A 45,144-nucleotide genomic window follows, 5' to 3' on the forward strand; every position below is an offset into this window, starting at 1 on the left:
CCTCTCCGGTCGTTCTCGCCGCCCACCCCCGCCTCGGGGGACCCATGGGGTTTTGGGCAGTGCTGGAGGCACCGATGGTTTTTACCTTCCAACCGCCACTTTTAGCTGGACTGTCAGGATATGTCGCCGAACTTTCGAGCGCCATGCTTGGCGCTGAACTCGGTCTGCCAGTCACTCACCTCGATAGCCATGCGAGCTATATCGAGCATTGGCTCAAGCTCCTGAAGCAGGATGACCGTGCCATTCTCACCGCTGCTGCAAAGGCTGAGGAAGCATCAAGGCTTCTGCTCAAACTCGCAGGACGGATCTCTGCCGATGATACCGACGAAGCGTCTGCCGACGCTGCGTTGGCCGCCTGAAGGAGGGTGTCATGGGCCGATCGGTCAGTTACCCCAGCGGGGCCGTTGTGGCCTTCACCGTACTCGAAATCGAAAACGACGACGATTGGGACTTCGAATATGAGTGGCTCCGCGAGGAACTGCGCGAGCGCGCAGGGCAGGCATTCCCTTCCCTGATCGCGCACGACGGTTGGCGAGGCCGCGAAGACCGCATCCTCATGCGCAATGCCTATGCGGATTTCGGCGTGTCGGTTTACGCCGGCCTGGTTGCGGTGTGGATCGTCGAGCGTGACGATGGCGCCTATTGGGATGCCGATTGGCGCACGGCCAGATCGCCCAGAGCGCAGCGCTGGCTGTCCCAAATCGCCTCACGCTTCGAGGCCTTATTCGGCGACTACGTCTGCCTCGGTCACATGTCGAACGGTGAGGGCGTCTACGCAAAACGGGTAGCCTGATGCGCCAGTCACTTTGATCGTGACGAGGTGCCTGTCCTCCCTGACGAAGCCTGCAGGTGCACTCATGGTCTGAAGCCATGCGAGAGAGGCCCTGGGCCAGCCGCCAGTCTTCCGCAACCCGGCTTGCGCAGGCCCGAGTTGGCCCGGCCCTGTGGGCCGTTGGCCTGCCCGCGCCAGCCTGCCCAAGCGGGTTTCCCCTGTCGGGTGCGGAGACGGCCTCAAGCTGGCCCTGACGGGCTCTCGCTGGCGCAGCCATGAGCGGGTGCGTCAGCCTCACGCCAGTCAGGAGGACAATACCCATGCACTCATCATTTTCTGACCAACTTGCCGGCCTCGATCTTTCCGGTTTTTCGATTGGTCCTGCCCCAGTTTCCACCAATGATTTTCCGGTCCACGATGCGGTCGTCCAGACTCTTGAAGCGGTCTGGTCCGATCTATTTGCGATGGTCTCTGGGACTGCGCTGGAGGCCGATGCCGAGGACCTCGGCTGGGCGTTCGTCAACATCTTCCACCGTTCCGCGACCCGCAAATCGACCGCAGTTGACCGCGCAACCGACGAAGTCCGAGCGCTCCTGGCCACTGCCGATGGATCCGAAATACACACCCATGAACTCGAGACCCAGGTTGAGCGTGCGCAGTGTGCCGAAGGGGCCATGATCGCTCTCGAAGAGATGCGCGAAGTGGCCGCTGCCCTCTATCTCAACGAATTCGGCTCCTCGTGGAAGCCCGTGTCGAGTTCGCGCTTCAATCACAGCGCCATGCTGACTTCCGCGCTTGTGGAGGGCCGCGAGTTCGTCCGAGCCCGGTCCGAAGCCAAGCGCCGCGCCGCCATGCCAGAAGGTACGCCGGTGATCTTTGCCGGTGGCCGCACACGCCATCCAAACGAGCAGGACGCTCTCACTTTCGCCAACAACGTCTGGGCTACTCTGGACAAGGTTCACGACCGGGTTCCTGACATGGTTCTTGTCCACGGCGGTGATACCAAGGGCGTTGACCGTCTGGCATCTTCTTGGGCGGAACGACGCAACATCCCGCAAATCAGCTTCTCCCTCGACATGCGCCTGGGGGCACGCGCAGGCTTCAAGCGCAATGAGCGTATGCTCTCGCTTGACCCCCGTTATGTCGTCGCCTTTCCCGGAAACGGGGTCCTGGAGCGCCTCGTCATCGAAGCGAAATCTCGTCGGATTACCGTCGTAGATCGCCGCGGTCCGCTTGGAACTTCTCCCAAGCGCGCGGCTCTGGATACCGACTGATGCGTCCGGCATCGCGCCAGCGCCATCGGCGCTGGCGCAGGCCGTCAGAGGAAAGAGATCGCCTGTTATCGTGGGCAAGACGATCGGTCCTTCCCCCCACATTGCAGGAGAAATCTGATGACTGATTTTCAGGCGATCATGGCGGATTTTGCTGTCCGCCAGGCCGAGCGCGCGGCGCAGGCACAAAGTGAAATCCAACGGCTCAAGGCAGCTATCATTGCCCCGCTGCGCAATGCCGAAATTGCCCGCGTAGAAATCCGTTTCGATGGGTGCGGCGACAGCGGTGCGGTCGAAGAATGCGTATTCTCTGACGCCGTCGGGGCGAGTGTTCCGTGTCCCGAAGTGACGATCGACTGTGCTGGAGAAGGCGACGACAAGAGCCTCAATTCCGCCCTCGAGCAACTGACTTACCTTGCTCTCGAACGCCATCATCCCGGATGGGAAATCAATGATGGTGCCTGCGGCGAACTGGTCGTCGACGTGGCTACGCCGAGTTTCGTTCTGGACTGCCAGCTGCGTTACACGGCGACCGACGACCATTCGACTGATCTCTAGGAGAAGTGCGATGGCTCATTGCTATTATCACGCCCTATCGTCGGTTCGGAAATGGGGAGGGGGGGTGGACGATTACCTCCCGCTCCACCAATGGTTTGACCAGTCAAAGGCGATCTTTGCTGATCCGCGGCACCGGGCCCTTCGGCACCATGCCGAAGGCATCTTCATGCTCGAAACGCTGTTCGGGCCTACTATCGTCAACGCCGATAGCCGTGTTGTGCCCGTTCGCCTTGTAGGCGAACAGCACGTCCGCGAGGACTTGGGTACGATTCCTTCCTTTGCGGATTGGGGGCGCCTAATCACGCCCCAAGACTGGATGTTGCGGGGTCATCGTCTGGAAGAGCCTATGCCGCTTGGCACTGTGGAGACTGCTGCTGGCGGTGCGTTTTCAGGGGGTCTTTCGTCCGCTTCGGGAGGAGCGTCCGTAGTCGAGATATGATGTCGCCTTCGAGGCAGGCGAGGTCAGGGGTACGTGGCATCCCGATAATACGAAAAGTCATGGCTTGGCCTGTGCAAGGCACTCGGGACCAACCCGGCCTGTAAGCAAACCTTTCCTGAAGCATCCCCGTCGAGACGCGCAACCCCGATCAGGTCCGGCCGAGTTGCCGGGCTGCGCCCGGCTGCCCGCACCACCCGAACCAGATCGGGGTTTCCCTTCGGTGCGCTTCGCCGTGGCCGCTTCCTAGTCGGGTTTGCAGCCGGGATGGACCCGGAATGCTCGATCAGGAGAAAGACCATGACCAATCTCGTAATCCTCGTTGGCCGCATCGCCCGCGACCCCGAAACCCGCACGACCCAGGGCGGCACCAACATCACCTCGATCTCGGTCGTCACCGACCGTCCCGCCCGCAAGGACGGCAAGACCTACAAGGACGAAAACGGCTACACCGCCAAGGACAGCGAATTCCACCGCGTGACCTGCTTCAACGGTCTCGGCCAGAACGTCGCCAAGTACTGCACCAAGGGCCAGCTCGTGACGGTTGAGGGGCGCATCCACTATACGCAGTGGGAAGACCAGGACGGCACCAAGCGCTACGGCTGCGAGATCATCGCCGACAAGGTGGACTTCCTCACCAAGGGCCGAGCGTCGAACAATGAAGGTGCGCCCGACATCGATGAGGACTGAGCGCCTCCCGCAAACGACTAGGCTCCGATGGTTCGCGCCATCGGGGCCTTTTTTGTGCTCGCAGGCGTGAACGGCGGGGCGGGGCATCGAGCCCACACCCCGCCGCGGTTGAAGTGTCAGGCGGGGGAAAGCCTTTTGAGAGCATCCTCGATCCCGATGGTGAGCGATGCGCGGATGAGCTGCTTCAGTTGCGCAGGGTCGATAGTCTCGGCTCCGCATTCGAGAAGAACCTTGCCCAGTTCGCCGGCTGCTTCATCACGGAGCCTGGCCTCCCGTGCATCGAGTTCTTCGCGCTGCTCGCGCAGCTTCTTGAGCGCGTTCCGCGCGCTCGGTTTGGACCTGGCCATGAGTTTGTCCTTTCGCTGGCCGTTGGTCCCCTCCACGCGCGACAGTGCCAGCATGGGGCGATGTAGGAAAACGGTTTTTGCCGCGATGCCAGTGCTTTTCACGCTGACGTTGGAGAGGTCTCTCTCGCAGAAAGGCCAAGTGTGATGCGGGCTTTGGGGCCGCGTCAAGGACGACGGGGCCCCACCATTTTTACCGGGCAAGCCCGGCAAAAATCGTTTCCCCCATCGCCGCTTCGCGGCCGCGCTATGCGCGGTCCCTGACCCGGCCCGTCACCCACATCTTCGCAGCTCCTGATGCGACGCATCGAACATCAGGAGGAAAGATCATGTACGCTTCACTGAATATCGCGCAGGGTTCATTCCAGGCAGATCAGGCAGCTTTGGTTGCCGCACTCGACAAGGCTCATGCCCGGTCCCTTCACAGCTACTTCACCCAATACGTCCTGACCGATGGTGAGGCAGGTTACATCGCGGTCGATGAGGGCGATTACGGCGCACTGCCCAAGGCCATGCTGGACCGGGTCATCGACACAGTGCCCGGAAAGCTGAGCGATGAATTCTGATGCCACACACAAGGAGGAAGTCCGTCAGGGCTTCCTCCTTTCTTTTTGCTCGGGTCCCGTATTGTCGCTCCCGGAGGCATCGCGCGAGCATTCCCTGCAGCATCAGCCCTCGGCGTCCGACGCATCGAATATCTCGAGCCGATCGGGCATGTCGAGTACCTTCATTGCCGCTGCTGAAATGGCTTCTGCCTTCGTCGGAAAGGCTTCTGCCGAACTGATCGACACGCCGCTCGAATAGGTCACGGTTGCCTGGAAACCATTGCCTTTGGGTGTCGCGCTCAGTGTTACGTCCGCCATAGCCATGCTCCCTGTGGGATGTCCGCGACACCATTCTTCCTGCCGGCGGACTCGATCAATCTTTAACACAATCGGCAATCGCGCGGCATGGTATTCATCCCTTGGTCTTGGGATTTTAAAACCGCCGATCCCGTGCTGGTCATGACACTGGAACCTGCCCTCTAAGCTGGGGACGGAAGAGCACACCGTACGCGACAAATCGCAAGCGGGAGGCGGTAAAAAAGACTGTAAAGACAGCGTGTTGATGGATTTTTGCAAAAATGGCAGCTTCTCAATCAGAAATGATTGGTCGCCAATTCGCCAATCGGATTCGATTGAATGCAGTGAGAAATGGCGCATTCCTGCGCATCTCGCATGTTCTTGACATGTTCTCGTTTCTGATTTAGACAATAACCGCCTTTCGCAGTGCGTTCCGGGCTCCTGACCACAAGGAGTCCGTGCATGACACGGCCAAAATCTCTCCAGGTACATGTCACCGTCGAGCTCGCTGAGCGGGTTCGTGCTGCAGCAAAGCGGCGCGATATCAGCGTCAGCGAATGGATCCGGTCGCTGCTTTCGCAGGCATGCGAAAATGATGATCTTGCATCCAAGCTCGAAACATCGGTGGACCGCGTCAGCCGTCAATCAGTGTTCACAATGGTCGGCGTCGATGCCCTTCTCGCAGGGCATGCCGATCACGGTCTGCGTGAGCGAGCCCATCAGGCCTACGCGCGCAAATGCAAGGAACTGGGGCTCTCCGTAAACGCCGGCGAGGGAGGTTCCGATGAAGCGTAACCTCGTCAACTTCACGCGCGGAAGCCAGCTGCTCGGGCACTTCAGCTTCATGTTTGCAGCAGGTCTCAAGGGGCCGCTGATCATCGCCGCCATCGGCATTTCCTGGACTAGCTGGTGGACCATTTCGGCAGGGCTGAGCGATCACGAAACCTACCTCGTATGGATGCGAATTTATGCAGCCATCTACGGCTTCATGGAGTTCGATCCGGCCAAACAGGTTGCACTCGAAACAGGGTTTGGAGGAACCGTCCAGCTCCCCATCATCATGCTCGATGCCTATCCGCCGGTGATCCGTGCGTGGGATCATCTGCTGGACTTGCTGGGCGATGCACTGGTGCGTTCGGCCTTGCTTCTCGTGCCGGCCTTCGTGCTGTTCTACTGGTTCGCAGCGCGCTTCGGCAGCCGTTCGAAAGAGCGCAAGCATGAGCGCGGTGCCATGCTCGTGACATTACCGGAACTGGTCGACGAGCTGCGCGGGCACAACCAGCGCGAGCGCGCCCGAGAGCTTTCGAGCGCCATGGGTTGGAAGTGGCATCTGTGTTCGCCCAAGGAATTGTCGGCGGCATTTCCATACCGGCCCTCGCATCTTGCGACGGTTGTCTATCCCTGGCGGCTCGAACAAAGCCACGCCATGCTCATCGGAACTACCGGCATGGGCAAGACTGTCGCCATGTCGGACATGATTGCCGAAGCCCGCGCCAAGGGACAGCGCTGCGTCGTCTTCGACCTCACCGGCGCTTTTATCGAACACTTCTACCAGGCCGACCGGGACATCATTCTGAACCCGCTCGACGCGCGCTGTCCGCAATGGAGTCTCTTTGACGAATGCCGCACCGAAGGTGAGTTCTGGGCGGCAGCGGAAGCCCTCGTGCCCCATGATGGGGGCGGGGAGGCGCAGTTCTGGGTTATCGCAGCGCGTGCGCTGTTCGTCGAATTCTGCCTCAAACTGGTGGCCGAAGGGCGGGGCACCAATGCTGCGCTTGCCCGCGAGCTGATGACCGCTGATCTCTCGCGGGTCCACGCCATGATGCGAGGCACGATCGCCGATCCCCTGACTGCTCCTGAAGCCGCGCGTATGGCGGAATCGATCCGGGCAGTGTTCAACGTGAACGCCAAGGCGCTGAAGCTCCTGCCCACTTCCGGGCACCGCTTTTCGGTCCGCGACTGGATCGAGGAGGGCGCCCATGACGACGAAGGCACTAACGCCAAAAGAAGTGGCTCGATGGTCTTCATCTCCGCGCGCTACGTCGACATGAGCGTATGCGCGCAGCTGCTCACGCTGTGGCTCGATACGGCAATGAATACGCTGATGACGATGCCGCGCACCAAGGACCTCAAATGCTGGTTCTTCATCGACGAGCTGGGCGCGCTTCACCGGCTCCCCGCTCTCGAAAAAGGCCTGCAGACAGCGCGCAATTTCGGCGGCGCGATCGTCACCGGCATCCATGCCTATGCCAAGCTCAAGGAGGTCTACGGTGAGAACATGGCGATGACGCTTGCATCGCTTGCCCGGACCAAATTGATCCTCGGTACGGCAGACCGCGAGACCGCCACCTGGTGTTCCGACTTCATCGGGCATCGCCAGGTTCGCGACATGGAAGAAGGCTACACCTATGGCTACAACAATGCCCGCGACGCTGTCAGCCTGACGCCGCGCAAGCATATCGAGCCCTTACTGCTGCCCGACCAGTTGATGAACCTGCCGCGCCTGTCAGGCTTCATCAAATTCCCCGACGGCTTTCCAGCAGCGCCGGTCCGTCTGAAGCCGATAGACCGGGAAAGAATCGCGCATGTCTTCGTCGGTCGGGCCAAGGATCGAGAGCCAATCCGGCAGGTCGAGGGCAAGAGTGAAGGCGACGAGACGGCTGCCAATCCGCCCGCAAGTCAGAGCGAACATCCCTCGTCGAACGATGACGGGGCGGGCAAGCCTGTCGTCCCGAAGCAAGGTACCCTTCCCCTTGAGCCGGCTGTCGAGGTCGATGCCAAGCAATCACGCCAGCAGGCCGCGAAACGGGTGGAGAAGGACATTCCCGACGACACCAGGAAGGTGTCAGGTAAGTCCGGTCATCCGCGAAAATCGTCGCCCGAAGAGCGCAAGGCAATGCCGCGTAACTCCCGTCCGCTGCTGCCGAAGAATGCGGCGCTCCGCAAAGGCGATCATCCCGATGAGAAGGATCCATCGAATAGTGTGAAGGAGGGACACCGAAGCGACTTGCCGCGGGCCAATCCGCCCTCGGATAAGTCGCAAGCCGTCGATCGGATAGCCCAGCGCCAGCGAGAGGCAGAAGCCCGAAAGCTCATGCTCGAAGACGGCGTTCCCGAGCAGGATCAGCCTTCGCACGAGGGTCCCGATCTCGGCGATTTCGAACTGTGACGCACGAGGCAGACGCCGCCGGGCGGAGTGACGCCTGATGCTCTCTGTAGCCAACGTCCGCACGGCTGGCGGCGCTGCTAACTACTTTGCCGCTGACAATTACTATACCCGCGCCGATGCCGAGAGATCTGGTCAATGGCTTGGTAGAGGCGCGGAGACGCTTGGCCTGCGAGGCGTTATCGAAGCCTCGCAGTTCGAGGCCGTACTCAAGGGCATGCTGCCCGATGGCAGCCGTGTCGGGAGCGATAACAGGGCCCATCGCGCCGGCACCGATCTTACATTTTCGATGCCCAAGAGCTGGTCCATCCTTGCCCTCGTCGGCGGCGACAGGCGTATCCTCGATGCCTACGGCGCGGCCGTCCGCGAGACGCTGGCCTGGGCCGAGAAGAATCTCGCCGAAACCCGCATGGAGGTCCGAGGCAAGGAACGGGTGGTCGCGACGCGCAATCTCGTGATCGGGCTTTTCCAGCACGATACGAACCGCAATCAGGAGCCCAACGCGCACTTTCACGCGGTGATTGCCAATGTCACCCAGGGACCCGATGGCAAATGGCGAGCGCTGAGAAATGACAAGATTTGGGAGCACAACACGCTGCTCAACGCCATGACCATGGCGCGCTTCCGCTTGGCGGTAGAAAAGCTCGGATACCAGGTTGGCGAATACGGCAAGCATGGCAATTTCGAAGCGGTGGGCGTTCCCAAATCCGTTCGTGATGCCTTCAGTTCGCGCCGTGCCGAGATCCTCGACAAGCTTTCGACGATGGAGGGCAAGGGCCTCGCGGCGCGCAACGCGGCCAATCTGATGACCCGGGCGGACAAAGGGCCGGTGGCAGACCGCCAGGCTCTCGTGAACCAATGGCGCGAGGCAGCAGCACAGTTGGGCTTTGATCCGAGGCTTGTCATTTCACAGGCCAATGCAAGGGCCGCCACCGACATTGGTTCTGTCTCCGGAATTGGAAATTCGGTCCGATCGATCGGTCAGCGGGCGCGCCTTCTGGCTGCGACCTTCGCGGAGCGTCTGGGGCTACGTCAGGGCGACCCGCTTGTGCCTCGCGACATGGGGCGCCGGACGCCCGAGCAGATCGCGGCCGTTCATGCGGTCGCATCGGCGATCAGGCACTTGGGCGAGCGCGAGGCGGCCTTCTCGCGGACCGAGATTTATCGCTCAGCGCTTGGCTTCGCCTTGCCCACAACTCTTGCCGATATCGAACACCGCGTCGACCAATTGCTGCGCCAGGGCCACCTGCAAAAAGGCAAGGGTGCAGATCGCAATCTTGTCACAACCCGCGATGCAATCGGGCTCGAGCAGCGCATCATTGCGGCCGTCGAAGGTGGCCGGGGACATGGGACTGCGGTGGTCGAAGCTGATGTGGCCGGAGGGCGGCTACAGGCGCTCTCTCAGCTCAAATATGGCCTGACCTTGAACCCAGGGCAGGAGGGGGCAGGGCGCCTGCTTCTCGCTTCGCATAACCGAATTGTCGCTATTCAAGGCGTAGCTGGCGCCGGCAAGAGTACCGTCCTCAAACCCGTTGCCGACATCTTGCGCGAGGAAGGCAGGTCCGTACTCGGGCTCGCAGTCCAGAACACGCTCGTGCAGATGCTTGAACGTGACACCGGCATTCCGTCGATGACGGTCGCGCGCTTCTTGCGCCAACATCGGGACCTTCTGGAAGGAGCAGACCAGGCGAGGTTCGCCGAGGCTCGCGCGTCTCTGCGCGGCACCACGGTGCTGCTCGACGAAGCCTCGATGGTCGGCAATGCCGACAAGGAAAGGCTCGTGCGTCTCGCCAATCTGCTCCAGCTCGACCGCTTCGCCAGCATTGGGGACAGGAAGCAATTGGGCGCTGTCGATGCCGGCAAGCCCTTCGACGTCATGCAGAAGGCAGGCGTCGAAACGGCCACCATGAACACCAATCTCCGTGCCCGCGATAAGGCGCTGCGCGATGCTCAATACGCAGCGCAGGGCGGACATATCGACGAGGCCTTGCGGCATCTCGGTCCGCATATCGTCGCTTCAGGTAATACAGCTGCCATTGATGCTGCGGCGGCCTGGCTATCGCTTTCGCCTGCTGAGCGTGAGGTGACCGCGATCTATGCCTCGGGTCGCAATTTGCGCGGACAGGTGAATGACGCCGTTCAGACCGGGCTCAAGGCCAATGGTGAATTGGGACCGGGTTCTTTGCGGCTGAATGTCCTGTCGCGCATCAACCTGACGCGTGAGGAAATGCGCTATGCGCGCAGCTATGCGGCCGGCATGGTGCTCGAAGTCGACCGCCGGCAAAGGGGGCAGGGGCTGCAGAAGGGCCGCTATGAAGTGGTCGAAATCGATCCGACCCGCGAACGCGTGATGCTGCAGAACGAGCGGGGCAAGCGCTTTGAATTCCGGCCGGGCCAGATGCGACCGCAAGGTGACCAGGATCCGCTGCGTCTGTTTGAGGTTCGCCCACTAGAAATTCACGATGGTGACCGCATCCGCTGGACCGCGACCGATCATATGCGCGGCCTGCTCAACGCCGATCAGGCGCGCATCGTGGCGGTTGATCCGAAGGGTGTCACAGTGAAAACGTCGCTTGGCGCCGAACACCTGCTGGGGCTGGGCGACCCCATGCTCGAGCGTCTTGATCTCGCCTACGCGCTCAATGCGCACATGGCGCAGGGTCTGACCTCCGACCGCGGGATCGCCGTCATGGACAGCCGCGAACGCAATCTTGCCAATCAGCAGACATTTCTGGTGACGATAACCCGCCTGCGCGATGGTCTGACCCTGTTTGTCGACAATGCGGGCAAGCTCGAAGCAGCTGTTGAGCGCAATCCGGGAATGAAGCGCTCGGCGCTCGAAACGGTCAATCAGCTGCGCGATGCGGCAGCAACGGGCCAGGCGAAGGGCAAGGCGTCTGATCGTTCGCAAGAACCGGCTCGCGAGCCGCCCGAACTCGATCGCTCGATCACCAAGCCCTTCGAAATCGGGATCTGACGCAGCGTCGATCCGAAAGGGTCCATATGGGACCGGTTGACTATTAGTTCTGCTTTTGTTCTCATGTCAGCCATGCCCCGAATCGCCGATGAAATCCTGTTCACGCATATCGAAGTCGCGCTTGCGGTTGCGTCCGAAGCAACGCTTGTCGGGCTCGGTGCTGACGACCCGCGAACCCAGCGTAATGCTCGTGTTGATCTCGCGCGCCACCTGGTCGAACGCATGCAGGGTTTGGAGATCGAAGGAGAGGGGAATGCGGGCGGGAGCTCTCAGCCCACTCTCTTTCCGGGCGATCTATCGCCGATCGGCTAACCGTTGCTGTGACTTGGCTGAGGCAGTTCTGGCTTATTGAAGCTGGGTCGGGCCTTCCTTGCCCATCAGCTCCGCCACGCGTTTGGCAATGGCTTTCCAGGTGGCGATACCCGCCTCGTCCCGTGCCAGAGCGAGCGCGCCGATCTGCTCGGCGACATGAAGCGGTGCATCATCGCCATGTGTCTTCAGGACCTGGTTGGCACAGGCCCAGAGTTCCCAATCGCTCAGCATCAGCCGAGACGTCCAACAAGGCCGAGAAAGAACGCGATCAAACCGTAGCCCACGACACTGCACGCCAATAAAAGTTCAATATTGAATTTGGAGCGAGGAGGGCGGGGTTGTCCTGCTGGCCAGATCTGATCGCAGATGAGCTCGTTGAACCCGGCGCGGCGTCCGCAGACTTCCACTTCGCATCCGAGCAACCCGCGTGCTCCACGCCCGGTGTCGAGCTCCCACACCCCGCCGTCCGAATGCAGTTCAAGTCCGAAGGGGCCTTCGGCAAGACGGCCTGTCAGATAGAGCTCCGGGCCTAGCGGCATGCAGGCCCTTTCCAGTAGCGATCCCAGCGCAGCTCTGTGCGTGTCTGGATCATCGAGCAGGAGAGATCGGCTCCGCTCGGCAGTCGGCACCAGGCAGCCGTCCGGTTGCCACCGGCCGAACCTTCCGACCGGCATGTCAATCTCGGTCCACGAACCACGACGTGCCCTGTCGAGATGGTCCCGCGTGGGCCGCCAAGAAGATCGACGAGCGCGTCGCGCGCTTCGATAGCCGACGCGTCGGGGCAGGGCTGGTTGGTTCGGCATGTTCCGTCCATTTCGCGCGCTGCAATCCCGGCGATGCGGACATGGGGGCCTTCGGCGCACCATATGGGCCCATCGCCATCCCAGACATGCGTGGGTGTGCAGGTAAAGGTCTGGCCGGCAGCGACGATCGAGGCAGCGAGGAGGGCAAGCATTGGCGAGTTACCTAGCGAAGCGCGCGGCCGAACCAAAGCACGCGGCCGACAATATTGATCGTCCGCTTCTCCAGTCCGCGCCAACTGGGATAGGCCGGATTGTCGCTGAGCACCGAGACCCGCTTGCCTTGCGGCTCGATTGCGACCCGCTTGACGCTGAGCATGTCGTCCATGCGCAGCACATAGATCCCGTCGCGCAGCCGCGACTGCCCATCGTTGAGATCGACCATGACTTCATCGCCGTCATGCAGCGTTGGCTCCATCGAATCCCCGTGTACGGCGATGATCGAGAGGCTTGTAGCTTTGCTTGCGGTCAGACGGCGCAGCCACTTCTCGTCGAACCCGAACTGGGCGCATTTGGATTCCATTTCGGCCAAAGCGCCGTGCCCCGCCGAGGCTTCGACATCGAGAACCGGAACATGGACCAGTTCGACGACCGGGCCGGATCGCCGCTCGGGAGCGCCGAGGATTTTTTCATCCACGCCGAAGAAGCGGGCGAGCACGGAGCGGTCCTGCTCGTCCAGTTGGCGGGGACTGCCGCGGCGGATGTATTGCTGGATGTAGGCCGCGTTGCGTCCAAGAAGCCGGGAGATCGAGGAGTAATTACAGCCTCGTTGCTGGATCAGTTCGTCCAGGGCTTTGCGTGCATCTTCCATCGCTGGGGGTCCTATCGCATCCGTCTAGGAAATTCGATCCTAGACTCTAGGAAGCCTTCCTAATAAGAACATAACAAGAACACAAGCGGAAAGCGAGTCGAAGGCGATGGAGCTCCTGGACCAGATTGAGGGCTATTTGGCGCGTAGCGGTACGAAGGCCAGCATGTTTGGGAGAGACGCGGTCGGAGACCCCCGGTTCGTTCAAGATCTGCGCGAGGGACGGCGGCCGAGGCGTAAGACGCAGGAGAGGGTGAGGCAATTTCTAGCGGAAAGGTGCTGAGCTCCTCCAGTCTGTTCCCGCTGACAAAGGGGATATTTGCCGACCCGAATGAGCTCCTGGCACCTGCTAAGATTTTTGAGAGCCGTGCAATTAAACAGGCGACTGACACGGGGTTGCAGCCGCCGTTCGCCTTGCGGTGAGGTGAGGTCAGGTGTGCTGACGCCGGGCAATATGACGATCGAGAGGCGCTGCCCTTCTCGACCACTCACAATGTTTTAACACTGCGTGCATCACCGAAGCGAGCGGCATGAGAATAAACGTGGCCACCATTCCTCATTAACGAATAATTGTAACGTTTGTCGAATTTGGCCCACAATCTGCAAATACTGAAAAAAGTGATATTGTCGGCTAGCTTCTACTTCCTATACCTTCGGCTGGCTGCGGCGTGGCCGTACCTGAGAGCGGGGGGGAATGAACGACAAAGGGACCAAGGCGGCATTGCTCGCTCACGCGAGAGCTGCGGCGCGTTCACTCGCCAATCGCGTGACCAACGCGCAATCGCGTGCTGGCGTCTGCCTCGATCTACTGTCCGACATTGGAACCGACCCAAGTCTGGAAGCATTCCGTGAGGTCTTGCGCACCCTCCCCGCCGACGAACGACACTACTGGATCGGTACGCTCTACACATTGCTCCTCCCAACGAAGGTCCGCCGCCGACAGGCAACATACTTTACCCCTCCGACGGTCGCCGACGCAGTAATTGACCTAGCGATCGACGCGGGCTTCGATCTCGGGACGGACACGGTTCTCGACCCGGCGGCGGGCGGCGCTGCCTTCCTCTCGACGCTCGCAGGCCGGATGGCGATCGTTGGATTGAAGGCGGAAGAAGTTGCCTATCGTCTGAACGGGATCGAGATCGATTCGGGCCTCGCCACACTATCGAGCCGCCTCATCGCGGAACGGCTTGGATCGCCGTTGCCTCGCGACGTGATCCTCTCCGGCGACGCGCTGCGCGTCACGATTCCTGCATCCTATGGCCTTGTCATCGCCAACCCACCCTATGGTCGGATGGCAATTGACGAGGTAAGCGGCAAGGCTTGGCGGAAGGTTGCGCACAGCGGGCACATCAATAAATATGCGCTGTTCACCGAGTTGTGTCTGCGACACGCGCGGCCCGGAGGCATCGTTGCTCTGGTGATCCCCTCCAGCTTCAGGGCAGGGCCGCTATACGATCGGATGCGAAGGTTCATCCGCGCCCAGGCGGAAGTGCTCGCCGTCGGCTCGATTGCTGGTCGGGATGGAGTGTTCATAGATGTCGCTCAGGACATCAGTGTGCTCATAGTGCGGAAGGGCAAGACGCACGATCCAGTCGCCCCTGTCCGCTTTCCCATTGTCGGCCTCATGCCCTCGATCGCCCCCGTGGTCGAACAAATCCTACCCGTCGAGCCCGGCGACGCGTGGCCGTTGCCTGCCATAGATCCGAATCTTGTCGGGGGGGCAACGCTTGCCGACTACGGCGTGACGATACGTGCGGGATATTTCGTGTGGAACCGCGAGACGGGACGCCTCGTCCCCAAGCTCGGTCGCAAGCAGCGCGGATATCCATTGGTTTGGGCGAAGAACGTCCGGCCTGGGGAACTCTGCAAGCCCGCTGGCAAGAAGGGTGCCGGCATCGACTTCGTCACCTTCTCCGACGAGAGCACGGCGATCATTACCGGCGCGGCGGCGGTCATGCAGCGTACAACGAACGACAAGCAGCCGCGGCGACTGGTCGCTGCTATGGTGGATCCCGCTGTCTCATCCAGATGGGGTGGGTTTGTCAGCGAGAACCACACTATCGTTCTCACAGGGGACGATCCCGAACGGTTGGAACTAGCAGTCAAGCTGCTCAACACCGCTGCTGTCGACAACCGATATCGTCGCGTCTCAGGGACCGCCGCAGTCTCCGTCACGCTTCTGAGAAAACTCGACCTTCCGGCACCGGCCGTATTCTCGGCCGAGCTCGGAAAGAGCGGAGATGCTGAGGCAGCAGCGGCAATCGCCTATGGGCTCGTCCAGGAAGCGGTAAGCGCCTGATGGCCCGGTTTCGCCCTCACCAAAAGCCGCCTGGCAACGAACTGCAAGATCGCGCCGATCAGCGACAGGCAGCCATGGACAAACGCCAAGAATTGCTGTCGAGAATGGCTCAATCCAAAGCGGCCCGACAGGCAGCACCGGCGCCACCGAAAGAGATCGTGCACGAGCGCGCCACTCGCGACATCGGCCGCTACATGGAAGCCCTAGCAGGACAGCCATTCCATCAGCTTGGTCAACTGGACACCGCAGAAGTCACTCCAGCCTACGCCCAACTGGTCCGCTCTGCGGCGCAGGTAGCTTCAGATGGATCCACACAGGTCGTGATGCCGTGGCCGCCGGTCCGCGTATCGTCCTCCGCAATAGCGGGCCTTCTGACGATTGCTGCAATTGGGAGCGCTGACGCCGAACAGGTCGAGGTTCAAGGCTCGTGGGAGGCTGGCCGGCACCGCTCCGACCGCGTCCGAGCGGCCGTGTTCCCCTATGCGAGAAGTACCCATGCGCAGGCAAGGCAGGTCCAGGTGGACCGCCATGCATTTGGCGCGGTCAACTTCGACCATCTGAAACGGTATCTCCACGGCAGCGAAGACGCCGCAAAGGACTTTCATCAGGTGATGGCGCGGATCCGCAAGCTTACTGGGCGTGCATCGGACGGCAGAGACTACACTGAATTTGAACATCCGATTCTTGACGAGATCGTTCCTCACGCGCCGCCGAGGGGTGACAGGTCATCGAACAGCACGCTTCTCTGGAGGACGCGGTCGAAGACGGACATCGCGACACAGCGACGCTCCGGCGATGCGGACGATCCAGCCAAAGCGGATTTCTTCCTCTACACAATTCGTGGGGATAGCCGCATCGATGCCGACCTCCGGGCGATAAAGGACAGTCCGGATATCCTCATCCTCGATCTCACGCGCACTGCGCGAATCCGTTTGGGCTGGGACTGGATGGGCAAGGCGGCGGAGATGGTCACCTGCCTCCGGCAAATTCACCCCACCACCGGTATTCTGGCGATCGCTGACGACCCGTGGACCTATCGGACCGCTCGTTTCGACATCCTAGGCACCAAGCGCCCCGGTCGCAGCGGGAAGGTGATCCCTGCACCCGGACACGTCACTTACTCAGAAACCGCCGAGATCGTCAGGCCCACAGCCGCTGGCGCATCCGTCTTTGAAGGTGGAGTCAGCATTGACGTCGACGGCTTTTTCGGGGACGCCGGACACGGCATCGAGGCGATCAGGCGTCTGGCCAACAGCTTGGCCGACAGAGGTGACCCCAACGGAGCGACGACCGCGCGAAATCTCATCGCGACAGTGCGTCGAACAGCCTCTCTTCCAGGATCACTGGCAGAACTGTGCCGGTTCCTCGAGAGCGAGACCTCGACTGCGGCTGCGGACGATCTCCTGGCGGTCTACCGAGTGAATGCAGATATAGCTGACCTCGGGGACCCGAGGAGCCTGGCCAGCCAGGTCGATGCGCTAGATGGGGCGCTCGACACCGCGCGTAATCTCATGCGTAGCTTCGACGGTGCAACGCCGATGACCACTCTCTTAGAGAGCGTGATACCTTCTGCGCTCAGGTCCAGTTCGAAGTCCGTGTTCGTGTTCAGATCCGACCTGGTTGCCGAGTTCGCGGCTAACCGCCTCGACCTCGCCCATCCAAAGTTGGGTCAAAGGATCGAATCCGAATTCGTACGCTTCGGCGGTGAACGGGTGCTCAGTGCGGTCTCTGAACTTCCACCCGCAGCCCGGAACCAGTTCAAGCGTGTCGTGATCGTCGCTCCGACGCGCAATGCGATCCTGACGACGCTGAGCCAGCCATGGCTTCCCGAGCATGTGACGGTACTGGCCGACGCAGATACGCTGGCCTTCGCTGCGCGAGATGCAGAACGTCTCGCCGAAGAAATCGACGTGGCCTCGCTCGGGGCCCGGCTACGGAACTTTGCAGCTAAGGCGAGCAAGAGAGTGGAGGAGATCGGCCGTCACGTCGTGCGTTTCGAAATACCGACCGACGACGTCGACTTCCCCAATGCTTCAGTCATCGACCTGAGTGGCGGTCGGGGGGAGCGCAGCCTTTTAGCGATCGACCTGAAGAACGGGCAGCGCATCATAGCCCGCCGCAACACCGAGATCGTCTTGCGGGACGATGGCGCCGCGACGACATCCTTCGTCGAACGGGCTGCCTCGCTGGTGAAGGAAGGCGACGAGGTGTGTGTCATCGGCCACGGCTTCATCGAACGGGCGAGAGCGTTGGTGAATATCCAGCGGACGGCCGCGCAGGAGATCCGCGACTATCACGAACTGGTCGCAGAACGCTTCGCTGCCATTCCGGAGCCGAGCACCGCAGCGAAGCTCAGATCACTCGTAAGCACAATGGGGGATTCTACCGTGACGCCCGAGAGGGCGAGATACTGGATCGACCTCGGTGACGAAATCGAGAAGCCGTTGCATGATGTCGTTCCGCACGCTCCCCAAGACGAAGCCACCTTCATGCGTTTCACTGGAGCCCTCAACATCGGTGAGCGGATGGCTGGTAACTTCTGGAGATGGGCCGTAGTGGCGCAACGATCCCACCGCGTTCGCTTCGGCAACGTCTTCCACGACGCGTTCAGAGGCATACTCACCGATCCCCATGCCGCAATCGCGAGCAACCGCGACCACACAGACCAGATCAGAATCCTACGGTCTATGGCGGAGGAGTACGTCGCAATCGTCGACAAAGTTCGGAGTTACAGGGAGTCATGAAGGGAAAGACGAGCAAGGAACTGGGCGCCATCGACGTTGAACTGAAGGAGGCGTTGTGCGACGGCCTTGTCAACGCGATTGTCGCCAGGGTGACCGGGGCGGACGAGCGGGGACGCAACCTGCTAGGAGGGTCGCCTCGCCGCGGTATCTTTGCGGGGCAGCTGCTGCCACGCTTCGATGTCACAGGCCAGGATGACGAGACCACCGACATCCGCGTCGCGGCCGTCGGAGTCGATCTGATGGTGGTGGCCGATGTGACGGCGCCGATCCGCGTCGCACCCCGGTTCTCCGTCTATCTGCGCGTCATACCAAGCTGGACGGATCTGGCGGCGGGGGGCGGCGAGCTCGACTTCGACTTCAAACTGCGGGCGAACACACAGCAACAGATCGACGACGCCATCCGCACGGAGCGCGCGCCCGCGTTTCAGGCGGCCGGCGTCGACCGGCCCGACTGGAAGGGCATGGACGAGACGAAGCGCGCGAAGGTCCGAGCGACAAGGGCGCAGATTCTCGCCGAGGTTCGCAGGAAAGCCTACGCCGCACATGGGATCAAGTTGCTGAGCGGCGACGCAGAACTGGACCCAGACGCCAGGGACGACGGCGACCAGGCCGATACCAACCCGAACACGCCGGACAATATCAAGTCTCCCGTTCCACCGATCGCGAGATTGGTGCGCGAAGGCCGCGAACTTCCGCTGAACCTCGTCGATCCTGCCCCGATTCCGGGGAAGTGGACTAGGCTCGACCTCGACCTTCCGGTGCTTGAATTCGCGCTGGACGCCGCCGACGACGTGCTGGCATCAACTATCGATGCTTACAATCGCTCACTGGGCGACGCCATCGGTGCTCAGCTGGAAGCATGGGTCGTTGGCTCTGGCGCGAGCACCGCATGGCGCGATGTAACTGTCCAGCCCGGAGACACACTGACGGAGGAAAAGTGGAAATTGGCGATGGCTGGTCTTGCAACACGACCCGTCGATCGCAATCGCGTTCTCCCTGATCTGTCGCGCGTGATCGTCAAGGTCGAAAGGCAAGCAGACTTCCTGGATTCGAGCGCCCTCTCGATGCGAGTAATGCTCGACAACCAATCGGCTGAACTCACTCCTCCGGACTCCCGCGGCCGATGCAACACCGTATTTGACGCGGGTCTCATCATTGAGCTTCCCAACGATGCACATCGCCCGCTTCGGCTGGACCGGGTTGAACCGTCCTATCGGTTCCGCGAGCATCTCCACTATCCGGCGATCGGGCTGAACTGCGGCGTCGAGACGACCAATGGTGGTTCGATACTCACCCTCCGCACGACTTGCGCCCCTCGCTTCGCGCAGCCTCGCATCATCGCGCGCAAAATCGACCTTCCCTATCAGTTCGCAGTCCTGAAGGACCCTGATTTCGATGCGGCGCGCCTCCTGGCGTTGCCCAGCGCCTACGTGAAGTGGATCGACGAACAGGAAATCAGGCTGAAAGACACGGTCACGGCCGACCTTGACCCAGCCGACGCGGCGATCGAGGTCGCCCGCCTTCGCAAGGACATCGCATCGCAACGGGCTGAAGCACGATACATCGAACGCGGTGTCGAACTACTCATTGCTTCGAAGAAGGCTGCGGACGTGCTGGCCGCTGGCGACGGGGACCGTCGCTCACTCGAACTCAAGGCTGCGCCCTGGCGCGCATGGACGATGACCAACGAGGCGTTCGCGCTCCGCGACGCATTCGACGATAAACGCGGTTGGCGCCTGTTTCAGATGGCCTTCGTCCTCGCTCATGTCCCGGTCTTCGCCTCGCGCATGGACGAATGGCGCGAAGCACATGACTCCCTTCTCGATGAAGACGGGGTGAGTTTACTCTACTTCCCGACGGGTGGTGGGAAATCCGAAGCCTTCTACGGAACCTTGCTGTTTGCGATGTTCCTCGACCGTCTCCGCGGCAAGGATCGTGGTATCACGGCAATGATCCGCTACCCACTGCGTCTCCTCACGCTCCAGCAGGCTCAACGCCTGCTGAAGCTGGTTGTTCGGGCCGAGATGGTCCGCAAGAAGCACGCGGTTGGCTCCTGGCCGTTCGAGATGGGCTTTTGGGTCGGAAGCCAGAACACGCCGAACCACTACAACGCCTTCAAGGCGGAAATCCCACTCTCGACGGACAACGATTATCCGGACGACCGCGATCTTAATGGCGAAACCGGCGACGACGAGCAGCGCGACCGCGCTCGCCGGTACGTCGATGCCCGCGAGGCATACGACAAGATCCCCGAATGTCCGGTCTGCGGCAAATCGACCGGACTTAGACGCGACGAAACCGATGGTCATTACGGTCGACGGGCCGTGATCCTTTGCTTCAACGACGCATGCGATTGGAACCGAGCCCATGGTCGACGCCACCCCCTGCCGTTCCTCTTGACCGACGACGCCGTCTACGCCCGTGCCCCGTCCATCGTCCTCGGCACGGTCGACAAGCTGGCAATGCTCGGTCAAAACACCAGCACGATCAGCAAGGTGCTGGGCATGTTCGGTCTGGCGCGACGTATCGATGCGCACGGCAACCTCGACAACCCGCGCAGCGAGGCGGATCTCAAGCGTGATCCAGCTACTGAGCGCTGCTCGAACGTGTTTCCCGCTTATGCCAACGGCCAGAGGATTTTCCACGACCCTTTCCCCTCGCTCATCATCCAAGACGAGGCGCACCTTCTTGAGGAAAGTCTCGGTACCTTCAGCGGGCTGTTCGACACTCTGCTTGACACGACGCTCGAGGATATCGCCGACATGGCCGGTGACAATTTGGCCGTCGCGCGGCGCTGGACCGGCGATGGATGGGGTGCGCCGCGCATGCCTAAGATCATCGCTGCGACGGCGACGATTTCGGCACCGGAACGGCAGCTGGAAACGCTATACCAGCGTATTCCGCTCCGCTTCCCCTATCCCGGACCCGATCTATACCATTCTTTCTTCGCCGAGCCCGCCGAGGCGCCTGAGGAAAACGCAGACCGAGTCAGCTTGGCGAAGACTCTTCCGTTCGCACAGGCGCCCGAGGCCACCGCCCCGTGGATGCGACTTTATATCTCGCTGATGACGAACGACGCGACCCATACGGTAACAACGGTGGGTGTGCTCGCTGCCTTCCACAGCATCATCACCACGCTATGGGACGGCATGCTGGACGACACGATGCGGACTGAGACGATAGCGTATGTCCGCGCAGCGATATCCCCCGGCCGCGAGGGTGATTGGCACCGTGCGGCGCTCGATCGCGCGGTCAAGCAGGGACGCGTGGCGGACATTCTCGCACTGATCGACCTGCATCGTATCGCCCTGGCCTACGTCACCAACAAAAAAGGAGGAGACCAAGTCATCGACGCCCTCAGCGCGGCAGTGGACAAGGAGCACCGACGTATCGGTCGCGCGCATGCCGCGTTCGACAGCCGCCTCATCTCCGGTGGAATTGACATGAAGGAGATCCAGGGCGTCATGGAGGCCGCGGACAGATCGTTCGCTGGCACCGAATATCCCGATATCACCGAGACCGTCCGCAACATCGTGGCCACGTCGGCGATCAGTCACGGCGTTGACGTCGATCGGTTCAATAGCATGTTCTTCGCCGGCCTTCCGTCTGATATCGCGGAATACATCCAGGCCTCAAGCCGCGTCGGGCGCACCCATGTCGGCTTCGTCATGCTGTTGCCCACGCCGCAGAACCGGCGTGACCGATATGTGGTGGAGACGCACGACATCTTTCACAGGTTTCTGGAGCGCATGATTGCCCCACCTGCGGTGGAGCGCTGGGCCGAGAACGCGATTAGGCGCACGATGGCTTCCTACGTCCAAGCTTGGGCGATGCTAAGAGAGGCACGCGATTTCTTCGCCATGGACGACGCTCGCAAGTTCGAGGTGGCGCACATGGACCAGGTTAGCCGTCTGTCCGCGATGGAGCAACGCGACCATTTAGGCTTCAACAAGCAACTTGTCGCTTTCATGCTACGCGCGAGCGGATTCGCCGGCAAGGGCGCAACCCATCTGGGCTCGCCACACTACGAAGAGTTCTATCGCGGGCTCGTCGACAAGCAGGTCGAGAATTTCGCCCGCGACATATCTGCCCGCAATACGATTTCTAGCTTGCGTGACTATTGGACCGACATTCCGGTCTTCAAACCTCCCATGACCTCGCTTCGCGACGTCGACGAGGCAGGCTACATCGTTGCGGCCATGCGCGATCCGCTCGCCAAGGGGCGTACGGCAGACGTCGATAGGCGGGATCTCGCGAAGGTGATGAAGGCGATCAGGACGCAGCGCGGGACCGCATCCGAGTTGGACGCGGACGGGGGCAGCAATGGCTGATACGAACGAAAAGGACTGGCGGAACACGAAACCGCGCCGGCCATCTGCCTATGGGGCACAACGCAGAGATCCGGATCCACTTGAACCGCCAACGATGTCCAGGTCGCGCGTGCAGATCGCCGGGTCGTATGCGCCCGGCGTACTCATGACGTGGGAAGGTGGCAAGGGCATCTGCCGATCGGTACCACTGGCAAACGAAGCAAAAGATTTGAAGTCTACCACCATCGACTTGATCTTCGAAAATCTCGACGATGCCGTGACCAACTGGCGCGACCGTGCCGTCAAAGTTCTTCCCGACGCGTTGCCCGAGCTTGTCCTCGATACGCCCTTTCGTGATTCCAAAACCGGCGAGGCGCGGGTGCTCCGCACGGATTTCCAGATGACCAGCCCCGACAAGGTCGGCTACGTCCCCTATCCGCTCCTCTACCGCTGCGGAATCTGCGGCTCAACCCGCGAGTTCGACAGCATCGCAGATCAGGCGCGGCAGCCGCTTCCCAAGAAGTGCAATGGCCATGAGGCGCGCTGGACACAGATTGATGTGGTCTACGCGCATTGGTCGGGCGACATCGAGCCGCTCAGCCCGTTCAACTACAATTTCGATCCGCAGACACAGGACACGCGGCAGATAAAAATGTGTACTTGCGGCTCGACGAGCTTCAAGCTGCGAAACGCCGCACCTGTATTCTCCGAATGGCGGTACGTATGCGAGGGTTGCGGTGAGACCCGGTCGCTCAAGAAGGCGAACCCCGAGGTCCTCCGCCGTCTCCAGATCCAGCAGAATGAGGGAGGTCGCGCGTTCCAATGGATCGAGGTCAACATGCTCCCGGTCTCGTACCGGGCCAACTCGACCTTCTACGTCCAGCGGACCAGCTTCATTGTGTTCGAGGATAGCGGCGTCGTCGAGCTGATGATACCGAAGCGCCGGGATGCGCTAATTTCCCGGCTGGCCCAGATTCATAACATCCCCTTTGCCGAGCCCTCAGAAGAGCAGATCCGCCAGAGCGTCGAGGCGGATCAGTCGCGCAATGGCGAATGGGACGAATACGAGACCTATCTCGTCATGGCGGACAAGGCGGATGCATCGGGCCGTGGTGACGCTGCCCGACGACATCGCGACAACGCGACCGCGCTGCGCGAGGAATGGTTCTCCCACGGCGTCGTCGAACGCGGGCAGCTCGGCAGCCCTTCAGTTCTGCAGGCAATCGCCGTGCGCGAGGATTGGACACGTCGGTATGACCCGATCCGCCTCACGATCCAGCATGACGCGTTCGTGCGCGAACACATCGAACAGGCCATGACTCGTCATGGAGCAGTCGATGTGATGAACCCCGACATCGCGTTGACCGACGTCGTCAACGATCCGACGCGTAAGGCAAAGTATCAAGAGGCCACCGGATCGCTACTGAACCACCTCGGCGTCGAGCGATTGGTTCTCATCCGCGGTCTGCCAATCTGCGAGTTCAGCTTCGGCTACACTCGAGTCTCTGCCACGCCGATCTATCAGAGGGAGCATAACGGGCAGCGGGTCGACATGCCCGTCCGGCTTAAGGCATTCGACCAGTTGCCAATCCCCGACAACAAGCGTCCGATTTACGTCACGCAGCAGTCAAACGAGGCGCTATATTTCAAGCTTGACGAGGCCCGCGTCGTTCGCTGGCTCAAGGCGAACCAGATCATCGACGTTCCGGAGGACCATGTCGGGCGTGTATACTTGGAGCGTTACGATGACTTCGGCCCGTTTCTCGAGGTGTTCAAGGATCGCGAGGGCGCCGGCGGCTATCCTCGTACGCTGCCCGCCTACGTCTATCTTCTGCTGCACACCCTGTCCCACCAGATGATACATTCTCTGGCTGACACCTCCGGCGTCGATCGGGACGGAATCGGCGAGCACATCTTCCCTGCCGATCTGTCCTTCGTTATTTACCGCAAAGGCATGACGCCGGATCTCGGCAATATCTCCGCTATGTGGCGCAATTACGCCGACGCGTTCCTCAGGCGCGCGCTGGATCCTCGGACGCTCCGATGCGGGTCAGGCACACTCTGCGACACACGCGGCGGTGCCTGCCCCGCTTGCGTCATGGTGTCCGAGGTCAGCTGCATCGCCTCGAACCTGTTGCTGTCGCGAGCGGTGCTGAAGGGCGGAAAAGGTCCAGAATGGGAGCCGCGGTTCGCGCCCGACCTAATCGGCTTCTTTGATCCCAAGCTTCCCTGATGTCGAACGAACTCCTCGTATCCCCAAAGGCCACGGCCCGGCTTGTGGTCACGATGCCACCGGAGCCAAGCCGCCTCGCGGATGCGCTAGCCGCCGACCTCGCTAGCGACTACGTCGCGTTGACGAGAACGACCGATGCGTTCAAACACCTTGCTGGTCTAGCGCGCGAGCGCTTCACTATCATGATCCCATACATCGATCGCGTCGGCGCGGCATGGGCCGCCGAGCTGTTCGAGGTAACCGAAGCGTCAGAGCGACTACTGGTGCTGCGGGATGCCAGGCAGCTCAATACTTGCGGCGTTGCGGGCAAACGAGCAGAGGCAGCGGCAACGCAGATCATCGACTATGGCGGCGCAGATACATCCTGCGAAACGTTCCATGCGAAAATCGTGCTGGCAGATGGTATCGCAGCTTATGTGGGTTCGGCCAACCTCCTGCATCGATCGAAATCGACCAACCTTGAGTGCGGGATGCTTATTGAGGGGCCGGCGGTCTCGGCGGTCAAGGTGCTACTCGACGCAGTGATCACCAGCACGCGGTCCTGACCTTCGAAGAGTCACGACGACATATCGCTTTTTGCTCTCCGAGAAAGACATTCCGGAGTGTCCGACCTGGCAGTCATCGCAGAGTAGAGGCGCGCGCGTGACGCACGAGCGCGAAGTGGTAACTTTCCGCTGTCTTCGAACCACTGTTTCCGCTATGTTCTCGGGAGAAACAAGATGAACGCGATCATGACGAATTTCGAAATTGAAAGCCCCGAGGCACGCCTAGCCCAAAACTGGGAAGGGCTGTCTGAAATCGATCAGGCGATCCGTGACAATCGCCTGATGGAGTATCGGATCAAGAAGTCCTGGGCCGACCCTTGGGGGCGGAAGCTCACAATTGCCGGTGTGACCGTTATCTTAGCGGTGTTCTTGTTCCTGGCAGGTGCCTCGTTCGGGCTCTGGTGATTGGGCTGTAGATCACCATTCCTTCACTTCATCGGCAGACTCCGCGCTCGCACCCTGTGCGCCCTTGGTAACCGCATCAAGGCGGCCTCTGGATCCGCGGATCCGTTGGCGCCCGGCATCCTGAGCACGCAGCACTTCGTCGTGAACAGTGCCCTGGTCCACCTGCGGCACGTTTCCAGAAACCCATCCCCCGATTTGGGCGCGGCCGCGTACAGATCCGGGTCCTGTCACCGAAGGGCGCGAGATTGGCTGCCCTGGCGTTAGAACGAGCCTGTCCTCGATCCCGTCGCGCAGCTGTTCCGCGTAGCTTTCGATGAATTTGCCCTGCAGCGCCTGACCTTCCGGACTGAGCTGAAACGTCAGGTCGTCGAACCGGACATTGCCGTAGAAGTCGCGATTGCGTTCGATTTCGACCAAGCCCCATTCGCGGTAGGCCTGTGACAGGTTGAGGCTGCCTGCGGCGCTGTTGCCTTCGAAGAACGACGCTTGGCTTTCAAGGCGATTTGCCAGTTCTTCAGCTCGCCGCGCTTCGCGGCTGTAACTCTGCGCCTCGGTTAGCGAAGCGTTCATGCCGCTCGCGGTCGACGAAATCGAGGAACTCGACGAGGTGCTGACGCTGCGAACAAACCCGTCGCGCGTGCTCGACCAGTTCCGGCTGTCCGACATCTGTGCGAGGCTGCCGAAGATGCGTGAGCGGTCCTCGGAAGCGATGCCGATATCGCTGTCGGTCCATGTGCGGGTACCGCCAGCTTTCGCTCCTACGTTTGCCGAAAGAACACCATTAGTAACGCCAGCATTTGCGCCAGCTTCGCCCCCAAGGAACCAAGCGGTCGAAATGTCGTCGGCGGCCCTTCGTGAAAGGCCAAACTGGCGGTGTAGGTTGGTGGATGCCTGGTCGACCTCGTTGAAGGCGGTCTGGATGCTGTCGGAGTTGGATGTTCCGGTCGCGCTCTCGAAGGCCGATCCGCGGCTGAATTGGCTGCGCAGCTCGCGGAATTTCGTGACGGCGCTGGTAGTCGATTCCGTCGCAATGTTCGCATAGCTCTCGCTGTTCGAGCGGGCCTGCGATGCCATTGTTGACAGGCGTGAAGTGAACTCCTGGCCGAGGCTGGGGGTGAAGGGATAGCTTGAGTTGGGAAGCTGATCGTAGCTGGCTTCGGGAAAACTCGTCGTCATCGAGCCCGTGTCGCTGAATGTGCGGGTCTGCGCCGCGCCATAAGTGAAGCTTGGCGCGATCGTCCCTTGTGCGAACTGGCGCGTCAGAACGCTCGAATTCTCGAAGCTCGTATTGCCCAGCGAGACGTTGCCCGTGCTCGCCTCGCGCGCCGCTTCCTCGGCCGCGTTCTGGCTCGGATTGAGATAGCTAGTCGCATGGTGTGAAATCGCCATGGCGCCCTTGGCAACGCCGCCGGCCAGAAACGGCACCGAGGCGATGAGATAGCCTGCGAGCAGCCCGATATCGCTGTTCACATCGGCCATGCCGGTGAAGCTCGCGAGACTGAGGCCATTGCTTCCAGCAACCGCGCTCATGTCCGTGGCCCCCTTGTACATCAGCATCATATGCAGGATCACGAACAGCGGTCCCCATGCCGCCAGGTAGAAGAAACCTGTCACATAGCCTTTGAGTGCCAGCGGCCCGGTCTTGGGCAGCAGGAACAGCGGGAAGAGGACCGGAAACAGGGCGTAGAAAAGCACGGTCAGCACGACATTGAGGAGCGGCACCCACTTCATCGCGTTGCTGGCAATCGAGCCATAGGTCCGCTCGGTCTGGATATCGGCGCGCGTCTGGGCGTAGACGTCGACGTTGCCCGCGCCGCTCGTTGCCGCCATTGAATGCATGGCCTGGCTCATCGCGTTGATCGTCAGCGTCTGCTTGAAGATCTCGGTCGCATTGGCCGAGACCCCGGTGAGGTACTGGTAAGCCACCGGCAGGTCAGCAAAAAGCTTGGCCTTGGCTAGGGCTGCTGTCTGGTTGGGATAGAGCTGGCGTCCGAAAACCGTACCCATACCGTCGATCAGTCCGGCCCACTGCGCGTCCAGCGCATCATAGGCTTCGCTGCAGGTGATGATATTCGAAGTCACCTGACCGGTCCCGGTGTCGCGGGTCAGGAAGCGCTGGGCCCGCGCCTGACTGCCGGGCGCAATGGTCGTCCAGATGTCGCTGGTCTCGGCGAGCTCCTTCATCGAATAGCGGCCAAGCAGCACGTCGTAGAAGACGCATTGCCGGAAGTGCTCGTCGAGATTGGCCGCAAATTCCGGGTCGGAAATGCGCAAGGAGCGCGTGGCATCGTAGAGCCGTGCGCCATAGATCATGCCATTCTTAGAGTAGTTGAGATCGCCCGGCAGCCCGAACACCACCTCGGCCGAGCCGGTCAGGTAGTCGCCGACCTGGCTCGTGAAGCTCGCCATCAGCGCAAGCCCCAGCGGCACGTTGCTGACATTGGCGGGAGCGAGGCTGGGGTTGAGCCGGTCGGTCACATGGACGTCGAGCCGCGGCACCATCAGGCACGAATAGATCAGCGTCGCGCCGAGGAACCAGTTGATCCAGGCCCGCCAGTCCTGATTGAACGCCAGCGTGATGGCGGACAGGCCAAGCCCCATGACCATGACGACCTGCAGGAGGCTCTTGTAGCCCCCATTGCCTGTCCAGGCGGCGACCGCCTGGAAAACATTGACCAAGTAGTCGCCGCCGCCAACTGTGAAAATCTCGACCATGATGCTGGGCTCCCGCCGCTTTCGGCGCGCTGAAGGGGATCAGTGGGTAAGGGCGCGCGATTGCACGCCGCGCGACCAGTCGAGCGAGGCGGCCATGCCGGGCGACATCGATGCGGCGAGCACGTTCTCGATGAACGCGGTCTTTTCGATGATCTGCATGATGGCGTTGACCTTCAGATGCGTGTTCGCCTGCCTGTCGGCGAGCGCCTGCCGGACGACATTCACCTGACCCTGCCACATGGCGATCTTGGCCTCGTCCGCGCCGATGAAGCTCGACATCGAGCGGCCCGCTTCGCTGACGATCCGGTCGAGGACGGCGAACAGAAGATCGACACTGGCGATCTCCGCCAGCGTTTCGCGATCGTCGGTCGGCATGCCGCGGCCATAGGCCGCCTGGACAGTCAGGATCTTGTAAAGCGGGATCGAGGCAACCTGCAGAAGTTCTTTCTGCGCGTCGGTGATCGCGGTGTCGTCATGGATCGCCTGGACCATGCCGGCAATCAGGGCTGCAACGCGCGGGCGCAGCGCTTTGGATGCGGGAAGGCTGAGCGACTTGAAGCCGGGATCGAGGCACTTGTCCGGCTCGTCGCAGTCGAAGATCAGGACGTTTCCGTTGCTTGTCCCATCGAGCAGTGAGGTGACCAGCGTTGAGGACGCTTCCCCGACGATCGGCACGAACTTGCCCGGCTCGTCATCCTTGGGCGGGACATAGATGATCGTGCCCAGCAGCGTCATTGCATATTCGGCGAGTTCCTCGTCGAAAGTGCCATTCGGCGAGAAGAACGCGGACTTCTTGAGGATCGTCCAGGTGTAGTTTCTCGCCACGGCGGGATTTACGTCGTCATATTTGCCCGAGCCCTGCGCTGTCGTACTCGACCGCTGGCCTTTGGTGCCGCACCCGTGCTTGGCGGCTGCATAGTCGGTGAAGATGCCTTCCGAATTGCCGATCGCCTCGCAGATCGCCTTGTCGGCCAGATCGCCCTTGGGCCAGATGCCGCCCACCAGCCCCTGCGCCATTTCGCAGGAGTTGATGTTGAGGTTGTTCATGAGCTGAGCCTTCTGGCTGAACTCCTGCATGATCTTCGAGCATTCCGGGCAGACCGTGTCGATTGCCAGGCTGAAAGCAAAGCCGACCGCATTGTTGGCGACAGCCTTCAGCATCGCGACGATCTCACTCGCGTTGATGAAGCTGAAGGATCCGGCAAAGATGTCGATGCCGCCGCAGCCCGCCCGGGCGCGCGGTAGTTGCAGATTGGCGATGTTGGTCGTCTTCTGCGGGAAGCGCGTCCAGACGTTGCCGAGGCTGTAATAGCCTGCCGACTGACCCTCGAACGCGGTCGGCCCATTGACGTTAGCGGCGCCGCCAACATCGTTGAGGAACGAGTCCATCGAACTGCCTACATCGGCCGATGCGCTGGTAAGGGGGAGGGTAGCCGCGAGGATCGCGGCGACGGCACGTTTCATCCTAGTAGTCACGTCCGGCTTCCTTCGATGTGAGGAGGTAAATGCGATCCTGAAGCTCGTCGGCGCTCATCACGCCGTAACCGATCGGAATGGGCTGACCCTTGGCGGCATCCCAGAGCACCACCGCCGGCGTGACCTTGGGCTCGAGCCCCATGCGGCTGCGCTGGTTGGTCTCGACCGTGTAATTCGGGAAATGGCGCGAGGGGCCGCCGTCCGTCGAAATCGCGCGCACCGTGATGTGCCAGGTCGAAGCGACGCTCTGGACGATTGGCGACATGACTTCGCAGGCGCCGCAGCTCTGGGCGAAGAAGTAGAACAGCCCGTAGCGTTCGGATAGTTGCGCCATGACCGCATTGCGCTCGGCGCTGCGCGAGTCCTGCCACTGACGCTTGCCGAGCGTCGAGACCGGCCGCTGGAGCGTATAGTCGAGGTCAGGATCCTGCCAGATCGCCCGCTGCCAGACATCGCTGAACAGCGATGCCCGGTCGAGCTGGGCGCGCTGAAAACGGATGTAGGCCGTCACATTGGCCGGCGTCGGCTCGAGGATCGCCTTGGCTTTCAGTTCGCGCAGGTTTGCGGTGATGGCATCGAGCTGGCTCGTCGCACTCGGAGCAGGCTCAGATGCCTCCTCCCGCACTTCGGGCGGCCTGGGCCTGGCGCAATAGAACCAGTACCCAAGGCGCCGCTCCTCGCAGTAGAAGCTGTCCTGGCTGTCACTGGTCGTGACCAGGGGCGGTTCCTGGCCGCGTGCCGGAGCACTGAGCGCGGGCGCAACGGCGGTGAGCGAGAGGCAGGCGGCAAGCAGCCGCCGGACGGCCTTATTGGCTGGCGCGGGCATAATAGTCCTCGATTTTCTGCTGGATTTCGGTGGCGGCCTGGAGCTCATCGGGCAAGCGCGCGGCGTCGGTGAATTCGGCGTAGACCTCGCTGAAATCCATCTTCGAGAGATCGAGCCGTGAAAACTCGTCGATGGTAAAGCCAAGGCACTGCTCGGTCTTGGGCTTGCCCCAGGGCTTGTTCAGCTGCTGGCGGCCCTGCTCCTGCAGAATCCGCGATAGCTTGGATTCAAAGCAGCAATAGACCTTCTTCTTGGTCAGGCAGACGCCCAGGAAGCTGTCCGAGCAATAGGTCCCGACATAAGCGCACAGACCTTGCGCATCGCGCTGGTGAAGCAGCATTTCCTCGCGGCTGCAGCCGAGAGCGACAAGCAGCTGGATACCCGGAATGAGCGGGAAGCCTTTGCCCTTGCAGCAATTGAGCACGCCGAAGACCTTGGACGAGCAGGTGTTGCGCGTACCCTTGAACAGGGTGAGCGTGTCGGGATCGAACTCGCGCCGTGCCTGGTCCATCGCGTTGAGCGCGACAACCGCGTCCTTGAACTCGTCATTGGCCTCGCGCTCGATCGTCTCGCACGAGCCATCGATGCAATAGACGTCGCCGTCGCAGATGAACTGGCTGGTATCGGCTGGTTGGTCCGGGACCGGGCAATCGTAGACCCGCTCCCAGGTCCGACAGGGCTCACCCGAAAGGCAGTCCTCGCGCACCAGCGAGCAGCCGGGCGTGCTTTCCAGCGTCTGGCAGTCCTGAGCTTGCGTAAATTGGGCGCAGGTATAGCTGCGCGACCACGCCCAGCAGGGCTGGGTGACCGCGATGCCGTCGACAATCCGGGTGACAGGATCGCTGTTGGTGCAGGTCTCGGTGTCCTGCTGGCATGAGCTGTCCGCAGCAAGGCCCGCGCACTGGCTTTCATCGCGGCTTGTTGTGACGACGTTCTCGCCGGTCACGCTGTAGGGCGTCGCGCCATCGACCGGTGCGGTGCAGCTCACAAGATCGACGCGCAGGTCCCCCGAGTTGCAGCCCCAGTAGATACCGAGATAGGGATCGCACAGATTGATCGGATAGGACTGTGTGACCGTGCACTGCGGCGCCGGGTAGCGACTGCAATTGTAGATCGACGCCGGATCGCCGCCGCTCCCGCCGACGCAGTAGTAGCCATAGACCTGCCGCTGCTCGATCGTGGCATTCAGCGTCACCGGGCAGGTTCTGGTCTCCTGGGTCGCGGTATAGCCGACGTTGCAGGTCGCCATGTAGCGCGCTGCGGTGCCGGTTCCCGGAGGCAGGGGGACGCAGCGGCCCTGGCTCCCGCTGATGCTCATGCCGCTCGTGTAGGAGAGTGGATCGTCGTTGATGACATTGCTGCGCGCGACAACAGCGTCGAGATCCTGGGGCGCGAACTGCGCACGGCGATCCATGGAATCGCGCATCGTCCGGTATCCGGTGTTCGCCGTTGCCTGGCTCGCGGCTTCACGCGCCATCCGGTCGGGATCGTCGAAATAGCCCGACTGGTTCGGCACACCCCCGAAATTGGGAATGCGGTTTGCGTCCGGGTCGGTTGTCGCCGCGCTCTGCGCTGCGGCTGCCTGGTCGCGCCCGAACGCCTTGCCATCCGCCTTGGCGGCATCGGTCGTGGTTTGGGCCGAGACGCTTGCCGGCAGACAGGCGCAGGCGAGGCAGAAAAGGGGAAGGAGAAGCCGCTTCATGGGCCAATCCGTTGCAGGCGGGCAAGATGCTGGGATGCGAGGAGCGCGCCGGGACCGCCGCCTTGGGCGAAGGTTTCGAGCGCGTAAGACACGCTGACATTCCCGCTCATCTGGTCGTGGGGCGGAACCTGGGTCCGGCAATTGAAGCCATCGCAGAGATCGAAATCGCTGCTGGTCACCACATAGGTGGGGACCGCCTCGACCCCGAAGGCGCGAAACAGGCGCGGATCGATGCCGACCGCGTCGAGCTTGCCGCCGTCCGCTGCGACTTTCGCAAGCGCTGCGGTCAGGGTCTTGGCGCTGCCCCCTGGCAGCCCGCGAAGCACGACCACACCGCCTGCACGGGCGACGTCGTCCGCCATGGCGCGCAGGGCCGCCGGCGGCATCGAGAGCGAAGCGAAAGCGATGAAGCGGGGTGCTTCACCCAAGCTCTCGCTGGCCATGGTGCCCGCATCGGCCACCATCTTGTCGAAGTCGAAGACGTCCTCGCTCTCTGGCCGCGCAGATCTTGCCGCCTGCTCGGTGTAGCGCTTGCCGTGCGCCTGGGCTTCGGCGGCGCTGTCACTGGCTTGGCCAAGGACAGCTTCGGCGCGCGCGCGGGCACTGGCGGAAAGCGCCTCGGCTTCGCTCGCCTCAACCTTGGCGCGGGCGCGTATCGCTTCGAGATCGAGCTCCGGTTCGCTTGTCTGTGCTGCGGCTCCCGCCATAGCGGCCGCGCCAGTGATCGACGCGATTACAAGGAGATGAGGGAGTATTTTCATAGCGCGCAGCAGTTCCGTTTGCGCCAGACCAGATAGCCCATGTCTTCGCCAATGGCGGGATAGACCTGACCTGCCGACATGAAGGTGGTGGAGGCGCCAATGGGCGCGCAGGCGTAGCGGCCCTTGGTCTGCGGATTGGGATTGGTGGCCTGGAAGCGGTATTGCTGCTTCCTCATCACCGGCATCAGATACTTGCCGCAAAGCCCTTTGCTGCCCATCGTGCCCCAGGCGACGAGTTCGCGGTGGAGCTTGTAGGAGAAGCGGGCGAGGGCGAGCCGCGATGCCTGGACGTGCCCGATCGTCGCCGAGACATTGCCATTCAAGGGATACATGCTGCCCTGGCATCCCGCGCACCAGAAGAGTTCGTCGATCGGGAGCTTGGCCGTCGCAGCAACGCAGTCAGCCGCACAGGCCGCAAGCGCGAGCGGATTGGCGAACAGAACCGCTTCGGGATTGATGATCGCGGTGAGTTCGCTGTCCTGCCAGAGCGGATCGATCTCGGTGATGTAGAGAATGTCGACCGAGCCCTGCTCGAGGCAAAGGAAATCGGCAACGATCTCCATCCAGTAGATCAGCGGATAGGCATACCAGTGGACATGCCACTGCGAATTGTACTGCGTCGCGCCGCCCACCGCCGAAGGACCCGCCATCGACTTGAACCCGATGTCGAAGCCGGGATCGAGTTTCATCCCGCCGAGATTGACGAAACACCAGGGCTTCATGCTGACGTCGGCAAGCCGCACAGGCTCCCAGAAGCCCATGGCGATGCCCGGCCGCAAACCGCAGAGGCATACGGGAAGCGCCGGATTGCTCGTATCGGGACGGCTCGACGGCCAGATCTTCAGGCCGCCGACCGAGATCGGAAACAGGCACGACCAGCAAATGTCGGTGATCGGATTGACGAACTTGCCTGTGCAGCGGCCCGGACCGGCAGATGCCTGCGCTGGCGAAGCCGCAGCAAGGCTTAGACTGCAGGCAAGGAGCGCGCAGCATATCCATGTGAGAAGACGGTTTTTTCTGCTCATGACGATGCGCGCTCCTTGGGTCGAACCGGCTGCTCGGTGATGATGAGGACGCGGCCCTGCTGCTCGACGGTTGCGGGCACGGCGCGGATGCCGAAATGCTTGACGAGGCTGCCGCCCTGGTCGAAATAGAAGCGGCGCTGGCGGGCCTTCATCAGTTCGAGCGGCGCGCCGCGCACGAGGATGAGTTTGGCCTTGGTGCTGGCATAGCGACGGGTTGCCCAGGCAAGCTGCTCGGGGTCGTCGCCGTCGAGGAATACCAGCGGCACACGCAGCGGTACGGTGTCGAGCGGATTGACTCGTGTTCCGGCCGCCACGATCACCCGACCCTTGTCGTCGGCAATGTCGCGCTCGACGCTGATCGTCGGATCGAAACGCCAGCTGCGCGCTGCCGCCGCGGCATTGATGCCTGCGACTGGTTCGGGCCGGTTGACGCGCGCGATCGTGCGCCGCTTCAGCTCCTCGTTGAGCTTGGCCGTCTCGCCGGTCTTCTCGAGACGGGTGAGACGCGCATGAATTTGCTCGAGCAAGTCAGGCTCGATCACGGACCAGACCGTGCCTTGCTGACCGTAATCGCGGGCGCTTGTCGGCGCGGCCATCAGAAGACCGGCTACGAGGAAAGGGGCGGCGCGAAGCGGTGTCACAGGATCGGCCTCCCGACCCCGAGAATGCGCTTGGCGCAGATCCACCCGATTGCCGCATAGCGGCTGTCGAAGCCGTCCTTGTGCGCGGTGGTGACGAAATAGCAGCCTTGAGGGACCACGCCTGTCGGACCGAGCGCCAGCGGCTCGCCAAAACGGCTTGCGCGCTTGGCTACCGCAACCTTGCGGCCATTGACGAAGAAGCTGCGCTCCTTCTCGGTCACGATGTCGCCGGGCATGCCGCTCACCTTCTTGCCGAACGGCTTGCGCTTCTTGCCGAAGTGCCTTTCGAGCAGTGGTGAAGCGGGCGGATCGAACAGGATGATCTCGCCGCGCTGCGGCAGCGCGCCGCGGTCGAGCCAGATCGCCCAGTAAGGCAGGCTCGGACTGGCGTTGATCATCAGCGCATGGTCCTTCGAGAAGGCGGCGAGGGAGGTGAGCGCAAGCGCTGCCGCGCCGAGCCCTGTCCACAGCGCGAGGCGCCGGCCGGTTGGCGAGTGGAGGACAAGATCAGCGGCGCGCATCGGGAATGGCTCCCACGCGGCGCGCGACATCGGCGCGCACGGCTTCGGTGAGATCAGGCGTGCTGCCGGCCACCACCGCTTCAGCGACAAGGACCGTGCGGCCCTCTCGGCCCAGATGTTCGACCGAGGCTTCGACCGCCTGGAGATAGGCCTGGACGCGCATCTTCGTTTCTTCTGGCGGTCTTCCCGCGCGCGCCTCGGCTTCGATGAAGTCGCCCATGATGCGGCTCAGCTGCACGGTCACCACTTCGCGCTTGTCGAGCGCGAGCAGCTTGTCGGTCGCCCAGACGCCCCAGAGCGCCGAGCCGACCATGCTCAAACCGAGCGTGACGGCGGTCCAGTTCACCGCACTCATGTGGCCGCGCAGGGATTGTGTTGCCAATATGTTCTTCACAGCTTTTCTCCCGAAAGCTCACGCTCGAGATCGTTGATGAAGCGCGGCAGGCGCCAGACCACGACGAGCGTTGCGACACCGATGAGGACGAACTTGAACTCGTCGAGGAAGCCGATCTGGCGGCCTTGCTCGGCGCCCAAGAAGCGGTCCGAAATATTGGCGAGATGGTCGAAGAAGACCCCGGCATCGCCGCCGGAAATCAGAAGGAAGAAAAGCAGCGGGAGCCCGAGCGCCATGAGGTAGCTCGAGGCGAGGAAGGTGCTGCCGCGAAGCACGATATAGCAAAGGTCGGCGGCATGAGACCGCCAGCCCTTGGCCGGCAATTCGAGGCTATCGCTCTCGGCACGGGCGTCCTGGGCCCGGTCGATCGGCGTGACGAGATGGAGTGGCATCGGTTTTGGGTGTCCTAGGATGGATGGAGGGAGAAGTCAGGTTCGATTGGCAAAGGCGATCCGTTCGATCGCGTCGGCAAGCTGGTGGCCGCGCGCGATTTCGGCATCGATCGCGGCAAAGGTCTGGGGCGAGCTTGAGAACAGCGTCGCCGAATAGTCATCGAGCACGAGCCGACCGATGGCTTCGGTCTCCGGGCCCTTGATGAAGACTTCCGAATAATCGCTGCCCGAACGCTTCAGGCTGCGGATCAGGGTCTCGGTGCGGTCGTCCATGTCGAGGCGCTTCGACGCCTTGAAATCGGCGATCGTCTCGGGCTTCTGCTGGAGGATCAGCATCCAGTCGCTGTTTTCCAGCGCAGCGGTCGCGCCGTCCGACTTGTAATAGTCGTTGAGTGACTGCGTCGCGGTTGCCAGCGCCCCGCCATATTTGCGGCAAGTGCGGGCATAGGTTTCGACGAACTCGCCCATCGAGCCGCCCTTGAGCATCGACCACGCCTCATCGATCAAGAGCAGCTTCCTCACCGAACGCGGGCTGCGGGTCATGGCCTGGCTGGTCATGAACATGATCGCCGAGAGAACGACGCTGCGCAGTTCCTCGCGTGTGGCAAGGTCAGACATTTCGAAGACGGTGAAATCGGTGTCGAGATCGAGGCTCGCCTGGCCTTCGAAGAAGGCGCCATAGGTGCCGCCGGCCATGTATGGCGCAAGCGCGGTGGCAAGATCGCTCGCGGCTTCATTGCCGAGACCGGCCAGTGCTTCGCCGACGCCGGTGATCGAGGCATCGACGCCCCGTTCGCTCCAGACCATGTTGACCGCCCGGTCGATCAGGCCGCGCTCGGTGTCGCTCAGCTTTGCACTGTGCCGCGCCATCTGGCCGACAATGGCCTTCACCATGCCGAAGCAGTCGAGCCGGTAATCCTCGTCTTCGGCCGCGCGTTCGCCATCGATCATCGAGAAAGGATTGAGGCAGAAGCCCGCCTTCATCGTGAACTCAACGAACCGGCCGCCTTGCAGCTTCACCGAATGCTCGAAGCTGCGCCCGTCGTCGATGACCACGACTTGCGCGCCAGCGCCGCGCAGCGCTGCGCACATTTCCTGGAGGAGCACCGATTTGCCCGATCCGGACTTGCCACAAATCGCGACATTGTGGTTGCCAGCATCGTTCTCGAACGGCGACCAGAAGAAGGGCTGGCCGCGTCGGCCCACGAACAGCAGGTGCGGATGGACGCTGCCGAGATACTCGCCCTGCATGGGAGCGATATTGGCCGCTGTGGTCGAGAGTACAGTCTTGAAGCGCTTGAGGCGCTCCATGTCCGCGCCAAGTCCATCGGCCAGCGTCATCGGCATGGCAGCCAGCAGCCCCTGGATCTGCAGGTATCGCTCATCGGCAAGATCCCAGCCCGCCGCCTTGTAGATCGACTTGATCGCGCGTTCGTCGCGGTCCCCGCGGCCGAGCGGGGAGTAGGTCGTCAGGCCATAGAAGACCCGCACCAAACGGCGGCCTTCCTGCAGCTCCGATTGCACATGCTGCCACTCGGCCGCCTGCTCACCGATGCGGGGCAGGAAGCGCGCGCTGCGCGTTCCGGCAAGGCTCGTCGTGCGCATGAACTTGAAGCCGGCCTTGGCCGAAGCCGCTTCCTGATCGGGATAGACGAGGCACAGCATCGTCGCCGCCGGGCAAGGGAAGCGCAGCTTGTCGGTGAACATGTCGCCGATGAGCCGCGCGCATTCCCACGGCGCCCAGCGCTGGGGCATGTTGCGCGAGGAAAAATGCCGAACATCGAACGCGTCGGGATAGACCGTGCCGATCTCGGGAACGCCGTCTTCGATCTTGCCCGTCGCACGAAACCGCTCGGTGACGAGCCGCATCCGGTCTTCGTGGATGACGAGCTCGATATCGTGCCGGATCGCCTGGGCCGCGATCGCGTCGTTCGGATTATAGGGCACGGCATCGTCCTGCGGCGCGGTGGTCGGCGAAGTCAGGTCGTCGATGATCGCGATCAGTTGCTGGGGCTCGACTTCGGCGACGCCCAGGTTGAGCGACTTCAACATCGCAATAAGGCCGTCGCGGGTCTGCTTGAGATCTTCGTTGCTGACCGCCTTGGCCGCAGGCACACCGACCGAAACGATGACCTGATGGTGCCGGGCGTGGAAAGGCGCATCCTGCGAGCCCGATTCCCAGACAAGGCCGTAGAGCCGACGTGCGCGGTGACGGGCAATCGCCTCGTAGACCCCGCCCTGGACATAGCGCGGCGCAAACCAGGGTGCGACGATCCGGCTGATGCGCGGGGAGGCAAGATGCAGGACCTGGAGACAGGCGCCTGCCGGAAGCCCTTCGGAGAAGAATGACCCGAGAATCTCGCCGGTGCGTTCGTCCGCCCCGATCAGGGGAGTGACTGAAAGCACGAAGCCTTTCGAGCGCGCGTTGAAATAGAGCCGGCTCGCCGGATCGTAGACCCGGTAAGGGAGCCAGTCCGAGAGCAGATCGAGCATCAGGGCGGGCCGGTCATGCTCGGCGTGCTCGGCATCGCCCAGAAGCCCGGTGAGGAGCCTGTCGACGATCGTCTTGAGTTTCTCGGCCATCACTTGGGCTCCTTCTGTGCCTTGGCGGCGTTCTTGGCGGCCTCGATCGCCTCGATGGTCGGGAAGATCAGCGGGGCCTTGTCGGCAGATGGCCGAGGGGTTCGATCATGCGGGGGCTGCGCCATGTCGAACCCCTCGACCGCCGGTGCGCTCGCACCGGCAACCGCCTCGCGCGCCGTGGAGGGGAGGACCAGCGGCGAGGCAGAGGGGATGTCCTCAAGCGAGGACGAAGGCTGAAAGGGCTGACCGAGATCGAACGTCTCGGTTTCAGGCTGTTCGGCCGGGGGAAGGGCTGCGGTTTCGTTCAGGAGATCGCTCTTGGCCTGCGCGGCCTTCAGCTGGCGCCTGAGCTGCCGCATCAGCGGTGGGGCGGTATCCTCGCCTGCCTTGCGGCGCAGTTCTGCGGCCCAGCGCGGATTTTCGACGACCGCCCAGGCGACAGCATCGTCGTGCAGCGTCCCGGTTTCATCGACGTGCGCCGGAAAGACGATCCTGAGCGTACGCTCAGAGGTGCGGCCCTGATCGCCCGAAGCGACGGAAACAGGCGGACGCAGACCGTCATGGACCGGTCCGCTCGCGGACAAATCCTTGGTCGCGCGGGCATCGATCACCTGGCTGGGTGCGCAGTCGCCCTTGGGGGCACGGCAGGTGAAATCGCCTTCGATATTGGTGCCGAAGGTGGCGCAGCCGCTGGTCAGCACGGCAAGGCAGGCAGAGGCGAGAATACGGTGGGAAAATCCCATGACGATTATCCTTTCTTGGCCGGAACTGGGGCAACCGCTTTCGCGGGCTTGAGGAATTCGCGGAGCACGGAAGCCGGGCGATACCCTTCAAGGATCGCGCCGTCGGACGGGCGTACGATCACCGGCGTTCCGTTGAAGCCATGGGCCTTGGCAAAGGCCTCGTTGGCATCGAGCCCGCTCGTGTCACACGGCTTTGGATTGGCGAGGGCGAGACCAGAATAGGCCATATGCAGGGACACCTCAGGGCGCGGCGAGCACAGCACCCGTTCGGCATCGCGGCGGCTGTCGGCCCCGAAGATCGAAATGGGCCGTTCCTCGACGCGCGCGCCGATCGCCTTCAGTTCGGCTTCGAGCTTCTTGCAGTAGCCGCAGTGGAAATCGGAGAAGACGACGACCTTGGGGCCGTTCACCGGTCCCCAGGTGATCGCGCCGTTCGCGGGCAGGCCGGCGAGCGATACCTTCTGCGGGGTGGCGCGCGGGGCGGGCTGGCTTTCTTCGTTGGCATTGCTCCGCCGTGCAGCACCAGCAGCCAGCAAGTCTGGGTTGAGTGCGAGGAGACGGGCTGCCGTCAGGTCTTGCCGCGCCTCCATGTCGTAGATGCGCCCGATCACCAGATATTTGGCCGCGCGATCGACGTAGAACAGCGTCGATTTCGAGGCGACTTCGCACAGGCCGCCAAGGCCATCGCAGGTGATGGCGTCGATCGGCGTCTTCGGGAGGCGCAGCTTGAGCGCGGCGCGCACCTTTGCCGTGTCGGGAGCCTGAGCCGGGGAGGCGAGGCTGGCCACGCCCCAACCCGTTGCGGCTGACAGGGCGACGACGGCAGCAACGGTCGCCACCGGTCGCAGCCAGCGCCGCGGCTTGGTGGGGGTTGGATCATTTGTGGCGCGGGTCATTGGGAGTTCCTCACGTAGACGCCGTCGAGGAAGACGATCTCGACATCGATGCCGGTCGGCATCTCGACGACGGGTTGGTATTGTTCGGCGCGCTCGATCAGATATTTGCTGACCGTATCGGCGGCATCGGCAGCGCCCTGGCCGAGCCCACCGCCGAGGATGTCGCCGGCAGAGAGCTTCGAGCGGGTGCCATCGGCATTGGTCGTGACGCCGGAGAAGACGCTGTTGGCGTTCGCCGAAAAGCCGCGCCCGAACCCGCCGACAATCCCGGCAAGCAGGGCCTGGCTGACAAGGCTGCCCTCGCGGCTGACGACACGGCCACGCACGCCCGATTTTCCAGCAAAGCTGATGAAGCCTTTGACCTCGCTCACCGCGACGCGCCCGCCGGGTTGGTCGCAGGTCATCCGCGCCAGCTTCACATAGACCTTCTCGGACGAGAGATCGCCGCGCGCTGCGCCATTGACGATGCAGCCCTGAAGCCGCGTGGTCAGAACCTTGCCGTTCTGCATGACCGATCGCGCCGGACCGGTAATGCGCAGCACCACGGGAAGCGGATCGGTCTGGCTCGCGACCCCCGCCGACGCATCGACGCCGACGATGACCTTGGCAGGAGCATAGGAATTGGGCGGCAGATAGTCCGGCGAGTCCTCGACCACCACCGGCGGCGCTTCCGGGCGAGCCGCCCGCAGTCCGCTGGCTCCTGCTTTGTCGGCGGTGAAGCTCATGAGTTTGACTTCACCGGGACCGGGCAGGCCGGTTTCGCTTGCGCCCAGCGCAGAACCCGCAGGGGCAGGCTGAACCGGTCGACCGCGCGCATCGTAGCCACCCGCCTGCGGGCCATAGGCCGGTGGCGGCAGGCTTGCGGCTGCCGGGGCGGCCTGGCTGGCAAGGCGTGACTTGAGATCCGCGTTCTCAGCGGAGATCGCATCGATTGCGGCCTGGCCGTCGACGCGCATCGCCTGGTTTTCCGCCTTGAGTGCGGCCAGCTGGGATTCGATTTCCTCGCGCGGGAGGCTCGCATCCTTCATGGCCTTCTGCTCGCGGGTCACGGCATCGAGACGGTTGCCGTAGGTCGCGACGAATTCACGCTGCGAAAGGTCGCGATTGATGAGTCCTGCCGTGTCGATGGTCTGCGCGGCGGTGGGATCATCGCTCTTCGCGTTGTCGTCGCCGCCCAGGATGAACCAGCTGCCGCCGACAAGCGCGAGTGCGCCCAAGGAGCCAAGCAGAAGCTTCTGCCGCCGTGCGGTCTTCGCGTTGAGGCTGGTTACTGGCGACGGCGATGCCGGATCGGCCTGTACCGGGGTTGAGATCGAGGGAGCATCAGTCATGGCCCAACCCTCCGTTTGAACCGACGATGAAGGCGACCGTGCTTTCTCCCGATTTGAGAGTGGGCTGGGCGATCGAGATTGCGAGTGTCTGGGAGGACGCGAGATCAGCTTCGGCAAGCGCCAGCGGCCTGCGGCCACGGTTCGCCAGGCGGATGACCTTTCCGGCAAGCGCGCTGCCGCGGTAATCGGCGATGAGCTGGATTTCGAGATCGCCGACCCGTGCCGGAAGGGCGGAGGACTGCCTGACTTCGAAGCCATCGACCGTCTGGTCATTGGCCATGGCCTGGATGAGCCGCACTGCGCTCGTCTCCAGCGGCGTTTCGCTTTCCCAGCCAGATGCCTTGCTTGTCGCGATCGCCGGGTTGGTGATGAAGACCTGCACTGCCGGGACAGGCTCGACCTGGCAGGAAACCTTGTAGACGAAGCCCTTCTTGGTCGTGGCGAAGAAGCTGATCGACCGCGCCGCATAAGTCTCGGGCACCGACACGTAAATGTCGCCGCGCAGCGGTTCGTTGGTGACCGCAAAATCGTTGTAGGGCGTGCCGGTCGAGATCTTCGAGACGCTGGCAAACTGGTCGTCGATAAGCGCGAAGCGCGTCAGCTCGCGGGCCGACACGGCGCATTCGATGCTTGCTCCATCTGCAGCCTGTTTGAACTGGTCGGCGGCCTGGGCGCCGCTTCCTGAAAATGCGAGCATGGTGCTGGCGCAAAGAGCCAGGCTCCACGCGCGCTTCTTGCGTCGGTAAGCCATCACTGGGCCTCCTTCGTTGGGTCTTTGGGTGGCAACTGGCTGAAGCCTGACAGCGCGAGACGCAGGCCCCGGTAGGTCCAGTTGAAGCGGAAACGGCGTTCGTCGCTCGCGATGACCTGGGCGCCGACAAAGGTCTTGAGCGTGCCCGTCACATCGGAAGTCAGCCCCTTGGGGTCGACGGTCATCGACCGGATGACGAAGGCCTGGGTGACATCCGAACCCCGTTGCTCTTCGACAATCCGGACGAGATCGGCCTTGAGGCGCCCGTAGCTTGCCGGATCGGCGAGCTTCAGGATCTCGTCCATCCAGTAGTCGAGGCCCTCGGGGCTGCGATTGAGGAGAACGAGCGCGGCATCGCGGGTCACGAGTTCGAGATAGTCGGCCTCGACCCCCGCGCTGCTGACAGTGAGCTGCTTGGGGAGCGTTGGAAGGAGGACGACTTCGCGGTCGCGGGTGGCAGCAAGGCTGACCGCTACGACGAGCGCAATGCCAAGTCCGGCGCTGGTGAGCGCAAAGAGGTTGCGCTGGCGCAGCAGCGACTGCTGACGCTCGTGTGAAATGTCGGCAAACATGGATATCTCCCCTCAACCGGCAAGCAGGCGGCAGTGGGAAGGCGGCGTCGATTTCAGGCCCAGCAATCCGGCCGGCAGATACCAATAGGCGGCATGGGCTACCCAGGAGCTGGCGCGTCCTGCTTTTGCCTTTCGCAGCGCGAACCAGGCGCCGAAGGCAACGATGATGCCGATAAAGATATGCTGGCTGAGGATTCCCCAGGTGAAGGGGATGAGCATCCCGGCGAACTCGTCGATGGTCCAGAAGCCGATGAGCTCCGGATCGTCGAGCCGACGCGGGATGATATATGGGTCTGCCATGGCGACGCGCCTTCCCGTCCGATGCGTCAGATGACCGCGGTGACGACCGAGGTGACGATCGGAACACCCGTGCCAACGCCGATGCCGACGCCGACCGGAACAGCGACCTGTCCGAGCGAGAACCGGCCCGAGGCGAGACCGATGAGGCCGCCTGCAAGGCTGAGGACCGTGATGATCTTGCCGCCCGAGCCTTCGAGGAAATCGGTGAATTTCGTGAGGGCAGGGGTGAATGTCGTGTCGGCGCCGGCGTAAGCGGCGCTTGCGGCCAGTGCTGCGACCGCAAGCGGTACCGCGAATGTCATGGCCCGCCCGAACTTCGAGGGGTTCTGATCAATGGCGCCGGAACGCCGGGAGAGGGTGAGAGACTGCATATGGAGCTCCATCTGGAGGGGTGAACCCAGCGTTCTTTCGTTCGCTGTGTGTTCCACATGCATCTAGGAAATCGATGTAGGAAAGTCGGATTGCCGCTGGGGCTGAAGTGGCGGACGGATATGGACGCATCAATTGGCCGGCGTCGGCGATAATACGCAGAAACAGCGGCTTATCTGGTAATCAACGTCGACGAATTCCGACAAGCGTGGCGGTGATTGTCGGCGAATCGGGCCTAGGGGATGATTCGCCTAGAAACGATATGTTCCGTAAATGTTCTTTTCATTTTCCTACATAGATCACGCGCGATATGGCTACGACTCGGTTCCTCATCGTTGGAGTTTTTGTCGATGCACCAGCCCGCGCCATTCCGAGGCGAAGCCAACACCAGCCTCGCGCACATTCTTGTCCATGCAATCGAGTCGTCTGACAAACCCAAGCACCAGATCGCTCGAGAAGTCGGGATCCACCGCGAGACATTGCTTCGTGTGATGCGCGGCGATCGGCCGATCGGTCTTGATGAAGCCGCGCGCGTTCTCAATGTCTGCGGCGCCTTTCCCCGCGCCAGCATGATCCTCGCCTTGGCTGGTCAGGAGGATCTCGCCTGCGAATGGATGCGCAGCGAAATGGGGGAGTTTCTTGAGGACTTCTTCACGGCCTTGCCAGGTCAGCTCGAACGCACGCTTGGGCGACGCGTCGAAGATTTGCGGCCCCGGTGGGCGAACGGCACTTCGCAGCTCGTCGCCCGCATGCTTGCCAAGCACATCGATGATTTTGCCAACCGCGACATTTCGATGGCGCTGCCGCGCTGATCCAATTCACCTCGGAGGGGACCGAGAAACTGACCCGACAGGAGCGATCATGAATGCACATCCCCAGCCTACCGAGGACGGCGCAAGCGCTGACCAGGCTTCGCCACCAGGCCCCCCGCCAGCCCGGCTCTTACGGCTGCCCGAAGTCATCGACCGGGTCGGCCTGCGTCGTTCGGCCATCTATCAGCGGATGAGCGAAGGGCGCTTTCCCAAATCCCGCTCGCTCGGGCCCAAGTGCACGGTGTGGGTTGAGGAGGAAATCGACGCGTGGATCAGATCAATTGCGGACAAGCCGCATCGAGACGTTCTGTAAACTATCCTGAAAGAAATCATCGCGCTAAGTTGCGCGCATGGTTTATCGATACCCGGCAGGCAATCCTCTTCATCCTGAAGCCTTGAAAGAGAAGCAGCGCGCGCTTCGCGGCGGCTTTTCAACGCCGTTGACCCTTCGCGTTCATCGTGCGCTTTCCTGGCTTCGTCGGGCTGAAGCAGAACAGGAAGACCAGGACGTTCGCTTCATCCTGCTCTGGATCGGGTTCAACGCTGCCTACGCCGGTGACGTGGAAGCCTCGGCCAGCAGCTCAGCGCCGGAAGGCGAGCGTGGGCTCTTCCAATCGTTTTTCTCGACGCTCGTAAAGTTCGATGGGCGTCACCGTGTCTACGACGCGGTCTGGCAGCGGTTCAGCCAGGAGATCTGTCAAACGGCGTTCAAAAGGGACCCCCGATCGGCGTCGAAGAGGGACCCCTTTTCGGATATGATGTTGGTTTGTTGAAGATGGCCTTGCGCTGCGTGCGGCGGAGGGCGGGCGTAGCCCGACCGGA

44 protein-coding genes are annotated in these 45,144 nt (G+C 62.2%); 20 read left to right on the forward strand and 24 right to left on the reverse strand.

The window, feature by feature from the left end:
- From ENE74_RS16685 to ENE74_RS16710, 6 genes are all read left to right on the forward strand, one after another.
- On the forward strand, nt 1-359 hold a 359-nt coding region (locus tag ENE74_RS16685), incomplete at its 5' end, for a zincin-like metallopeptidase domain-containing protein (protein WP_241242067.1).
- Between the two features lie 11 nt (nt 360-370).
- Nucleotides 371-793: a hypothetical protein gene (locus tag ENE74_RS16690; protein ID WP_127692016.1), complete on the forward strand. Its 423-nt coding sequence runs from the start codon at nt 371-373 to the stop codon at nt 791-793.
- A 299-nt stretch (nt 794-1,092) separates the two neighbouring features.
- On the forward strand, nt 1,093-2,046 hold the full coding sequence (locus ENE74_RS16695) for a DUF2493 domain-containing protein (protein WP_127692017.1): 954 nt from the start codon (nt 1,093-1,095) through the stop codon (nt 2,044-2,046).
- Between the two features lie 117 nt (nt 2,047-2,163).
- A complete protein-coding gene (locus ENE74_RS16700; RefSeq protein ID WP_127692018.1) occupies nt 2,164-2,601 on the forward strand; it encodes a DUF6878 family protein in 438 nt (145 codons plus the stop codon).
- A gap of 10 nt (nt 2,602-2,611) precedes the next feature.
- Nucleotides 2,612-3,040: a DUF6915 family protein gene (locus ENE74_RS18565; protein ID WP_127692019.1), complete on the forward strand. Its 429-nt coding sequence runs from the start codon at nt 2,612-2,614 to the stop codon at nt 3,038-3,040.
- A gap of 297 nt (nt 3,041-3,337) precedes the next feature.
- Nucleotides 3,338-3,727, forward strand: coding sequence for a single-stranded DNA-binding protein (locus ENE74_RS16710; protein WP_038575578.1), 390 nt, complete (start codon nt 3,338-3,340; stop codon nt 3,725-3,727).
- 116 nt (nt 3,728-3,843) lie between these two features.
- On the opposite strand, the gene ENE74_RS16715 is transcribed toward ENE74_RS16710, so the two are convergent.
- Complete coding sequence (locus tag ENE74_RS16715) at nt 3,844-4,176, reverse strand: DUF6437 family protein (protein WP_241242068.1); 333 nt, start codon at nt 4,174-4,176, stop codon at nt 3,844-3,846.
- 224 nt (nt 4,177-4,400) lie between these two features.
- On the opposite strand from ENE74_RS16715, the gene ENE74_RS16720 reads away from it, so the two are divergent.
- Nucleotides 4,401-4,637, forward strand: coding sequence for a hypothetical protein (locus ENE74_RS16720; RefSeq protein WP_127692020.1), 237 nt, complete (start codon nt 4,401-4,403; stop codon nt 4,635-4,637).
- A gap of 102 nt (nt 4,638-4,739) precedes the next feature.
- Here the strand turns inward: ENE74_RS16720 and ENE74_RS16725 are convergent, their stop codons facing one another.
- The gene (locus tag ENE74_RS16725; RefSeq protein ID WP_038576635.1) at nt 4,740-4,934 is read right to left on the reverse strand and encodes a hypothetical protein; all 195 of its coding nucleotides are present in this window, start codon (nt 4,932-4,934) and stop codon (nt 4,740-4,742) included.
- Nucleotides 4,935-5,375: 441 nt separating this feature from the next.
- Between ENE74_RS16725 and ENE74_RS16730 the strand changes: the two genes are divergently transcribed.
- The 4 genes from ENE74_RS16730 (at nt 5,376) to ENE74_RS16745 (ending at nt 11,368) form a co-directional block, all read left to right on the forward strand.
- Nucleotides 5,376-5,708 (forward strand): ribbon-helix-helix protein, CopG family, encoded by a 333-nt coding sequence (locus ENE74_RS16730; RefSeq protein ID WP_007013863.1) that lies wholly within the window; start codon nt 5,376-5,378, stop codon nt 5,706-5,708.
- Nucleotides 5,698-8,082: a type IV secretion system DNA-binding domain-containing protein gene (locus ENE74_RS16735; protein WP_127692021.1), complete on the forward strand. Its 2,385-nt coding sequence runs from the start codon at nt 5,698-5,700 to the stop codon at nt 8,080-8,082. The genes ENE74_RS16730 and ENE74_RS16735 overlap by 11 nt, the downstream gene beginning before the upstream one ends.
- Nucleotides 8,083-8,119: 37 nt before the next feature.
- Entirely contained in the window at nt 8,120-11,056 is a 2,937-nt protein-coding gene (gene mobF / locus ENE74_RS16740) for a MobF family relaxase (protein ID WP_127692022.1), read from the forward strand.
- Between the two features lie 72 nt (nt 11,057-11,128).
- A complete protein-coding gene (locus tag ENE74_RS16745; protein WP_127692052.1) occupies nt 11,129-11,368 on the forward strand; it encodes a hypothetical protein in 240 nt (79 codons plus the stop codon).
- Nucleotides 11,369-11,401: 33 nt separating this feature from the next.
- On the opposite strand, the gene ENE74_RS16750 is transcribed toward ENE74_RS16745, so the two are convergent.
- From ENE74_RS16750 to ENE74_RS16765, 4 genes are read right to left on the reverse strand one after another with little or no spacing between them, the layout of a single operon-like run.
- Nucleotides 11,402-11,599 carry a DUF6961 family protein gene (locus ENE74_RS16750; protein WP_127692023.1) on the reverse strand — a complete coding sequence of 66 codons (198 nt, stop codon included), beginning with the start codon at nt 11,597-11,599 and terminating at the stop codon, nt 11,402-11,404.
- Nucleotides 11,599-11,907: a DUF5818 domain-containing protein gene (locus ENE74_RS16755; RefSeq protein ID WP_127692024.1), complete on the reverse strand. Its 309-nt coding sequence runs from the start codon at nt 11,905-11,907 to the stop codon at nt 11,599-11,601. Before ENE74_RS16755 ends, ENE74_RS16750 begins: the two co-directional genes overlap by 1 nt.
- Nucleotides 11,898-12,323 (reverse strand): thermonuclease family protein, encoded by a 426-nt coding sequence (locus tag ENE74_RS16760; protein WP_127692025.1) that lies wholly within the window; start codon nt 12,321-12,323, stop codon nt 11,898-11,900. Before ENE74_RS16760 ends, ENE74_RS16755 begins: the two co-directional genes overlap by 10 nt.
- Nucleotides 12,324-12,334: 11 nt before the next feature.
- Nucleotides 12,335-12,979 (reverse strand): S24 family peptidase, encoded by a 645-nt coding sequence (locus tag ENE74_RS16765; RefSeq protein ID WP_127692026.1) that lies wholly within the window; start codon nt 12,977-12,979, stop codon nt 12,335-12,337.
- A gap of 691 nt (nt 12,980-13,670) precedes the next feature.
- Here ENE74_RS16765 and ENE74_RS16770 point away from each other — a divergent pair.
- The 6 genes from ENE74_RS16770 (at nt 13,671) to ENE74_RS16795 (ending at nt 25,512) form a co-directional block, all read left to right on the forward strand.
- Nucleotides 13,671-15,275 (forward strand): N-6 DNA methylase, encoded by a 1,605-nt coding sequence (locus ENE74_RS16770; RefSeq protein ID WP_127692027.1) that lies wholly within the window; start codon nt 13,671-13,673, stop codon nt 15,273-15,275.
- Nucleotides 15,275-18,019: a hypothetical protein gene (locus ENE74_RS16775; RefSeq protein ID WP_127692028.1), complete on the forward strand. Its 2,745-nt coding sequence runs from the start codon at nt 15,275-15,277 to the stop codon at nt 18,017-18,019. Before ENE74_RS16770 ends, ENE74_RS16775 begins: the two co-directional genes overlap by 1 nt.
- Nucleotides 18,016-22,350, forward strand: coding sequence for a DEAD/DEAH box helicase family protein (locus tag ENE74_RS16780; RefSeq protein WP_127692029.1), 4,335 nt, complete (start codon nt 18,016-18,018; stop codon nt 22,348-22,350). Before ENE74_RS16775 ends, ENE74_RS16780 begins: the two co-directional genes overlap by 4 nt.
- Nucleotides 22,343-24,562, forward strand: coding sequence for a hypothetical protein (locus ENE74_RS16785; protein ID WP_127692030.1), 2,220 nt, complete (start codon nt 22,343-22,345; stop codon nt 24,560-24,562). Before ENE74_RS16780 ends, ENE74_RS16785 begins: the two co-directional genes overlap by 8 nt.
- Nucleotides 24,562-25,107 (forward strand): phospholipase D-like domain-containing protein, encoded by a 546-nt coding sequence (locus ENE74_RS16790; RefSeq protein WP_127692031.1) that lies wholly within the window; start codon nt 24,562-24,564, stop codon nt 25,105-25,107. Before ENE74_RS16785 ends, ENE74_RS16790 begins: the two co-directional genes overlap by 1 nt.
- 174 nt (nt 25,108-25,281) lie before the next feature.
- A complete protein-coding gene (locus ENE74_RS16795; protein WP_127692032.1) occupies nt 25,282-25,512 on the forward strand; it encodes a hypothetical protein in 231 nt (76 codons plus the stop codon).
- 12 nt (nt 25,513-25,524) lie between these two features.
- Here the strand turns inward: ENE74_RS16795 and ENE74_RS16800 are convergent, their stop codons facing one another.
- Genes ENE74_RS16800 through ENE74_RS16885 form a run of 18 tightly spaced genes read right to left on the reverse strand, consistent with a single transcriptional unit; the run spans nt 25,525 to nt 43,512 of the window.
- Nucleotides 25,525-28,227: a conjugal transfer protein TraG N-terminal domain-containing protein gene (locus ENE74_RS16800; RefSeq protein ID WP_127692033.1), complete on the reverse strand. Its 2,703-nt coding sequence runs from the start codon at nt 28,225-28,227 to the stop codon at nt 25,525-25,527.
- A 39-nt stretch (nt 28,228-28,266) separates the two neighbouring features.
- Entirely contained in the window at nt 28,267-29,691 is a 1,425-nt protein-coding gene (locus ENE74_RS16805) for a conjugal transfer protein TraH (protein WP_127692034.1), read from the reverse strand.
- Between the two features lies 1 nt (nt 29,692).
- Nucleotides 29,693-30,529, reverse strand: a complete 837-nt coding sequence (locus ENE74_RS16810) for a conjugal transfer protein TraF (protein ID WP_127692035.1) — start codon at nt 30,527-30,529, stop codon at nt 29,693-29,695.
- The gene (locus ENE74_RS16815; protein ID WP_127692036.1) at nt 30,510-32,231 is read right to left on the reverse strand and encodes a conjugal transfer protein TraN; all 1,722 of its coding nucleotides are present in this window, start codon (nt 32,229-32,231) and stop codon (nt 30,510-30,512) included. Before ENE74_RS16815 ends, ENE74_RS16810 begins: the two co-directional genes overlap by 20 nt.
- The gene (gene trbC, locus ENE74_RS16820) at nt 32,228-32,938 is read right to left on the reverse strand and encodes a type-F conjugative transfer system pilin assembly protein TrbC (RefSeq protein WP_241242069.1); all 711 of its coding nucleotides are present in this window, start codon (nt 32,936-32,938) and stop codon (nt 32,228-32,230) included. Before trbC ends, ENE74_RS16815 begins: the two co-directional genes overlap by 4 nt.
- A gap of 50 nt (nt 32,939-32,988) precedes the next feature.
- Complete coding sequence (gene traU, locus ENE74_RS16825; RefSeq protein WP_127692038.1) at nt 32,989-34,017, reverse strand: conjugal transfer pilus assembly protein TraU; 1,029 nt, start codon at nt 34,015-34,017, stop codon at nt 32,989-32,991.
- Complete coding sequence (gene traW, locus ENE74_RS16830; protein WP_127692039.1) at nt 34,014-34,658, reverse strand: type-F conjugative transfer system protein TraW; 645 nt, start codon at nt 34,656-34,658, stop codon at nt 34,014-34,016. Before traW ends, traU begins: the two co-directional genes overlap by 4 nt.
- Entirely contained in the window at nt 34,655-35,179 is a 525-nt protein-coding gene (locus tag ENE74_RS16835) for a S26 family signal peptidase (protein WP_127692040.1), read from the reverse strand. Before ENE74_RS16835 ends, traW begins: the two co-directional genes overlap by 4 nt.
- A complete protein-coding gene (locus ENE74_RS16840) occupies nt 35,166-35,573 on the reverse strand; it encodes a type-F conjugative transfer system protein TrbI (RefSeq protein ID WP_127692041.1) in 408 nt (135 codons plus the stop codon). Before ENE74_RS16840 ends, ENE74_RS16835 begins: the two co-directional genes overlap by 14 nt.
- Nucleotides 35,570-35,965, reverse strand: a complete 396-nt coding sequence (locus ENE74_RS16845) for a hypothetical protein (protein ID WP_127692042.1) — start codon at nt 35,963-35,965, stop codon at nt 35,570-35,572. Before ENE74_RS16845 ends, ENE74_RS16840 begins: the two co-directional genes overlap by 4 nt.
- Before the next feature lie 36 nt (nt 35,966-36,001).
- Nucleotides 36,002-38,548 (reverse strand): type IV secretion system protein TraC, encoded by a 2,547-nt coding sequence (gene traC, locus ENE74_RS16850; protein WP_127692043.1) that lies wholly within the window; start codon nt 38,546-38,548, stop codon nt 36,002-36,004.
- Complete coding sequence (locus tag ENE74_RS16855; protein ID WP_127692044.1) at nt 38,548-39,291, reverse strand: conjugal transfer protein TraV; 744 nt, start codon at nt 39,289-39,291, stop codon at nt 38,548-38,550. Before ENE74_RS16855 ends, traC begins: the two co-directional genes overlap by 1 nt.
- A gap of 5 nt (nt 39,292-39,296) precedes the next feature.
- Entirely contained in the window at nt 39,297-40,187 is an 891-nt protein-coding gene (locus ENE74_RS16860; protein ID WP_127692045.1) for a DsbC family protein, read from the reverse strand.
- The gene (locus ENE74_RS16865; RefSeq protein ID WP_127692046.1) at nt 40,184-41,518 is read right to left on the reverse strand and encodes a TraB/TrbI/VirB10 family type IV secretion system protein; all 1,335 of its coding nucleotides are present in this window, start codon (nt 41,516-41,518) and stop codon (nt 40,184-40,186) included. The genes ENE74_RS16860 and ENE74_RS16865 overlap by 4 nt, the downstream gene beginning before the upstream one ends.
- A complete protein-coding gene (locus ENE74_RS16870) occupies nt 41,511-42,269 on the reverse strand; it encodes a type-F conjugative transfer system secretin TraK (RefSeq protein ID WP_127692047.1) in 759 nt (252 codons plus the stop codon). Before ENE74_RS16870 ends, ENE74_RS16865 begins: the two co-directional genes overlap by 8 nt.
- Nucleotides 42,269-42,841 (reverse strand): type IV conjugative transfer system protein TraE, encoded by a 573-nt coding sequence (locus ENE74_RS16875; protein ID WP_007011019.1) that lies wholly within the window; start codon nt 42,839-42,841, stop codon nt 42,269-42,271. Before ENE74_RS16875 ends, ENE74_RS16870 begins: the two co-directional genes overlap by 1 nt.
- 12 nt (nt 42,842-42,853) lie before the next feature.
- On the reverse strand, nt 42,854-43,141 hold the full coding sequence (traL, locus tag ENE74_RS16880) for a type IV conjugative transfer system protein TraL (protein ID WP_007013892.1): 288 nt from the start codon (nt 43,139-43,141) through the stop codon (nt 42,854-42,856).
- A gap of 26 nt (nt 43,142-43,167) precedes the next feature.
- On the reverse strand, nt 43,168-43,512 hold the full coding sequence (locus tag ENE74_RS16885) for a TrbC/VirB2 family protein (RefSeq protein WP_127692048.1): 345 nt from the start codon (nt 43,510-43,512) through the stop codon (nt 43,168-43,170).
- A gap of 348 nt (nt 43,513-43,860) precedes the next feature.
- On the opposite strand from ENE74_RS16885, the gene ENE74_RS16890 reads away from it, so the two are divergent.
- Genes ENE74_RS16890 through ENE74_RS16900 form a run of 3 tightly spaced genes read left to right on the forward strand, consistent with a single transcriptional unit; the run spans nt 43,861 to nt 45,095 of the window.
- Nucleotides 43,861-44,322 carry a transcriptional regulator gene (locus tag ENE74_RS16890; protein ID WP_127692049.1) on the forward strand — a complete coding sequence of 154 codons (462 nt, stop codon included), beginning with the start codon at nt 43,861-43,863 and terminating at the stop codon, nt 44,320-44,322.
- Nucleotides 44,323-44,371: 49 nt separating this feature from the next.
- Nucleotides 44,372-44,635, forward strand: coding sequence for an AlpA family transcriptional regulator (locus ENE74_RS16895; RefSeq protein ID WP_127692050.1), 264 nt, complete (start codon nt 44,372-44,374; stop codon nt 44,633-44,635).
- 37 nt (nt 44,636-44,672) lie between these two features.
- A complete protein-coding gene (locus ENE74_RS16900) occupies nt 44,673-45,095 on the forward strand; it encodes a hypothetical protein (RefSeq protein ID WP_241242070.1) in 423 nt (140 codons plus the stop codon).
- Nucleotides 45,096-45,144 lie beyond the last annotated feature (49 nt).

Source organism: Sphingobium algorifonticola (assembly GCF_004005485.1).
Taxonomy (GTDB): domain Bacteria; phylum Pseudomonadota; class Alphaproteobacteria; order Sphingomonadales; family Sphingomonadaceae; genus Sphingobium; species Sphingobium algorifonticola.

Excerpts from the sequence above, each read along its gene's own strand:
- traU (WP_127692038.1), bottom strand. The coding sequence starts at position 34,017 with ATGAGCAGAAAAAACCGTCTTCTCACATGGATATGCTGCGCGCTCCTT.
- ENE74_RS16710 (WP_038575578.1), top strand. The coding sequence starts at position 3,338 with ATGACCAATCTCGTAATCCTCGTTGGCCGCATCGCCCGCGACCCCGAA.
- ENE74_RS16730 (WP_007013863.1), top strand. The coding sequence starts at position 5,376 with ATGACACGGCCAAAATCTCTCCAGGTACATGTCACCGTCGAGCTCGCT.
- ENE74_RS16865 (WP_127692046.1), bottom strand. The coding sequence starts at position 41,518 with ATGACTGATGCTCCCTCGATCTCAACCCCGGTACAGGCCGATCCGGCA.
- ENE74_RS16860 (WP_127692045.1), bottom strand. The coding sequence starts at position 40,187 with ATGACCCGCGCCACAAATGATCCAACCCCCACCAAGCCGCGGCGCTGG.
- ENE74_RS16725 (WP_038576635.1), bottom strand. The coding sequence starts at position 4,934 with ATGGCGGACGTAACACTGAGCGCGACACCCAAAGGCAATGGTTTCCAG.
- ENE74_RS16885 (WP_127692048.1), bottom strand. The coding sequence starts at position 43,512 with ATGCAGTCTCTCACCCTCTCCCGGCGTTCCGGCGCCATTGATCAGAAC.
- ENE74_RS16690 (WP_127692016.1), top strand. The coding sequence starts at position 371 with ATGGGCCGATCGGTCAGTTACCCCAGCGGGGCCGTTGTGGCCTTCACC.
- ENE74_RS16870 (WP_127692047.1), bottom strand. The coding sequence starts at position 42,269 with ATGGCTTACCGACGCAAGAAGCGCGCGTGGAGCCTGGCTCTTTGCGCC.
- ENE74_RS16755 (WP_127692024.1), bottom strand. The coding sequence starts at position 11,907 with ATGCCGCTAGGCCCGGAGCTCTATCTGACAGGCCGTCTTGCCGAAGGC.
- ENE74_RS16810 (WP_127692035.1), bottom strand. The coding sequence starts at position 30,529 with ATGCCCGCGCCAGCCAATAAGGCCGTCCGGCGGCTGCTTGCCGCCTGC.
- ENE74_RS16770 (WP_127692027.1), top strand. The coding sequence starts at position 13,671 with ATGAACGACAAAGGGACCAAGGCGGCATTGCTCGCTCACGCGAGAGCT.
- ENE74_RS16895 (WP_127692050.1), top strand. The coding sequence starts at position 44,372 with ATGAATGCACATCCCCAGCCTACCGAGGACGGCGCAAGCGCTGACCAG.
- ENE74_RS16735 (WP_127692021.1), top strand. The coding sequence starts at position 5,698 with ATGAAGCGTAACCTCGTCAACTTCACGCGCGGAAGCCAGCTGCTCGGG.
- ENE74_RS16745 (WP_127692052.1), top strand. The coding sequence starts at position 11,129 with ATGCCCCGAATCGCCGATGAAATCCTGTTCACGCATATCGAAGTCGCG.
- ENE74_RS16790 (WP_127692031.1), top strand. The coding sequence starts at position 24,562 with ATGTCGAACGAACTCCTCGTATCCCCAAAGGCCACGGCCCGGCTTGTG.
- ENE74_RS16900 (WP_241242070.1), top strand. The coding sequence starts at position 44,673 with ATGGTTTATCGATACCCGGCAGGCAATCCTCTTCATCCTGAAGCCTTG.
- trbC (WP_241242069.1), bottom strand. The coding sequence starts at position 32,938 with ATGGCGGGAGCCGCAGCACAGACAAGCGAACCGGAGCTCGATCTCGAA.
- mobF (WP_127692022.1), top strand. The coding sequence starts at position 8,120 with ATGCTCTCTGTAGCCAACGTCCGCACGGCTGGCGGCGCTGCTAACTAC.
- ENE74_RS16695 (WP_127692017.1), top strand. The coding sequence starts at position 1,093 with ATGCACTCATCATTTTCTGACCAACTTGCCGGCCTCGATCTTTCCGGT.
- ENE74_RS18565 (WP_127692019.1), top strand. The coding sequence starts at position 2,612 with ATGGCTCATTGCTATTATCACGCCCTATCGTCGGTTCGGAAATGGGGA.
- ENE74_RS16805 (WP_127692034.1), bottom strand. The coding sequence starts at position 29,691 with ATGAAACGTGCCGTCGCCGCGATCCTCGCGGCTACCCTCCCCCTTACC.
- ENE74_RS16890 (WP_127692049.1), top strand. The coding sequence starts at position 43,861 with ATGCACCAGCCCGCGCCATTCCGAGGCGAAGCCAACACCAGCCTCGCG.
- ENE74_RS16765 (WP_127692026.1), bottom strand. The coding sequence starts at position 12,979 with ATGGAAGATGCACGCAAAGCCCTGGACGAACTGATCCAGCAACGAGGC.
- ENE74_RS16760 (WP_127692025.1), bottom strand. The coding sequence starts at position 12,323 with ATGCTTGCCCTCCTCGCTGCCTCGATCGTCGCTGCCGGCCAGACCTTT.
- ENE74_RS16815 (WP_127692036.1), bottom strand. The coding sequence starts at position 32,231 with ATGAAGCGGCTTCTCCTTCCCCTTTTCTGCCTCGCCTGCGCCTGTCTG.
- traL (WP_007013892.1), bottom strand. The coding sequence starts at position 43,141 with ATGGCAGACCCATATATCATCCCGCGTCGGCTCGACGATCCGGAGCTC.
- ENE74_RS16835 (WP_127692040.1), bottom strand. The coding sequence starts at position 35,179 with ATGCGCGCCGCTGATCTTGTCCTCCACTCGCCAACCGGCCGGCGCCTC.
- ENE74_RS16795 (WP_127692032.1), top strand. The coding sequence starts at position 25,282 with ATGAACGCGATCATGACGAATTTCGAAATTGAAAGCCCCGAGGCACGC.
- ENE74_RS16750 (WP_127692023.1), bottom strand. The coding sequence starts at position 11,599 with ATGCTGAGCGATTGGGAACTCTGGGCCTGTGCCAACCAGGTCCTGAAG.
- ENE74_RS16800 (WP_127692033.1), bottom strand. The coding sequence starts at position 28,227 with ATGGTCGAGATTTTCACAGTTGGCGGCGGCGACTACTTGGTCAATGTT.
- ENE74_RS16780 (WP_127692029.1), top strand. The coding sequence starts at position 18,016 with ATGAAGGGAAAGACGAGCAAGGAACTGGGCGCCATCGACGTTGAACTG.
- ENE74_RS16845 (WP_127692042.1), bottom strand. The coding sequence starts at position 35,965 with ATGCCACTCCATCTCGTCACGCCGATCGACCGGGCCCAGGACGCCCGT.
- ENE74_RS16775 (WP_127692028.1), top strand. The coding sequence starts at position 15,275 with ATGGCCCGGTTTCGCCCTCACCAAAAGCCGCCTGGCAACGAACTGCAA.
- ENE74_RS16855 (WP_127692044.1), bottom strand. The coding sequence starts at position 39,291 with ATGGGATTTTCCCACCGTATTCTCGCCTCTGCCTGCCTTGCCGTGCTG.
- ENE74_RS16700 (WP_127692018.1), top strand. The coding sequence starts at position 2,164 with ATGACTGATTTTCAGGCGATCATGGCGGATTTTGCTGTCCGCCAGGCC.
- ENE74_RS16875 (WP_007011019.1), bottom strand. The coding sequence starts at position 42,841 with ATGTTTGCCGACATTTCACACGAGCGTCAGCAGTCGCTGCTGCGCCAG.
- ENE74_RS16720 (WP_127692020.1), top strand. The coding sequence starts at position 4,401 with ATGTACGCTTCACTGAATATCGCGCAGGGTTCATTCCAGGCAGATCAG.
- ENE74_RS16785 (WP_127692030.1), top strand. The coding sequence starts at position 22,343 with ATGGCTGATACGAACGAAAAGGACTGGCGGAACACGAAACCGCGCCGG.
- traC (WP_127692043.1), bottom strand. The coding sequence starts at position 38,548 with ATGGCCGAGAAACTCAAGACGATCGTCGACAGGCTCCTCACCGGGCTT.